We start from the raw sequence: 54,990 nt of genomic DNA, 5'->3' as shown, positions 1-54,990 counted from the left end.
GGCGAGCTGCTCGATCGGGTAGCCGCGGTAGCGCAGGATGCCCGCGTCACCGTCGATGTAGGTGATCTCGGAGGAGCAGGACGCGGTGTTGACGAACCCGCTGTCCAGGGTGACCAGGCCGGTGGTGGCCAGCAGCTTGCCGAGATCGATACCGGGCGCACCCTCGGTGGCCGGTACTACCTTCATCTCGTGCTCTCCGCCCGGATGGCGCAGCGCGACGGTACGGGTGTCGTTCGGCGCAGTCGTCGCGTCGGGCATGCAGAGTCCCTCTCACGCTAGGGCGGGGTGGCTCATGCGGGTCTCGCACGCACGCGCGCGGGCGTGGGATCGCCCCGCACCGCAGCACCACCCCGTTGGGGTCCTGTCAGTTCTCCCACGCTAGTCAGAGGACGACCCCCAACACAGTCGCGGAGTGAACCGATTCTGTGAGGTGGGACCGGCATCACATCCGGATGCATGGGTGGCTAGCGTGCATCCACCACCGTAGCCCTTATGGGCTGTTTATCCACCTCAACAGGGGTGAGAGCTAGGTCATCTCCAGCTCTCGTTTGAACGGCGGCTCCGCGCCCGCCCGGGAGCACGTGATGGCCGCCGCCGCGCCCGCGTGGGCCAGCGCCGCACACCACCGATCGGCGTCCAGACCTCGGACAGCCTCGACGGACAGCGCGTCGTGCTCGTGCAGCCAGGCCAGCAGCGCGCCCTGCACGGTGTCGCCCGCACCGATGGTGTCGACCACGTCCACGGGCGTGGGTGGGACGCGGATCACGTCGCCGCCGGCGGTCAGCACGGCCAGCCCGTCGCCGCCGCGGGTGAGCACGACGGCCGCCGGGCCCGCGCCCCGCCAGTCGCGCACGACCTCCAGCACGTCGTCCTCGGGCGCGTCCGGGGGCAGGTCGGCCAGCCACCGGGCGTCCTCGACGGACACCTTCAGCAGGCCGACGTGCGGCAGCCAGGAGTCGTACCGGTCGCGGTAGGCCGCCGGGTCGCGGATGAGGCTCGCACGGATGTTCGGGTCGAGCACGGTGAGCGCACCGCGTTCCGCTTCGCGCCACAGCACCCGCTCGTAGGTGCTCGCGCCCGGCTCCAGCACCAGCGACAGGGTGCCGAACGACACGGCCTTCGTGCCGGCGGGCAGCGGCCCCGGATCGGTGACCTGGCGGTCCGCCGTGCCCTCGACGTAGAACGAGTAGCGCGCCGAGCCGTCGTCGGCCAGGCCGACCACGGCCAGCGTCGTGGGCTGCTCGCCGCGCTGCACCAGGTCGGTGCGCACGTTCGACGCGTGCAGCCGCTCGATCAGGCGGTCGCCGAACAGGTCGCTCGACACCCGGGACAGGAAGCTCACCGGCGCGTCGAGCCGCCCGGCGGCCACGGCGACGTTGTACGGGCCGCCGCCCAGCCTCGGCGACAGGTCGCCCCCGGCCGTGGGCACCAGGTCGACCAGCGCCTCACCTGCAACGACGATCACGACTGGCTCCGTTCTCTCCGCAACCCGTCCAGCAGCAGTTCCCCCAGCGCGGTGAACGCCTCGGCGTCCGACACGCCCGCGCGCCGGGTCAGCACACCCGTCTGGATGCCCTCGATGAGCAGCCCGGCCATCTCGGCGATCAGCGCCGCGTGCACCTCGCGGAACACCCCGTCCCGCACGCCTTCCTGGATGAACTCCCGGATGCGCTCGGCGGCGGCGCGGGCGTTGCGCTCGTAGGTGCTGCGCGTCGGCGCGAAGGCGGAGACGTCGGTGATGAACTGGGCCGACGCCCGCCGCAGCTCGTCCGCCGCGCAGGCCAGGTAGGTGCCCACGCGGGCCCGCACGTCCTTGACGTCGGCGATGCGCTGCTCGATCCGCTCGGCCGCGCCCCGGAAGTACCGGCCGACGACCTTGACCGCGAGTTGCTCCTTGCTCGCGGCCAGCGCGTACAGGGTGGACTTGGAGCAGTGCAGGCGGGCGGCGAGGTCGTCCAGCGTGAAGTGCGCGAACCCCTCGGCGAGCACCAGCGCTTCCAATCGGCCCAGCAGCTCCACCTGCCTGGGCGTCAGCGGCCTGCGCACGATCGAGGTCATGGGTGGCAACTCTGTCACAGCGCCTGGCTCCAGTACTGGAGTACGTCCTACAGTACTGATGACGGTACCCCCGCGATCCGGAGGTCGACGATGCCCGCCGAGCGCCTGCTGCCCACCACCGAGGCCGAGGACCTGCTCGCCCTGGTCCGCGAGATCGCGCGCGACGAGCTCGCGCCGCAGGCCGCCGAGGCCGAGGAGCACTCGCGGTTCCCGCGCGAGGCGTTCCGGCTGCTCGGCAAGACCGGGCTGCTCGGGCTGCCCTACCCGGAGCGGTACGGCGGCGGTGAGCAGCCGTACGAGGTGTACTTGCAGGCGTTGGAGGAGGTCGCGTCGGCGTGGATGTCGGTCGGCGTCGGACTCTCGGTGCACATCATGTCCAGCTACGCGTTGGCCACGTTCGGCAGCGAGGAGCAGAAGTCGCGGTGGCTGCCGGACGTGCTGGCGGGTGACCTGCTGGGCGGGTACGCGTTGTCCGAGGCGCACGCCGGGTCGGACGCCGGGGCGTTGTCGACGCGGGCGGTGCGCGAGGGCGACCACTACACCGTGAACGGCACGAAGGCGTGGATCACGCACGCCGGGGTCGCGGACTTCTACACGTTGATGGCGCGCACGTCCGACACCGGCGGCAAGGGTGTGAGCTGCTTCTTCGCGCCGGGCCACGTCGACGGGCTGGTGGCCGCCAAGCCGGAGCGCAAGATGGGCCTGACGGGGTCGATCACGGCGCAGCTGTCGTTCGACGGCGTGCGGTTGGAGGCCGACCGGCTCATCGGGTCGGAGGGCGACGGGCTGAAGATCGCACTGTCCGCTTTGGACTCGGGCCGGCTGGGGATCGCCGCGTGCGGCGTGGGCTTGGCGCAGGCGGCGCTGGACGAGGCCGTGGCGTACGCCAAGCAGCGCACCCAGTTCGGCCGCGCGATCATCGACTTCCAGGGCTTGGAGTTCCTGCTGGCGGACATGGCCGCCGCCGTGGAATCGGCCCGTGCCACGTACTTGCAGGCGGCCCGCCGCCGCGACCGCGGCCTGCCGTTCACCCGTCAGGCGGCGATCGCGAAGCTGGTCTGCACCGACACCGCGATGAAGGTGACCACGGACGCCGTGCAGGTCCTGGGCGGCGCGGGCTACACCCGCGACTTCCCGGTGGAGCGCTACATGCGCGAGGCCAAGGTCCTCCAGATCTTCGAGGGCACCAACCAGATCCAACGCCTGGTCATCGGCCGCACCCTCCGCTAACCCGCGAGTCCTACGCCCAGAACGCGAGTGTCCTACGTTCAGAACGCGAGAGTCCTACGCTCAGAACCCGTGAGTCCTACGTTCAGAACCCCCGAGTTGAACGTTCAGAACAAGATCAAGTGTTCTGAGCGTTCAACTCGGGGTGCGCGAACGTAGGACTCTCGCGTTCCGAACGTAGGACTCTCGCGTTCTGGGGGTAGGACACGCGGGTCAGGGTTCGCGGTAGAAGGGGGTGGTGACGACTTCCTCGCCGTCGGCGTAGCGGTAGACCTCGCGGCCCTCCACGAAGACCTTCAGGGCCCGGCTCATCACGTCCAGCGGGTCGCCCGACCAGATCACGACGTCGCCGTCCAGGCCGGGGGTCAGCGAGCCCACGCGGTCGTCCAGGCCCATGATCCGGGCCGGGTTCACGGTGATCGACTCCAGCCCGACGCGCGGGTCCAAGCCCTCCTTCACGGCCAGCGTCACCTGGTGCACGAGGAAGTGGATCGGCACGACCGGGTGGTCCGTGGTGATCGCGATCCGCACGCCCGCGCGCGCCAGGATGCCGGGGTTGCGCAACGACCGGTTGCGCACCTCGACCTTCGACCGGGACGTGAACAGCGGCCCGATGATCACCGGGATGTCACGCTCCGCCAACAGGTCCGCGATCAGGTGACCCTCGGTGCCGTGGTTGACGATGAGCCGGTAGCCGAACTCGTCCGCCAGCCGCAACGCCGTCGCGATGTCGTCGGCGCGGTGGCAGTGCTGGCACCACGGCAGCTCGCCCGACAGCACCCGCGCCAGCACCTCGGACGTGGTGTCGCGGTCGAACGCCCCTTCGGCCGCGTCACGCCTGGCCACGTAGTCCTGCGCCTTGGTGAACGCGTCACGGATCACCGCCGCCACGCCCTGCCGGGTCGACGGCAGCTTCTTCTGGTCCCCGTACACGCGCTTCGGGTTCTCCCCGAGCGCGCTCTTCACGCTGACGGGGTTGCGCACCAGCATCTCGTCGGCCGTGCGGCCCCAGCACTTCACCGCCACGGTCTGCCCGCCGATGACGTTGCCCGACCCGGGCTTGACGACCGCGGTCGTGACACCGCCGGCCAGGGCGTCGGCGAAGCCCTGGTCGGCGGCGTTGATCGCGTCCAACGCGCGCAGCCGAGCGCCGTTGGGGTCGGTCATCTCGTTGGTGTCCTGCCCGGCCCAGCCCTCGCCCTCCTCGTGCACGCCGAGGTGGCCGTGGGCCTCCACGAAGCCGGGCAGCACCCAGCCGCCCGCCGCGTCCACGACCGGGACGCCGTCCGGCACCTCGACGTCGAGGCCGACCGCGACGATCTTCCCGTCCTGGACCAGGACCGTGCCGCCCTCGATCGGCTCACCGACGACCGGGACGACGTACCCACCCGTGATAGCGACGTTCATAGTTAGCGACGCTAACGGCCTACGACAGGGGGCGCAAACCCCAGCGCCCGGCCCACGACTCGCCCGGCTCCAGCCACAGCAGGTCGACCCCGCTGTTCAACGCGTCCGGCGGGCACGTCATGGGCTCGATCGCGACCGCGCGACCACGTCCGGGGAAGTTGTCGGGCGTGTAGACCTGCACCCACTTGAAGTCCGGGTCCGCCCACACCTCGACGCCGCCGGCCGGCCCCTTCAGCACGTGCCGCACCAGCCCGTCCACCGGCTCGCACCCGCCGAACGCGGTGTCCAGCTTCACGCCTTCGAGCAGCCGCGCCACCCGGAAGTCGTACTCCGTGCCCTCGACCGGGGTCGCCGGGCCGTTGGGGATCATCGTGTCGGGGTCGACCGGCAGCACGGTCGTGGCGGCCAGCGACAGCGACGTCTCGTCGGTCAAGGACGCGCCGGCACGCGGGTACGGGTGCGTGCCCACCCCGAACGGGGTGCGCTTGTCACCCACGTTGGTGACGCCGTGCGAGACGGTCAGGCCGTTGTCGTCGAGCGCGTACGTGATGGTGGTGCGCAGCTCGACCGGCCAGCCGAGGCCGGCGACCGGCGTCTCCAGCGAGATCAGCGACCCGGTGTGCTCCACGGTGCCCCAGATCGCACGGCGCACCAGGCCGTGGATGGCGTTGCCGCGGGCGGGCTCGCCGATCTCCAGCTGCTGCGCCTCGCCGTCGAGCACCCACCTGCCCCCGGCCACGCGATTGGGCCACGGCACCAGCACCGCGCCGCTGCCCATGGGCGGTTCGTCGTCGTACGTCTCCACGTACGGCACGCCGCCGACCTCGTAGGACTTCAGTCCCGCACCCTCGGGTGCGATGACGGCGCGTGCCGCGCCGTGGGCGATCTCCAGCATGGGTCAGGAGCGTATCCGAGCAGGGCTCCCCTTGACTTTCTCACTAGACCGGTCTCTATAGTAAAACCATGCCAAGACGGACCGACACCCGGCAACGGGTGGTGCGCACCGCGGCGGACCTGTTCCGGGCGCAGGGCTACCACGCGACGGGCCTCAACCAGGTGCTCGCCGAGGGCGGCGCGCCCAAGGGCTCGCTCTACTTCCACTTCCCCGGCGGGAAGGAGCAGCTCGCGGCAGAGGCGGTGGCGTTGGCGGGCAACGACCTCCGGGACGCGCTGGCCGCCGTGATGACCGCCGAGCCCGACCCGGCGAAAGCGCTTTCCCAAGCCGTGGAACTGCTCGGCGCGCAGCTGCTGGCTTCGGACTTCCGCAACGGGTGCCCCGTCGCCACGGTCGCGCTGGACGCGGCGTCGGACAGCGAGCCGATCCGGGTCGCCTGCGCGGACGCCTACGCGTCGTGGCAGCAGGTCATCGCCGCGCACGTGGGCGACGACGACCTGGCGACCGTCGTGCTGGCCGCCATCGAGGGCGCGCTCCTGCTCGCCCGCACCCGCCGTTCGCTGGACCCCCTGCACGCCGTCGCCGCCCGGCTGGGCGCACTCCTGGGAAGGCCGAGAGCATGAAGGCGCACCACCTGAACTGCGGCACCATGCGCCCGTTCGGCGGGAAGCTGGTGACCGGCCGGGGCTCCTACCTCGCGACGGCCGAGCTGGTCTGCCACGTGCTGCTGCTGGAGACCGACGACGGCCTGGTGCTGGTCGACACCGGCCTCGGCCTCGGCGACGTGCGCCGACCAGGTGACACGCTGGCGCGCTGGTGGCGGTTGATGAGCAGGCCCGTGCTGGACGAGGCCGAGACCGCGTCGCGCCAGGTGGAGGCGCTCGGGTACGCCGCGTCGGACGTGCGCGACGTCGTGCTGACCCACCTCGACCTCGACCACGGCGGCGGGCTGCGCGACTTCCCCGAGGCCCGGGTGCACGTGTCGGCCGAGGAGCTGGCGGCGGCGACGCGTCCGGACAAGTCGGGCAACGACCGGGTGCGCTACCCGGACAACCAGTGGCGGCACGGCCCGAAGTGGGTGCCGCACGAGGCGACCGGCGAGACGTGGTTCGGCTTCGCGGGCGTGCGCGAGGTGCGGCCGGACGTGCTGCTGGTGCCGTTGTTCGGGCACACGCACGGGCACACGGGCGTGGCGGTGCGCGTCGGCGACCGGTGGCTGCTGCACGCGGGCGACTCGTACTTCTTCCACGGCGAGATGGCGCCGGAGCGCCACTGCCCGCCCGCGTTGACGTTCATGCAGGAGCGGATGCAGGTGCTGCCGGAGCTGCGCCTGGCCAACCAGGGGCGGTTGCGGGAGCTGGTGCGCGACCACGGCGGCGAGGTGGACGTGTTCAGCGCCCACGACGCCACCGAGCTGCGCCGCCACCGCACCGCGCTCGCCTGATCCGGCCGGCTGGTTGAGTAGCGGTACTCATGACAGCGGTGCGGGTCGACGGGGACGCTTCGGGCATGACCGCGAAACCCCACTCGCCGACCACCACCGCCTTCTACGCGCAGGCCGTGATCTCCTTCGCCCTGTCGCTGGCCGCCGTCGGCCTCGGTGTCGCCTACCTGCCGGTCGACGGCTGGGTGCGCGCGTTCCTGGCGCTCGGCCTGCTGTTCACCGTCACGTCGGCGTTCACCCTGGCCAAGTGCGTCCGCGACCGGCAGGAGGAGACGTACGTGGTGAGCCGCGTCGACCAGGCACGGCTGGAGAAGCTGCTCGCCGAGCACGACCCGTACCGGGTGGAAGCGGCCTGAACGACCAGGCCGCTCCCCCGCGTCACTTCGCCAGCTTCTCCGGGTCGAACTCGACCTTGCCGTGCACCAGCCGGTTGATCAGCCACAGGACCACGCCGGCCGCGAGCAGGTACAGCGCGATCTCGTAGTCCGCCGACGCGCGGCCCGACAGCGGGCTGGCCAGGTAGGCGCACGTGATCGCGCCCAGCACCGGCACCCACGTCGGCGCGCGGAAGTGCTTGTGCTCGACCTTGTCCTTGCGCAGCACCAGCACCGCGATGTTGACGATGGTGAACACGACCAGCAGCAGCAACGCCGTGGTGCCGCCGAGCTTGGCGATGTCGGTGGTCGTCACCAGGATGATCGCGATGCCGGAGGTGAAGACGATCGAGATCCACGGCGTGCGGCGGAACGGGTGCACGGTGCCGAACACCTTCGGGATGATCCGCTCGTTCGACATGCCGTAGATCAGCCGGCTGGCCATCAGCATGTTGATCAGCGCCGAGTTGATGACCGCGAACAGGCCGATCAGCGAGAACACCCACAGCGGGAAGCCGGGCGCGCCGACCGTGACGACCTTCAGCAGCGCCGAGGAACCCGCCTTGGACAGCTCGTCGGCCGGGATGAGCAGCGACGACGTGATCGCGACCAGCACGTAGATGACGGCCGCGACCACCATGCCCCACAGCATCGCGCGCGGGAAGATGCGGACCGGGTCGCGGCACTCCTCGGCCATGTTCACCGAGTCCTCGAACCCGACCATCGCGAAGAACGCCAGCGCCGTGGCGGACGTGATCGCGACGAGCGCGCTCTGGCCGGGGGCCGGGTCGACCTGGGTCAGCCGGCTCGGGTCGCCGTCGCCCGCCAGCACCGCGTAGATGCCGATCGCGATGATGATCACCAGGCCGGACAGCTCGATGCAGGTCAGCACGACGTTGGCCTTGACCGACTCCGAGACGCCCCGGAAGTTGATCACGCCCAGGCCGATGATGAACAGGATCGCGACCAGCGTCGCGGACACGGTGAACGTGTCGGAGAAGAACTCCTTGATGACCGATTGCAGGTAGGTGCGCCCGAACGCGAGCGCGGCGGAGGACGCCGAGGTGATGCCCGAGCTCATCACCGCGAACGCCACCATGAACGTGAGGAACTGGATCTTGAACGCCCGGTTGGTGTAGAGCGCCGCGCCGGCCGCCCTCGGGTACTTGCCGACGAGTTCGAGGTAGCTGAACGCGGTCAGGAACGCCACCGCGAACGCGACCAGGAAGGGCAGCCACAGCGCGCCGCCGATCTTGCCCGCGACGTTGCCCGTGAGGGCGTAGATGCCGGTGCCGAGGATGTCACCGACCACGAAGAACAGCAGCAACTTCGGGCCGATGGCCCGGTTGAGTTCCGGTTGCGCCGGTGCGCTCGTCGCTTCCGCCATGCCGAGTGAGTGTGCCGGATCACACTGGGCCCGGATAGTCCGATCGGCACGCCTTGGGCAAGTCTTGATGTTCAGCGCCGGGCGGCCTCCCGCAGGTCGGCTTCGGCTTGCGCGATCGCTTCGTCCAGCGCTTCCCGGAAAGCCGCGATCTGGTCCGCTTCCAGTCGGACGCCGTCCCGGCCCGAGGGCAGGAACACGTCGATCCCGCCGTCCTGCACTTCGAGGCTCAGCACGTCCTCCTTGTCCGAGTAGCACCGCAACAACCACTCACGCTTAGGCGTGATCACCTTGATGATCGGCTCCATGCCCCAAGATTCGCAGCGCTTCCCGAACTTGCGCAATAACTCGTTAGGGTGACTGTCATTGCGTTGCAAATTGCAGCGCCCCTAGTTTGATCGCATGGCACGCCGCGCCGGTACGTCGGTCCGCTCCCGCCGACTCGCATACGTCCTCAAGAAGCTCCGCGCCACCTCCGGTACCAGCACCGATGCCGTGGGTGAGGCAGTGGGCATGTCCGGGAGCAAGATCAGCCGCATCGAGACCTCCGGGCTCGGCATCTACCTCGACGACCTGGAGAAGCTGCTCGACTTCTACAACGTTGCGCGAAAACAACGGGTCGAACTCCTCGACCTGGCCAGGCACGCCGAACAACGCGGCCTGTTGCGCATGAACAACCAAAACCTTCCCGAAGACTGGCAGACCTGGGCCGATTTCGAGGATGAAGCCAGTTCCCTGCTGCACTACCAACCTCTGGTTATTCCGGGCCTTCTGCAAACCCCCGAGTACGCCCGCGCGTTGATCAAAGCTACCGGACACGCCCTGACCGATGACCAGGTGGATGCCCTGGTCGCCAGCCGTATGGCGCGCCAAGGGTTGCTCAGCCGCAGCAACCCGCTCAAGCTCAGCGTGCTCATCGAGCAGAGCGTCTTGGAGCGCCCGTTCCACGACCAAGGGGCTCAACGCCGCCAAATTCGGCACCTCATCGACGCCGGCGAACGTCCTAACGTCACGGTGCGCGTGGTGCCGACCGACGCGGAACTGCACGGCGGCCTCAGCGGTCCCTTCGTGATCCTCGAGTACGACGACGACCCGAGCTTGGTGTTGCTGGAGAACAAGGTCGCCAGCTTGTTCATCGACGAGGACGAGCAGATCGAGGTGTTCGAGGCGACGTGGGCGGCGCTGCGTCGTTTGGCCTACACCGTCGAGGAAACGCTCGACTACCTGAAGGCTTTGGCATGACACGATGGACGCATGACCCTGTGGCGTAAGAGTTCCCGCAGCGCAGACACCGCGAACTGCGTCGAGGTGTTGTGGCGCAAAAGTTCTCGTAGTGCCAGCACGGCCAACTGCGTCGAGGTGGCGCGAGTCCGGGAGCGGGTGGCGGCGCGGGACTCCAAGAACCCGGAGCCCACCGTCACCTTCCCCGCCACCTCGTGGGCGCGGTTCCTGCGCGCTCAGTAGCGCCGTAGTCGCTCCTGGCCACGAGTGGTTGGCCGCACGGCGCCGGGGTACCCGATCGGGACCTCCGACCGAAGCCGTGTTCGAGCGGGGCTGCCGAGAGGAGACCTGCTGGTGGGTGCGACCGCCCTGGCCTACGCCGGCATCGGGGTCGCGACCCTCCTGGCCGCGGTGCTGCCCCGGGTGCTCGGTCGGGCGCCGATCTCGATGCCGATGGTGTTCCTGGCCGCCGGCGCGGTCGCGTTCGGCCTCGTGGGCCCGCTGCCCGACCCCGACCCGACCGCGCACGGCACGCTCACCCTGCACCTCACCGAGCTGTGCGTGATCGTCTCGCTGATGGGCGCGGGCCTCGCGCTCAACCGACCGTTCGGCCTGCGCGGCTGGTCGACGACTTGGCGGCTGCTCGGCGTCACGATGCCGGTGACGATGCTGGCCGTCGCCCTGCTGGGCTGGGGCGCGCTCGGCCTGGGCGTGGCGTCCTCGCTGCTGCTCGCGGCGGTGCTCGCGCCGACCGACCCGGTGCTGGCGGGCGAGGTGCAGGTGGCCGAGCCCGCGGACGACCCGGACGAGCGCGAGGACGAGGCGCGGTTCGCGTTGACGTCCGAAGCCGGGCTCAACGACGGGCTGGCGTTCCCGTTCACCTACGCCGCCGTGGCGATCAGCGTGGTGGGCGCGGCCCCGGCCGCCTGGTTGCCGCAGTGGCTCCTGGTGGACGTGCTGTGGCGGCTGGCGTGCGGCGTGCTGGTCGGCCTGCTCACCGGGTGGGCGTTGCGCAAGCTGTTCTTCGCCGCGCCGTCGCAGGACCTGCGGCTCGCAGAGCACGCCGAGGGTTTCGTGGCGCTCGCCGCGACCTTCCTGGCCTACGGGCTGACCGAGCTGGCCGAGGGGTACGGCTTCGTCGCCGTGTTCGTGTGCGCCTGCACGATCAGGGCGGCCGAGCGCTCCCACGGCTACCACCGCGTCCTGCACCAGTACGTGGAGCAGGTGGAGCGGATGCTCACCGTGCTGATCATCTTCCTGCTGGGCGGCGCGGCGGTCACGGGCCTGCTCGCGGGCACCGGCTGGCGGGACGTGCTGGTGGCGCTGGTCGTCCTGCTCGTGGTGCGGCCCCTGGCCGGCCTGCTCGCGCTGGCGCGCGGCCGGACCGGGCCCCGTGAGCGGGCCGTCATCTCGTTCTTCGGGGTGCGGGGCGTCGGCTCGCTGTTCTACGTCGCCTACGCGCTGCAAGCCGGGGACTTCGCCGACCAGGACGTGATCTGGCGGGTCGTCGGCCTGGTCGTGATCGGCTCGATCGTCCTGCACGGCATCACCGCGACGCCGTCGATCAGGCTGCTGGACCGCCTGCGGCTGCGCGCGGCGCAGGACCGGCACGGCGACCCGGGCCAGGCGAGCAGGACGCCGGTCTGACCCCTCGGTCAGGCGCGCAGCTCCACCGACTCGACGGTCTCGGGCGTGAAGCGGTAGCGCTTGATGGCCGGGATGGCGAGCACGGCCACCGCCGTCGCCACCACGACCAGCAGGCCGCCCACCGCCGTGGCGCTGCCGGGGCCGATCGCCGCGCCCGCGGTGCCGTGCAGCAGGTCGGCCAACCGCGGCCCGCCCGCCACCACCACGACGAACACGCCCTGCATCCGGCCGCGCATCTCGTCCGTCGCCGCCGACTGGAGGATCGCGCTGCGGAACACCATGCTGATCATGTCCGCCGCGCCGCCGATCGCCAGGAACACCACGGCGAGCCACAGGGCGTGCGACAGCCCGAACCCGATCATCGCCACGCCCCACGCCACGACCGCGACCACGACGCCCATGCCGTGCCGCGTCACCCGCGAGGTCCACCCGGACGTGAGGCCGCACAGCATCGCGCCCAGCGGGATCGCGGCGAACAGCAGGCCCAGCGCCAGCCCGCCGCCGGGCGGGTCGCCGAACGTGTGCTCGGCCATCTCCGGGAACAGCGCCCGGGGCATCCCGAACACCATCGCGATGATGTCCAGCAGGAAGCTCGCCAGCAGCAGCTTCTGCACGGCCAAGTACCGGAACCCGTCGACCACGTCCCGCAGCCCGGCCCGCCTCGACGTCCCGCTCAGCGGCGGCAGCGGCGGCAGCTTCCAGACCGCCCAGATCGTCAGCGTCAACGCGACCGCGTCCACCAGGTACAACGTGGACAGTCCGACGACCGGCATCAGCGCACCGGCCAGCATGGGCCCGAACACGCCGCCGAACATCATCACCGTCGACCCCAGCGCGGTGGCGGCCGGGATCTGGTCGGCGGGCACCAGCCGCGCGATCGAGGCCGTCCGGGCGGGCGCGTTCACCGCGAAGAACACCTGTTGCAGGCCGAGCAGGGCGATCACCAGCCACACCGAGTCCAGGTGCAGCGCGGCCTGGCCCCACAGCAGCACGGACGTCACCGCGATGCCCGTGTTCGTCACGACCAGCAGCTTGCGCCGGTCCACCACGTCCGCGATCGCGCCGCCGTACAGCCCGAAGATCAGCAACGGCACCAGCGCCACACCGGCCGACACGCCCACCCAGCCCGACGACCCGGTGAGGTCGTACACCTGCTTGGGCACGGCCACCGCGGTCAGCTGGCTGCCGATGGCCGTCACCACGGTGGAGAGCCACAGCCGCCGGTACGCCACGACCTTCAGCGGTCGGGTGTCGATGGCGATCTTCCCCAGCACTCTCCGCACGGTCGTTAGCGTACGTCAACTAACGAGTCCTGCACCGAGACGTGGACCACCCCGGGAACGGACCGGCCCCGCGGCGGTGCAGCGCCACGGGGCCGGTCTTCCACGAACGCGTTACGGCGCGATGCGCTGCACTTCCCAGCCGTCACGGCCGAGGCGGAAGCGGAGGCGGTCGTGCATGCGGTCGCGGCGGCCCTGCCAGAACTCGACCTCTTCGGGCCGGATGCGCCAGCCGCCCCAGTGGGGCGGCACCGGTACCCGGTCGGCGTCGGCGAACTGCCGCTCGACCTTGTTCAACGCGCTCTCCAAAGTGGAGCGCCCGCTGACCACCCGGGACTGCGGCGACGCCCACGCGCCCAGCTGCGAGCCGCGCGGGCGGCTCTCCCAGTAGCTCGCGGTCTCGGCGGGGCCGACCTTCTCGACCGTGCCGCGCACGTGGGCCTGCCGCTGCATGGCGAACCACGGGAACGTGGCCGAGGCGTACCGGGTGGCCATCAGGTCGTGGCTCTTGGCCGACGTGTAGTTGGTGAAGAACACCAGGCCGCGCTCGTCCAGGCCCTTGGCCAGCACCGTCCGCGACGACGGGCGGCCCTCGGTGTCGGCGGTCGCGAGCACCATCGCGTTCGGCTCGGGCAGGCCCGCGCTCGTCGCCTGGTCCAGCCACAGCTGCAACTGCTCGTGCCAACTGGCCGCGAGGTCGCTCTCTGTGAGCGAGCCCTGTTCGTAGGACACGCGCATCGACGGCAACGCGATGTTCGTCGTCTCCGACATCCCGACCTCCCGGAGCGTGCTCAAGCCTGGCCAAGGCACTTGTGGCACCTGGCGATCCCGCGACCGTACGGGTTCGGGGCCGAAGGCGAAACCGCCCGCACGGTGATGACCGCCACCCGATCCGTGACTTTCGGTGTGAGCCTCGCCTCGGAATCGTGCACGAGATCGAGTCAGAAACCCTTCGAGCCCGGATGCCTGGCCCGCGCTTCGTCGAGCGCGCGTTCCACGGTCACCGCGTCGTCGCCCAACGCGGTGGCCAGACTTCCGCCGCGGGCGAGCGGCACGAGCGACCACCACGGTTCTGAAATCGCTTCCGGAACGTCGTCGTCCCAGCACAGGAGCTCGGTGCCGAACACCCGGCGGCCCGCCAGCCCGGCCGGGCTGTCATCCACTTCGGGCGTTCCCAATTGAGATGTCTGACGAATTACCGGACCGTTTCGCCGGACGTCCAGCGTCGTGGTGAGCGAGCCGGGTCGTTCGTTCACGCGGCCCAGCACGACGATTTCCCGCGTGCGCAACCGAGCGCCTTCCCCCATCCGTGCGCGAAATACCGATTCGTGGCACGCACGCGCGGTGACGACGGTCGCTTCCGGCAAGTAGGCCAACGACGCGCCGTCGGCCAATTCCACGTCGACCACCGCACGGCTGCCGCCGGGGTGCCTCCCCGGCAGCGCCAGCGTCGCGGCCACCCCGCGCAGCTCCAGCGACGCGCCGGCCTCGACCGTCACGCGCAGTTCCAGGTCGTCGCCACCGAGCGGTGCCGTCACGGCGCTGACCAGGTGCGCCAACGCCACCTCCCGGGGCCCTCGGCGCGGCACGAGCCGCAGGGGTGCCATCGACCGCAGCTCGCGCACGACCGTTCGGCCGTTCGGGTCGAGTGCCACGACCAGGCGAGCCCGCGCCCTCACCGGAGCAACCCCGGTGACCGCCGGCACGTCCCCGGATCGGGTGGACCTGCCACCCACGCATCTCGGGGGAGATCGTGATGAGGAGATTCTTCGCAACAGTCGCGATAACGGCCGCCGTGCTCGCCACGGGCGGGGCCGCCGTCGCACAGGCAGCCGAGGTCACCACGTGCGAGTCGGTGGGCCTCGACATCCGGTTCGGCCAGGTGGGAGGCGCGGCCGGCACCGTGTACCGGGAGGTCGTGCTCACCAACCGGGGGCTGCGCACGTGCGCGCTGCGCGGCTTCCCCGGTGTGTCCTATGTGGACAGCAACGGCAACCAGGTCGGCGCGGCGGCCGTGCGCGTCGGCGAACGCGGATCGACGCTCACCCTGCCGCACGGCGCCTCGGCCGTCTCGGACGTCGGCTTCGCCCAAGTCGACAACTTCGACCCGGGCACGTGCCGCAAGACGCCCGTGTGGGGCATCCGCGTGTTCCCGCCGGACGAGACCGCGCCGCTGTACCTGCCGATGACCGACCAGCACGGCTGCGCGGGCGACGTGAGCCCGTTCGGCGCTCAACTGACCGCCGCGAGCGTGCGCAGCTGAGCGCGCACCCAGTCGGCCACCGCGGGCGCGTCCGGTGTGTCCACAAGGGACTGGCTGATCACCGGTAGCGCGCCGCGCATCCGGTGGGCGTCGGCCGTCATGACACCGAGGTCGGCGCCCACCATCGGCGCGAGGTCGGTCTTGTTGATCACCAGCAGGTCCGCGGTGGTCACGCCGGGACCGCCCTTGCGCGGCACCTTGTCGCCGCCCGCCACGTCGACCACGAAGATCTGCCGGTCCACCAGCCCGCGGCTGAACACCGCGGTCAGGTTGTCGCCGCCGCTCTCGATGATCACCAGCTCCAGGCCGGGGATCCGGTGCTCCAGCAGCTCCACCGCGTCGAGGTTGGCGGTGATGTCGTCGCGGATCGCGGTGTGCGGGCACGCGCCGGTCTGCACCGCCTCGATCCGCTCGACGTCGAGCACCCCGGCGGCGCGCAGGAAGTCGGCGTCCTCGGTGGTGTAGATGTCGTTGGTCACCACGGCGAGGTTCACGCTGCCGCCCAACGCCCGGCACAGCGCGGCGGTCAACGCGGTCTTGCCGCTGCCGACCGGCCCGCCGATGCCGATCCGCACCGCCCGGTGCTCGTGCGGCTCGTGTGCCTCGTGGGGGTCGTGGCCCGCGTCGGCGGGGTCGAAGTTCACCGGGTGCACGTGGTCAGCTGACAAAGAGACGCACCTCTTCCGAGTGGTGGCGGTCGTGGGCTTCGGCGAGCAGGTCCAGCGCCGGGGCGCTCGGCGCGGGCAGGTCCTCGGGCGGGGTGCCGACGTGGTCGGCGGCCATCGCGGCGATGGCGTCGATCCGCGGCGCGAGCCGGGCCAGCACCGCGTTCACCCCGAACGGGTCCAGCCCGAGCAGCCGGATCGCACCCGTCGCGGGCCCGGTCACCGCGTGGTAGGCCGCGGTCTGCGCGGCCGCGAACGGCTCGCCCACCAGCACGCCGACGATGATCGGGTGGTGCGGCCGGGGCGTGAGGCGCAGCAGCTCGTCCAACGCCGCCGACGGCCACGCCCGCCGTGCCGCCCGCGCGATGCCGCGCCCCTGCACGCGGGAGGCGTTGCGCTGGGCGGGCGACGGCGTGCGGGCGTCCAGCTCGGCGTCCAGCTCCGCGTACCGCCCACCGCAGGCGGCGGCCGCGAACACCGCGCCCAACGCGCCCGCCGTGCGCAGCCGGCCGACCAGGAACGACCGCAACGACGCCTCGTCGTGCACCAACCGCCGCGACACGGCCTCCTCCAGACCGCCCGAGTGCACGTGCCCGCCGCCCGGGAACCGGGAGTCCGCGATCATCAGCGCCGCGAGGTTCATCAGAACAGGAAGTAGCGCTGGGCCATCGGCAGCTCCGCCACCGGCGCGGGCTCCACCAGCTCGCCGTCGATGCGCACGGCGAAGCTGTCCGGGTCCACCCGCACCGACGGCATGGCGTCGTTGAGCACCATGTCCGCCTTGGTGACGCCCCGCGTGTCCCGCACCGCCACCAACGGCCGCGCCAGCCGCAGCACGTCCGCCAGGTCGGCGTCCACCGCCTGCCGCGACACGAAGTGCACGCTGCTGCGCGCCGCCGAGTGCGCGCCGAACATCGGCCGGGCGAACACCGGCTGCGGGGTGGGGATGGACGCGTTCGCGTCACCCATGGCCGCGTGCGCGATGAACCCGCCCTTGAGCACCACCGACGGCCGCACGCCGAAGAACTTCGGCTCCCACAGCACCAGGTCCGCGAGCTTGCCCACCTCCACCGACCCGACCTCGTGGTCGATGCCGTGCGCGATGGCCGGGTTGATCGTGTACTTCGCCACGTACCGGCGGGCGCGCAGGTTGTCGGCCGTCTCGCCGAACCGCCGCAGCATCACGTGCGCGGTCTGCCAGGTCCGGATGATCACCTCGCCGACCCGGCCCATGGCCTGCGAGTCCGAGCTGATCATCGAGATCGCGCCCAGGTCGTGCAGGACGTCCTCGGCCGCGATCGTGGTCGGCCGGATGCGGCTCTCCGCGAACGCCAGGTCCTCGGGCACGGACGGGTTGAGGTGGTGGCACACCATCAACATGTCCAGGTGCTCTTCCAGCGTGTTCACCGTGTGCGGGCGGGTGGGGTTGGTCGAGGACGGCAGCACGTTCGGCTCCGACACCACCCTGATGATGTCCGGCGCGTGCCCACCGCCCGCGCCCTCGGAGTGGTAGGCGTTGATCGACCGGCCCGCGATGGCCGCCAGCGTCGACTCCACGAACCCGGCCTCGTTGAGCGTGTCGGTGTGGATCGCCACCTGCACGCCGGACTCGTCGGCCACCCGCAGGCACGCGTCGATCGCCGCCGGCGTGGTGCCCCAGTCCTCGTGCAGCTTGAAGCCGCCCGCGCCGCCGGCCAACTGCTCCCGCAGGGCGTCCGCGCGCGTGGTGTTGCCCTTGCCGAGCAGCAGCACGTTCACCGGCATGTGGTCCAGCGAGGCGAGCATCCGGCCCAGGTTCCACGCGCCGGGCGTCACCGTGGTGGCCTTCGTGCCCTCCGCCGGGCCCGTGCCGCCGCCGATCAGCGTGGTCAGCCCCGAGGCCACCGCGACGTCCACGATGCCCGGCGTGATGAAGTGGACGTGGCAGTCGATGCCGCCCGCGGTGAGCACCTTGCCGTTGCCCGACAGCACCTCGGTCGACGGCCCGATGACCAGCGCCGGGTCCACCCCGTCCATGGTGTCGGGGTTGCCCGCCTTGCCGATGCCCACGATGCGGCCGTCGCGCACCCCGACGTCCGCCTTCACCACGCCCCAGTGGTCGAGCACGACCGCGCCCGTGATGACGAGGTCCGGCGCGCCCTCCGCACGGGTGGCCACGCCCTGGCCCATCGACTCGCGGATCACCTTCCCGCCGCCGAAGATCACCTCGTCACCGGAGCCGTGCGGCCCCATCGACCGGTCCTCGGTCACCTCGATCAGGATGTCGGTGTCGGCGAGCCTGATCCGGTCACCGACCGTGGGCCCCAGCAGCTCCGCGTACCGGCGTCGGTCGATGCCGCTCACCGGTCCAGCTCCCCAGCGGGCTCCCCGGCGCCCGACCCTCGGGCGTCCGGCTCCGAAGCGCCCGAAGCACCCGCGCCCGGCTTCCCGGCGTCCAAGTCCCCGGCCCACTCCGGCCGCAGCCCCGGCACCCGCCGCGCGCCCGCGATCGGCACCAGCACGACCTCCCGCTCCACGCCCGGCTCGAACCGCACCGCCGTGCCCGCCGGGACGTCCAGCCGCTTGCCCCAGGCGGCCTCGCGGTCGAACTCCAGGCCGGGGTTGGCCGCCGCGAAGTGGTAGTGCGACCCCACCTGCACCGGGCGGTCCGCCGCGTTGACCACGACGAGCGTGGTGCGCGGCCGGCCGGGGTTCAGCTCGACCGGCTCGTCGCCGGTGATGATCTCGCCAGGGACCACGGGCTGCTCCTCACACGATCGGGTCATGCACGGTCACGAGCTTGGTGCCGTCCGGGAACGTCGCCTCCACCTGCACGGACTCGATCATCTCCGGCACGCCGTCGAGCACCTGGTCGCGGCGCAGCACGTGCCGGCCGCTGTCCATCAGCTCGCTGACCGTCCGGCCGTCCCGCGCGCCTTCGAGCACGTGGTCGGTGATGAGCGCGACCGCTTCCGGGTAGTTCAGGACCACCCCGCGCTCCAGCCGCCTGCGCGCGACGTCGGCCGCCACGTGGACCAGCAGCTTGTCCCGCTCGTGCGGTGTCAGGTGCATGCCCGGTGGTCTACCACGGGACACGCCCCGAACGCGGGGCGGAAACAAGGGCTTAACGATCACGGCTCCGTTCTGAATCGGTTCCTTGATCGTGACCGACGACACGCGCGGCCGCGATTGCCGGCACGTCGTAACGGGAGCAAGGTGCTTGCAACTTCCACTCCGCCGAGAAGGAGCGCACAGCGTGGTGCAGACCGAGGACGACGGTTTCCGGCCGGGTCTCGAAGGCGTCGTCGCCTTCCGCACCGAGATCGCCGAACCCGATCGCGACGGTGGCGCGCTGCGCTACCGCGGCGTGGACATCGAGGACCTCGCCGGTCACGTGACCTTCGGCAACGTCTGGGCGCTGCTGGTCGACGGCCGCTTCGGCCCCGGCCTGCCGCCCGCCGAACCGTTCCCCATCCCGGTGCACACCGGTGACGTGCGGGTGGACGTGCAGGCCGCGCTGGCCATGGTCGCGCCCATCTGGGGCTACCAGCCGCTGCTGGACATCACCGACGAGCAGGCGCGCGAGCAGTTGGCCCGCGCCTCCGTCATGGCCCTGTCGTACGCGGCGCAGTCCGCGCGGGGCATCGGCCGGCCCGCCGTGCCGCAGCACCGCATCGACGAGTGCACCACCATCACCGAGCGCTTCCTCACCCGCTGGCGCGGCGAGCCCGACCCGGCCCACGTCAAGGCGCTGGACGCCTACTGGGTGTCGGCCGCCGAGCACGGCCTCAACGCCTCCACCTTCACCGCCCGCGTCATCGCCTCCACCGGCGCGGACGTCGCCGCGGCCATGTCCGGCGCGATCGGCGCGATGTCCGGCCCCCTGCACGGCGGCGCGCCCGCCCGCGTGCTGCCCATGATCGAAGAGGTCGAGCGCACCGGCGACGCGGAGGGCTTCGTCAAGGGCATCCTCGACCGGGGCGAGCGCCTGATGGGCTTCGGCCACCGCGTGTACCGGGCAGAGGACCCGCGCGCCCGCGTGCTGCGCCGCACGTGCCGGGAGCTCGGCGCGACCCGCTACGAAGCCGCCAACGCCCTCGAACAGGCCGCCCTGGCCGAGCTGCGCGAACGCCGCCCGGACCGCGCCATCGAGACCAACGTCGAGTTCTGGGCCGCGGTGATCCTCGACTTCGCCCAGGTGCCGCCGCACATGATGCCCGCGATGTTCACCTGCGCCCGCACCGCCGGCTGGTCGGCGCACATCCTGGAGCAGAAGCGCACCGGCCGCCTCGTCCGCCCGTCCGCCAAGTACGTCGGCCCCGGCCCGCGCAAGCCGTCCGAGGTGGAGGGCTGGTCCGAGATCGCGTGACCGACCTGCCCGTCACGCCGCTGACGCCCTTCTCCGACGAGCGGGGCGTCAGCTTCACCCTGCCCGACCTGTCCGCGATCGGCCCGATCGCGGACGCCCACCTCGCCTCGATCCGACCGGGTCGGACCCGCGGCCAGCACTACCACGCCACCAAGGGCGAACTGCTCGCCGTCGTCTACCAGGACACCTGGTCACTGCACTGGGACACCGGCCCGGGCACACCCACCCACCACCGGACGTTCACCGGATCGGGTGGGGTGCTGGTCGCGCCGCCCCCGAACTGGGCGCACACCATCCGCAACGACGGCCGCCACGACCTGTGGATCTTCGTCGGCTACGACCGGGCCGACCACGACACGCACCCGCGCGAGGTCACCGACGGTGATTCCACGTGAGCCAGGACACCCGCCTGTCACCGGCCGGCCACGCGGCTGCAACACTTAAGGCCCCGGCAACGGCGCCGGTCGTGCCGACCCCCTCCCCGTAACCGGAGGCTTCGCGATGACCCAGACCGCCGACCCGACCACGTTGGTCCTGCCCTCCGACCTGCTGCCGTCCGACGGCCGGTTCGGGTGCGGGCCCTCCAAGGTCCGTCCCGAGGCCCTCGCGGCGCTCGCGGCCGAGGGCGCCGCGCTGATGGGCACCTCCCACCGGCAGAAGCCGGTGAAATCCCTGGTCGGCTCGGTGCGCGCCGGTCTGCGGGAGCTGTTCTCGCTGCCCGAGGGCTACGAGGTCGTCCTGGGCAACGGCGGCACCACCGCGTTCTGGGACGCCGCCGCGTTCGGCCTGGTCCGCGAGCGCGCGCAGCACTTCACCTACGGCGAGTTCTCCTCCAAGTTCGCCAAGGTCACCAACGACGCGCCGTTCCTGGGCGAGTCGATCGTGGTCAAGGCCGACCCGGGCAGCGCGCCCGAGATCACCTACGCCGAGGGCGCGGACCTCGTGGGCTGGGCGCACAACGAGACCTCGACGGGCGTCGCCGTGCCCGTCTCCCGCCCCGCGAACAGCGACGGCGCGCTCATCGCCATCGACGCCACCTCGGGCGCGGGCGGCCTGCCGGTCGACCCGGCCGACTTCGACGTCTACTACTTCGCGCCGCAGAAGTGCTTCGCCTCCGACGGCGGCCTGTGGATCGCCCTGATGTCGCCGGCCGCCCTGGAGCGCGTCGCCGAGATCGGCCAGTCGGGCCGCTGGGTGCCGGAGTTCCTGTCGCTGACCACGGCGCTGGACAACTCCACCAAGGACCAGACCTACAACACGCCCGCCCTGGCCACCCTGTTCCTGCTCAACAACCAGATCGAGTGGATCCTGGGCAACGGCGGCCTCCAGTGGGCCGTGGAGCGGACCGCCGACTCGTCGTCCCGCCTCTACTCGTGGGCCGAGTCGACCTCCTACACGACCCCGTACGTGGCCGACCCGGCCCACCGCTCGCAGGTCGTCGGCACCATCGACTTCGACGACTCCGTCGACGCCGCCGCGGTCGCCAAGGTGCTGCGCGCGAACGGCATCGTGGACGTCGAGCCGTACCGCAAGCTGGGCCGCAACCAGCTCCGGGTCGCCATGTTCCCGGCCGTCGAGCCGACCGACGTGAGCACCCTCACCAAGGCCGTCGACTGGGTCGTCTCCCAGCTCTGACCAGCCGAGTCCGCCGACGGGGGCCGTCCCACCACGGGACGGCCCCCGTCGTGTTCCACCAGGCACTTCGGCATCCCGAACCCACCTCGCCCCGGGGCCGCACAGGTGAACCTTGGGGTAACGAACGTGCGCGCGCGGCCGACATACGGCAAGATCACACGAAGATATCGGTGACCACGGCGAGTCTCCCCCGTCAAGGCGGCGCGCCGCATTAACGTGAGTACTCGGCGAGGTGAGCCATCCGGGAGGCCATGATGCGAGCGTTGCGAGTCATCGGGCTCGAAGACGACGGCAAGTCCGTCATCCTCGAGGACCCGGATCGCGGCGAGCGCTTCGTGCTCCCCGCCGACGAACGCCTGCGCGCGGCCGCCCGCGGCGACCTGACCCGTCTCGGCCAGATCGAGATCGAGGTCGAGAGCCAGATGCGCCCCCGCGAGATCCAGGCCCGCATCCGCGCGGGTGAGTCCGTGGCCCAGGTGGCGGCCGCCGCCGGCCTGCCCACCCACCGGGTCGAGCGCTACGCCTACCCGGTCCTCCTCGAACGCTCCCGCACCGCCGAACTGGCCCAGCGCGCCCACCCCGTCCGCGAGGACGGCCCGGACGTGCAGACCCTCGGCGAGGTCGTCGCGCACTCGTTCGGCCTGCGCGGCCAGGACTACGCCGACGTGAGCTGGGACTCGTGGCGCGGCGAGGACGGCCGCTGGGTCGTCCAACTGCACTGGACCGCCGGCAGGTCGGACAACCTGGCCCACTGGGCGTTCCACCCGGGCGCGCAAGGCGGCACGGTCACGGCCCTGGACGACGGCGCCATGGAACTGATGGACCCGAACCCGAACCGGACCCTGCGCACCGTCCGCCCGGTCACCCAACTGGCCCGCCAAGCCCTGGAACTGGAAAAGCCGGAGGAACCAGAAATCCTCGTCCGCGAGGAACCGGCCCCACCACCTCCTCCGCCTGCCCAGGACCCGCAACCAACCCCGGAACCCCCGGCCGCCGAGGACCCGATCCCCCCTCAACCGGCCCCGGGCACCAAACCACAACCACCGCGCAAGGACCCCCCACCAAAGCGCGGCAAGAAGAACCACCCGATCGTCCCGTCGTGGGAAGACGTCCTCCTGGGCGTCCGCTCCACCCGGGGCTGACCCACAACGGACGCGGAACTCTACCGCAGAGGCCCGATTTGACATGGGTTCGGGTGCTTTAGGCTGGTCGAAGCCGGCAGGCCCGGCGGGACGCTTTTCCCCGCCGGGCCTGCCGGCTTCGACCAGCCTGGAGTGCCCGTACGGGCCCCCTGTCAAATGGAGCCGGACTCTTCCCCCGCCTTGACCTCGGGACTTGACCCGAGACCCGACCGCCCACACCCCACCCCACCCGCCCGTTTACCGGCAACGATCACCCGGGTAACCACCACCCATGCTGGGACGCTTGGTCACCGGAGCCGTCTTGGGCGCAGCCCTGGGCGCCGCCTGGTGGGGCCTGCGCGAGTTCATCGCCTCCGGAACCATCTGCTCGACCGACGACTGGGACTGCCTGGCCCTGGGCCTGGTCGCCATGCCGATCAGCCTGATCCTCGGCGCCCTCATCGCCTGGCTCGTCCTGCGCGCCGCCCACCAAGCCCGCCCCCTGGGCTACGCCATCGTGGGCGTCACCTTCACCGCCGCCCTGACCCTCCTGACCGTCTGGGTCTCGATCCCCGCGGGCTCGGTGGCCGCCGGCGTGCTCGGTTTCGTCCTCGCCGCCCCGGTGACAGCGCGCCACCCGGTGAGCCACACTTCTGCCCGTGGCTGAGACCCCACCGACCTCACGCCTGACCGCGGGCGGCTTCGCGGTCAAGGTGCTGGTGCGCGTCCTGGTGTCGGCCTTCGTGGGTTCCGCGCTGCTGACCGCCTGGATCTGGGCCTACCGCGGCGGCGTGCTCGACCGGATCGTCAACGAAAGCACGCTGGGCGAGTTCATCCTGCTGGTCGTCATCGGCCTGCCGATCGCGCTGCTGGTCAGCGCCCTGCTCGCGGGCCCGCTCCTGTGGCTGCTGAAGGTCCGCCCGGTGTGGCCGATCATCCTGCTGGGCCCGATCCTGCTGGGCCTGGCCCACTACTTCAAGCTCCCGGACCACTTCACCTCCCTGGGCGACAAGTGGACCGTGCTGACCCTGCTGGCCGGCGCGAGCTACGGCCTGGCCGCCCTCCTCACCGCCCCCACCATCCTCCGCAGGAAGCACTGACAGAAGAGGCACCGACCGAAACCAGCCCCCGTCACCCCGGCAGGGGCACCTGCTCCAACACCTCCTCCCCGAACCCCTCGAACCGGCACCACCGCACCGCCTCCTCCCGGCTGATGGGCCGCGCACCCTCCGGCCGCCGCCCACCGACCGCGTCCCACCCGTCCGGCGCGAGCACGTACAACCGCCCCCCGCGCACCGCCAACAACCTCCCGCGCGGGAACGCCATGGTCGCCTCCGCCCGCAGGAACCGCACCTCCACCTTGACCTCCACCTAGGTCCAGCTTGCAGGGTCGGGGACAGGAAAACAGGATGCCGATGGTCGGTCCACCTTCGTAACGTCGGGGTGGACCGGAGGGGGACTCGTGTCGGAAGACCGTACTTCCACAGCCGCGACACTGCGCAGGCTGTGGCCGTACCTGAAACCTGTTCGCACGCCCGTCGTGCTGGCGATGGTCGCCACCATGCTGGCGATGATGTGCGGCCTGGGCATCCCGCTGATCACCCAACAGATCGTGGACGGCCCGATCGCCGGCCGCGACCTGGGCGCGTTGCCGCTGCTCATCGGCGTCATCGTGGCGCTCGGCTGCGCCGAGGCGGGCCTGTTCTACGCCCGGCGCAAGCTGATCGCCGGACCGGCGTCGGACGTCGAGGCGCGGATGCGCGACGAGCTGTACCACCACTTGCAGGACCTGCAGGTGGCCTTCCACGACCGCTACCAGTCGGGGCAGCTGCTGTCCCGCGCCACGACCGACCTGACCCAGGTGCGGCGGTTCGTCGGCTTCGCCGTGATCTTCCTGGTGGTCAACACCCTGGTCGTGCTGACCGGCCTGGGCGTGCTGTTCTGGCTGTCGCCGATGCTCGGCCTGGTGGTGCTGGCCGGCACCCTGCCGCTGGTCGTCCTGTCCTACTTGTTCGAGAGCAGGTTCAAGGTCGTCGCCCGCCGCGCGCAGGACCAGTCCGGCGACCTCACCACCGTGGTCGAGGAGTCCGTCCTGGGCATCCGCGTCCTGAAGGCATTCGGTCGCGGGCCGCACCTGACCAAGCGGTTCGTCCGCCAGGCCCGGGAGCTGCGCGACACCGAGATCGCGAAGGTCCGGATCTTCGCCGCGCTCTGGGCGGTGCTGATCGTGCTGCCCGAGCTGGGCATCGCGGGCCAGCTCGCCTTCGGCTCGATCGGCATCGCCAACGGCACCGTCACCGTCGGCACGCTCGTCGCGGCCGTCACGGTGAGCGCCTACCTGCGCTGGCCGATCGACTCGATCGGGTGGTTGCTGGCGGAGACGAACTCCACCGCCTCCGCCCTCGAACGGTACTTCGAGGTGATCGACACCGAGGTCACCGTCACCACCCCGGCCGACCCGAAGCCCCTGGCCACGCCCGTCCGCGGGCACGTCCGCTTCGAGGGCGTCCGCTACCACCACCCCGGTTCCGACGACGAGGTGCTGCGGGGCGTCGACCTGGACCTGCGACCGGGTGAGACCGTCGCCCTCGTCGGGGCCACCGGCTCGGGCAAGACCACCGTCACCGCGCTCGTGCCGCGCCTGGCCGACGTCACCGCCGGCCGCGTCACGCTCGACGGCGTCGACGTCCGCGACCTGGACCTGGCCGAGCTGCGCCGCGTCGTCGGCACCGCGTTCGAGGAGCCGATCCTGTTCTCCGCGAGCGTCACCGAGAACGTGGCCCTGGGCTCGAAGGACGTCAGCGAGGAACGGGTCCGCGAGGCGTTGAAGGTGGCCCGCGCGGAGGAGTTCGTCAACGCCCTCCCGTGGGGCCTGGACACCCGGATCGGCGAGCAGGGCCTGTCGCTGTCCGGCGGCCAGCGGCAACGCCTGGCGCTGGCCCGCGCGGTCGCGGGCCACCCGGCCGTGCTGGTCCTGGACGACCCGCTGTCCGCGCTGGACGTGCACACCGAGGCCGAGGTCGAGGCCGCGCTGCGCCGCGTGCTCAAGGGCGTCACCGCGCTCGTCGTCGCCCACCGCCCGAGCACCGTGCAACTGGCCGACCGCGTCGCGATGCTGGTCGACGGCCGGATCGCGGCCACCGGCACGCACGCGCAACTGCTGGCGGACAACGAGGACTACCGCAACCTGTTGTCCACGATGGAGGACGAGGAGGTGGCGGCGTGAGCACCGCGACCGAGCCCCGACGCGGGCCCCAGGACGACAACGACGACGAAGCCTGGCGGGGCGTCGCCGCCGAGGACGTCGAGGACGTCGACTACGCCACCGGCGTCAAGCTCCAGGCCCGCTCCCGCCGCCTGCTGGCCGAGCTGCTGCGCCCCCACACCCGGGCCGCGATCCTCGCGCTGCTGATCGTGATCGCGGAGAACGTGGTCAACCTCGCCGGTCCGCTGCTCATCGCCGCCGCCATCGACACCGGCGTGCCGGCCGCGCTGGACGGCCGCCCCGAGGCGCTGGCCTGGTGCGTCGGCGGCTACGTCGTCGCCGCGATCTCGGCCACGCTCCTGCGCTGGACGTTCGTCCGGCTCACCGGCCGCATCGGCCAGGACGTGCTGCTGGTCCTGCGCGAACGCGTGTTCCGGCACGCCCAGCGCCTGTCGGTCTCGTTCCACGAGAAGTACACCTCCGGCAAGGTCATCTCCCGCCTGACCAGCGACGTCGACTCGCTGCAAGACCTGCTCGAAGAGGGCTTGGACGGCTTCTTCACCTCGATGCTGTCGCTGCTGGGCATCTCGGTGGTCCTGCTCTACCTGGACGTCCCGCTCGCCCTGGTCGTGCTGTCGGGCTTCCTGCCGCTGATCCTGCTGACCCGCTGGTTCCGCCGCCGTTCCGGGCGGGCCTACCGGCACACGCGCGGCGCGATCGCCAAGATCATCGTGCAGTTCGTGGAGACCATGAACGGCATCCGCGCGGTGCAGGCGTTCCGGCGCGAGCGGCGCAACGAGAAGATCATGGGCGAGCTGAACGCCCGGTTCCGCGACGCCAACACCGACGCGATGGGCGTGATGGCGGCGTTCACCTCGCTGGTCCGGGTGATCGGCAACCTGTCGCTGGCCGTGATCCTGGCCTGGGGCGCGTTCCGGGTGGCGAACGGGCAGCTCGAACTGGGCGTGCTGGCCGCGTTCACGCTGTACGTGCGGCGGTTCTACGACCCGTTCGACCAGCTCGCCATGTTCGCCAACGCCTACGCCTCGGCCACCGCCGCGCTTGAGAAGATCTCCGGCCTGCTCGAGGAGCGGCCGCGGGTGCGCGAGCCCGAGGAGCCGACCCCGCTGGGCGACGTGCGGGGCTCGGTCCGGTTCGACGGCGTCGAGTTCCGCTACTCCGACTCGACGCCCCTGGTGCTGCCGCCGTTCGACCTGACCGTGCCCGCCGGGCAGACCGTGGCGCTGGTCGGCGCGACCGGGGCGGGCAAGTCGACGCTGGCCAAGCTGGTGGCCCGGTTCTACGACCCGACCGCGGGTTCGGTCCGGCTCGACGGGGTGGACCTGCGGTCGGTCGCCGACGCCGAGCTGCGCCGCGCGGTCGTCATGGTGACGCAGGAGAACTTCCTGATCGACGGGTCGGTGCTGGACAACATCGCGCTGGGCCGCCCCTCCGCGACCCGGGAGGAGATCGAGTCCGCGGCACGGGCGGTCGGCGCGGACGAGTTCATCCGGGCGCTGCCCGACGGCTACGACACCGACGTGCGCAAGCGCGGCGGTCGGCTGTCGGCCGGGCAGCGGCAGATGGTGGCGTTCGCGCGGGCGTTCCTGGCCGATCCGGCGGTGCTGGTGCTGGACGAGGCGACGTCCAGCTTGGACGTGCCGACCGAACGGGCGGTGCAGCGCGCGCTGGAGACCGTGCTGGCCGAGCGGACGGCGTTCATCATCGCCCACCGCCTGTCCACCGTGATGATCGCCGACCGGGTGCTGGTGCTCGACGGCGGCCGCGTGGTGGAGGACGGCACGCCGGAGGAGCTGATCGGCGGGCGCGGCCGGTTCGCCGCGCTGCACACCGCCTGGCGGGACTCGCTGGCCTAGGGGCTCAGCAGGGTCGTCAGCAGCAACGACAGCCAGGCCGCCAGCACACCCGCCACCACGCCGTACGCGACCCACCGCCACACCGGCACGTTCCGCGCCAGCCACACGGACGGGGCGATGCCGCCGACCACCAGGACGTTCGCCAGCAGCGCGAGCCACTGGCTGGTCTCGCCCAGGCCGACCGACAGGGTGTGGACGGTGAACGTCACCACGGCCGCGACGATGAAGCTGACCGTGAGCCCGGTGCCCCAGGGGGTCTCCTCCCGGGGTTCCGGCTCCTCGGCCTCGGCGCCGTCCCCGTCGACCAGGTCGGCCGCCTCGCCCGACCCGGTCACGTCGTCCGGCCGGTCGTCCTCGGCCGGCACGTCCACGACCACCTGCTCACCGGTCACCGGGTCCGTGTACTCCACCGGAGTGCCCATGTCGGCCGCCACCCTCCCCGCCAACTGACGTCCTCGCCTGGTCACGAGCGCGCTCGCCACGCCGTCGGAAGGCGAGTCGGACCGCGTCACCGCGTCGGCCACCTTCGCCCACTCGTGCAACGCGTCGGCGAGGCCGGCGCCGAGCGGGAGGGTGTGCGGGTCGACTTCCCGCTCGCCCGCGTCGTCGCGGCCCGCGAGCACGGCCCGGCCGTCCTGGACCCGCAGTTCCACCTACGTCCTCCTCTGCTCGTGCTCGGGAGAACGTAGCGCGTTCAGGCGATCGCGTAGAAGGCGATCGCGGCGGCGGTGGCCACGTTCAGCGAGTCGACGCCCTCCGCCATCGGGATCCGGACGGCGACGTCGGCCGCCGCGATGGCCTCCTCGGTCAGCCCCGGGCCCTCCGATCCGAGCAGCACAGCGACCTTGCGGCCGCGCAGCCCGGCGTCGGCGAGGTTGCGCGCGTCGGCGCGCGGGGTGAGCGCGGCCACCGTGAAACCGTTGTGGCGCAGCAGGTCGAAGCCTTCGGTCAGGTTCGGCATCGACGCGAACGGCACCCGCAGCACGTGACCCATCGAGACGCGGACGCTGCGCCGGTACAGCGGGTCGCTGCACCCCGGGCCGAGCAGCACGCCGTCGATGCCGAGCGCGGCGGCGTTGCGGAACAGCGAGCCCAGGTTCTCGTGGTCGCCGACGCCTTCCAGCACCGCGAGCCGCCGCGAGGAGGCGACGAGGTCGGCCGCGTCCGGCTGGGGCGCGCGGTCGGCGGCGGCCAGCACGCCCCGGTTGAGGTGGAAGCCGACCACCTCGGCCATGACCTCGGCGGACGTCACGTACGCGGGCGCGGGCAGGTCGCCGAGGGCTTCCACCTTCCGCCGCACGCCGAGCAGCGCGCGCACGGGGTAGGGCGAGTCCAGCAGCCGTTCGACGACGACCACGCCCTCGGCGATCACCAGGCCGCGCCCGCCGGGGCGGTCGGGTCGGCGGTCGGCCGTGGACAGGTCCCGGAAGTCGTCCAGCCGGGGGTCCGCCGGGTCGTCTATCTCGATCACGCGTGCAGTGTCCCACCAGGCGAGAGGTGAACATCCCTCGCAAAATGCAAGCCCCGCTTATAAGCCCACCACCAGCGCGTTCTCGCTGATTGTTACCGCTATGTGACAGAGAGCACCGATTTGGGCGCTGGCGGGCAGGTGCTCGCTGTGTCACGGTTGGCCTCCGCTAAGCCCGCCGGAGCAGCCCTACCGATTGGGAGGCGGCATGGGTACGGATGTGTCCAGTCGGACGTTCACCAGAGAGGACCGCCAGCGCTACCGCGAGCGCATGCAGCGGTGCATGGACGCGCTGGGAACCATGCTGGTGGAGGAGAGCTTTTCCTTCCCGAGGCAGCAGATGGGGCTGGAGATCGAGCTGAACCTGGTCGACGACGACTGTCGGCCCGCGATGGCCAATTCCGAGGTGCTGGAGAAGATCGACGACCCGTCGTTCACGCTGGAGCTGGGCCAGCACAACCTGGAGGTCAACGTCCCGCCGCGCGAGCTGGCCGGCGACGAGACGCTCGACCTGGAGAAGGAACTGGTCTCCACGCTGGCGTCGGCGGACGTGAAGGCGCACGACGCCGGCACGTCGATCGTGATGATCGGGGTGCTGCCGACGTTGCGGCACGAGCACTTCGACCGGCGGTGGCTGTCGCAGCAGGCGCGGTACACGACGTTGAACGACCAGATCCTGGCCGCGCGCGGCGAGGAGGTCGTGCTGTCGATGGAGGGCGCGCCGATGCCGGGCCGGGCGGGCGAGCGGCTGTCCAGCTACGCCGAGTCCATCATGCCCGAGGCGGCCTGCACGTCCGTGCAGCTGCACTTGCAGGTGGCGCCGGACGACTTCGCGGCGCACTGGAACGCGGCGCAGGCGCTGGCCGGGGTGCAGGTGGCGATCGCGGCGAACTCGCCGTTCCTGCTCGGCCGGGCGCTGTGGCACGAGACCCGCATCCCGCTGTTCCTCCAGGCCACCGACACCCGGTCGCAGGAGCTGAAGAACCAGGGCGTCCGGCCGCGGGTGTGGTTCGGCGAGCGGTGGATCACGTCGATCTTCGACCTGTTCGAGGAGAACGTGCGGTACTTCCCGGCGCTGCTCCCGGAGACCGGCGACGAGGACCCGCTGGACGTGCTCGGGTCGGGCGGCACGCCGTCGTTGACCGAGCTGCGGTTGCACAACGGCACGGTGTGGCGCTGGAACCGGCCGGTGTACGACGTGGTGGACGGCGTGCCGCACCTGCGCGTGGAGAACCGCGTGCTGCCGGCCGGGCCGACGGTGCTGGACACCATGGCCAACGCGGCGTTCTTCTACGGCGCGCAGCGGGCACTGACCACTTTGGAACGTCCTTTGTGGAGTCAGATGTCGTTCCACGCGGCGGAGGAGAACCTGTACGCCGGCTCGCGGCACGGCATGGGCTCGCAGTTGTACTGGCCCGGCATCGGCTGGGTGCCGCCGGACGAGCTGGTGCTGCGCCGCCTCCTGCCGCTCGCGCACGAGGGGCTGAAGGCGTGCGGGGTGTCCGACGAGGCGCGCGAGCGCTACCTGGGCGTGATCGAGGCGCGGTGCCTGACCCGGCGCACGGGGTCGCAGTGGCAGCGCGAGACGGTCGCCCTGCTGGAGGACCGGGGCGCGGACCGCGACGCCGCGCTGAGCGCCATGCTCGGCCGGTACGTGGAGCTGTCGCACGCGGGCGAACCGGTCCACACCTGGCCGGTGGGCCCGTAGCCGTCCGCTGCCCGCCGCGCCCTCGCGAGCGCGGCGGGCAGCCCGTGGCCTTCAGAGCTGCCCGGTGGCCTCCCGCCACGCCCGCTCCTTGCGCACCCACTCGTTGTCCTGCGGGAACTCGTCGATCGACGGCACCCGCCGGACCTCGGTCTTGAACCCGGCCCCCGTGATCGGCAACCGCTTCGCCCACTCGACCGCCTCCTCCTTGGAGGCCACGTTGAGGATGTAGAAGCCGTTGAACAGCTCCTTCGTCTCGCCGTACGGGCCGTCGGTCACCACGGGCGGCTCGGCCGAGTAGTCGACCACCACGCCCTCCGCCGCGTCCTCGAGCCCTTCGGCGGCGACCAGCACCCCGGCCCTGATCAGCTCGTCGTTGAACTTGCCGACCGTCTCCAGCATCACGCCGAAGTCGATCTCGCCCAGGCTCGCGAGCGCCTCGTCCGTCGCGCGCATGATCAGCATGTACTTCATCGTTCCGTCTCCCTCGGCAGTCGTCCGGGCCCTTGTTCCGGCCCCCGTTCACCCCAAGGTCGAACGGCCCGCGCCGCGGATCGACACGCTCACCGAACTCCGACCGTGACGGCCGTCACACCTCCGCGCCGGGTCAGCCGGTCGTGCAACTGACCGTGGCGGCCGTGCCGGTGCCGTTGGCGAGGAAGCCGAAGGCGGCCGAACCGCCTGCCGGCAGCGCCCCGTTCCAGCCCGCGTCCCGTGCCGTCACGGTCGGTCCGCTCTGCGTGGCGGTGGCGCCCCAGACCTGGGTGAGCTGCTGGCCGTTGGCGAAGGTGAGCGTGGCCGTCCACTTCGCCGTCGCGGTCGACGTGGTGTTGCGGACGGTCACCTCGCCCTGGTAGCCGCCGTTCCACTGGCTCGCGACGCGATAGGTCGCGGCGCACGCGCCGACAGGCGGGACGGTCGTCGTGGTCGTGGTGGTTGTCGTGGTGGTCGTGGTGGTCGTCGTGGTCGTCGGGGTGTTGCCGAGGGCAGCCGTCAGGGCCGGGTACCAGCGGTCGGCCATCTTGCGGAAGCCGGCGTCGTTGGGGTGCACGCCGTCACCGGTGTCGGTGGTCGTGTCGAAGCCGGTCCACTGGTCGACCACGGTGATGGGCGAGCGCGCCGTCGTCTTGGCCGCCGCCCAGCCGGGGATGGCCTCGTTGAGCGCCACGACGTGGGTGCACTCGGGGCACTTCATCGGGATGATCTTGGCGACCAGGATCTTCATGTCCGGGTTGCTCGCCCGCATCTGGTCCACGAGCTTGGAGAACGCGGCGATGACGGACTCGATGGGGCGGAAGTTGCCCCACATGTCGTTGGTGCCCAGGTGCATGAGGACGATGTCGGGCCGGGTGGCGTCCAGCCACGCCGGCAACTGGTTCTGCTCGGCGATGCCGATGGCCGAGTAGCCGCCGTGGCCCTCGTGGTCGCCGTCGAACGGCACCGAGCACCCGCCGCCGGGCTGGGTGCCGACGAAGTCGACGCCGGTGTAGCCGGTCTTCTGCAGGCGGTCCCAGAGGTACGCGCGCCAGCAGCCGGGACCGGCCGTGATCGAGTCGCCGAGCGGCATGACCCGCGTCGCGGCGGCCGGGCCCGGGGCGGTGGCGGAGAACGCGGGCTGGGCCACGACGAGCGCCGACAGCGCGAGGAGCGCGGCGGCCAGGGCCACCAGGACGGGAGGTCGGGACTTGCTGCGTGCGGGCACGGTTCGTCTCCTTCGTGACGCGGCCGGGTGCGGGTCGGTGACCACCCGCTCTGGGAGCGCTCCCAGAAGCCGATGGCTGCACGATCGGCCGCGGAAGCCACCGCAGTCAACGCACGCGTCTCGACCGCACCACCGATTCGCCCGAGTGGGGACGGTGGGGCGTCTCACCCGGGCCCCATTCGGCCCAGGGGCACTTCGCGCCGGGTCAGCGGCGACGTCCGGCCTTCAGCGGGGCCACGTCCGCGCCGTCGTGGGAGCTGCGGCACTCGTCCGGCGTCACGGCCTCGACCGCCAACGTCAGCATGCCCTTCACCCCGGTGTAGATGCTCTCGCCCGCCGACGCCAGCGACGTGTGCACCCGGTTGGAGTCGGAGAAGTCGCGCTCGTCCTTGGTGCGCTTCTTGCCGGCCTCCTCGGGCTTGGTCGCGCTGCGCAGGTTGACCTCCAGCCACGCGGCGACCTCGGTCGGCGTGGTCAGCACTTCCTCCGGCGTGCGCTCCAACCGCTCCGAGCGCGGGGAGGCGTGGTCGAGGGACGTGTGCTCCACATAAGCGTGCCAATGCGTGTTGCGCAGTGACCACGTCTGCTCGATCGGCCAGTCCTCCTCGGTGCCCATGCGCCTATCTTGCCAGGGTCCGCACGTCCAAGGTGTGGTCAACCCCCACCGCCGACGCGAGCCTGCGGTCGTGGGTGACGAGCAGCAGCGTGCCGCCGTAACCGTCCAGCGCCCGTTCCACCTGCTCGATGGCCGCCAGGTCGAGGTGGTTGGTCGGCTCGTCCAGCACCAGGCACGTCGTCCCGCGCGCTTGCAGCACCGCCAACCCCGCCCGCGTGCGCTCACCCGGCGACAGCGACCGCGCCGGCCGCAGCACGGCGTCCGCGCCCACCCGGAACTTCGCCAGCAGCGTCCGCGCCTCCACCTCCGCCAACCCGGTCAGGCCGGTCACGACCTCCAGCACCGACGACGGCACGGCGAAGTCCGCGCGCACCTGGTCGACCTCGCCGACCACCACCCCCGGACCTTGGCTCCGATCGCCTGCCACCAACGGCAACCGGCCGAGCAGCGCGCCCAGCAACGTCGACTTGCCCGACCCGTTCGGTCCCGCGATGCGCCACCGCTCGCCCGCGCCGATGGTCAGGTCGACCGGCCCGAGCGTGACGTCACCCCGGCTGACCACCGCACCGCGCAACGTGAACGCGACCTCGCTGCCGCGTCCCGCGCTGGGCAGCGTCAACCGCAGCTCCCACGGCTCGCGCGGCTCCTCGACCTCCTCCAGCCGCTCCAACTGGCGGTCCACGACGGACGCTTTCGCGGTCAGGTTCTCCGCGCCCTGCTTGCGGGCGGCCTTGATGTTCTTGTCGCTCTCGTCGGACTTCGCGTTGCGCCGCACGCCCTGCCGCGACCACTCCCGCGTCTGCCGGGCCCGCGCGGTCAACGCGTCGCGCCGTGCCGCGTAGGTCTCGTACTCCTCCCACGCCCGCTGCCGCGCGCGGGCCTGCTCCTGCACGTAGGCGTCCCACCCGCCGCCGAACACGCTCACCCGGTGGCTGAACTCGTCCAGCTCGGCGATCCGGGTCGCGGTGCGGGCCAGGAACTCGCGGTCGTGGCTGACCAGCACCATCCCGGCACGGCTGCGCAGCACGTGCGACTCCAGGACCTCCAGCCCGGCCAGGTCGAGGTCGTTGGTCGGCTCGTCGAGCAGCAGCACGTCGGCCGTCGTCAGCAGCACGGACGCCAGCCGCAGCCGCGCCGACTGCCCGCCGGACAGCTCGCCCGACCCGCGCTCGTCGAGCAGGGTCGCCGGCAGCCCGAGCCGTTCGCACACCTCGTCGGCGCGTTCGGCGAAGTCCGCCGCGCCGGCCGCCGTCCACGCGTCGAACGCCCGCGCGTAGGCGTCCTCCGCGCCGGGCGCGCCCTCGCTCAACGCCTTGGTCGCCGCCTCGAACGCCCGCTCCGCCGCCGCCACGCCCGTGCGCCGCGCCAGGTGCTCGCGCACCGACTCCCCCGGCCGGATCTCGGTCTCCTGGGTGAGGTGGGCGACGAGCCCGCGCGCGACGACCGTGCCGGAGTCCGGGGTCAGCTCGCCGGCCAGCACGCGCAGCAACGTCGACTTGCCCGCGCCGTTCGGCGCGACGAGCCCTACGCGTTCGCCTTCGGGGACATCGAGGTCCACCTCCGAGAGCACGGTCCGCGGGCCGAACGACAGCGTGACGTTCCTGGCTGTCAACACCGCCCGATCGTGACACGCGCACCCCGCGCCGGCACGCGAGTTTCGCCGCCGGGCACGACGAGGCCCCGCCTCCGGCGGTACGACCGGGAGGCGGGGCCTCGTCTGTTCCCGAACTGACTGCCGCTCCCACCACGAAGCGACGAGACTTAGGTTAGCCTAACTTCCCCCACGGCACCAGCCCTGCGCACGAGCCCGCGCGCGACCAGCTCCACGACCACCGCGATCGCCACCGCCTCCACCGCCAACAACCCCAGCAGCACGACCAACTGCAAGGCTCCCGCCTGCCACACCGGCGCGCCGCCCAGCAGCATCCCGACGAACGCGCCGGGCAACGTGACCAGGCCGACCGTGCGGGTCTGGTCCAACGCCGGGACCAACGCCTCGGCCGCCGGCCGCCGCACCAGTTCGCGCACCGCCACCGGCTCGGTGAACCCCAGCGCCAGCGCCGCCTCGAACTCGCCGTGCCGGTCGCGCAACGTGTCCAGCGCCCGCCGCACGGACAACGTCGTCGCCGTCATCGCACCACCGATCAGGATGCCCCCGACGGGCACCAGCGCGATGCCCCGCAGCGGCACCAGGCCACTCACCACCAGCGCGGCCAGCGCGGGCACGGTGCCGCCGAGGATCGCCGCGCCCACCCACACCCCGCGTCGGCCGGTCTTCGTGCGGGCCGCGGACGTCCCCGTCGCCACACCGGCCATCAGCACCAGGAACGCCGCCGTCAGCGGCAGTGACGCCAGCACCACCGTGATCACGGCCGACACCGCGGCCAGTTGCGCGGTCGCCCGCAGCGCCGCGCGGACCACCGGCCGGGGCGAGGCCAGCCGCGCCCACCAGAGCACCGCGGCCGCGACGGCGGTGAAGATCAGGCAGACGACGAGCAGCCGGACCCAGTCCGTTGCGATGACCACGCGCCCATTGTCGGGCGCCTCAGGCGCGGGCGCGGCGGCGCAGGCCCAGGCGGTGCGTCGGCAGCTTCAGACCGCCCCGCCGGGCCAGCACGACCCCGCCGACGACGGCCGCCAGGATCGACACCGCACCACCCACGACCAGCGGCGCGCGTGCCGTGAAGTGCTCCGCCAGCCAGCCCATCACCGGGCCGCCCACCGGGTTGCCGCCCAGGAACACCAGCATGTACAGGCCCATGACCCGACCGCGCATGGCGGGCGACACGGCCAACTGCACGGTCGCGTTGGCGGTCGTCGTGAACGTCATCATGGCGATGCCGAGCGGGATCAGGGCGGCGCACGTCAGCCAGATCGAGGGCATGATCCCGGCGACGATCTCCAGCACGCCGAACGCCAGCGCGCCGATGATCAGCAGCCGCAGCCGGGGCTTGCCGTTCGCGCTGCGCTTCGCCGCCAGCGTCGCACCGGCCAGCGTGCCGACCGCCAGCATGGTCGACAGCAGGCCGTAGGCGTCGGCGTCACCGCCGAACGTGTTGCGCGCCAGCACGGCCAGCGTGACGTAGAAGTTCAGCCCGAACGTGCTGATGAAGAACACCAGGAACAGCAGGATCACCAGGTCGGGGCGCTTGCGCACGTACCGCAGGCCCTCCCGCAGCTGGCCCTTCTCGCGCGGCACGGGGTCGCCGCGGTGCAGCTCCGAGGCGCGCATCAGCAGCAACCCGGCCAGCACGCCGACGAAGCTGACCGCGTTGATCAGGAACACCCAGCCGGTGCCGACCACGATGATCATCACCCCGGCCACGGCCGGTCCGACCATGCGGGCCAGGTTGAACGTCATCGCGTTCAACGCCACCGCGTTGGTGAGCTGGTCGCGGCCGACCATCTCCACCACGAAGCTCTGCCGCACCGGCGTCTCCACCGCCGACACCGCGCCGAGCAGCAGGCACAGCAGGTAGACGTGCCACAGCTGCACCACGCCGGTGACGTCGAGCAGGCCCAGCGTCAGCGCGCAGAGCCCGAGCCCGGTCTCCAGCACGAGCAGCAGCTTGCGCTTGTCCATCCGGTCGGCGAGCACGCCCGCCCACAACGACAGCAGCAGCGTGGGCGCGAACTGGAGGGCGGCGGCGATGCCGAGCGCGACCGGGGAGCCGTCGGACAGCTCCAGCACGAGCCAGTCCTGGGCGACGCGCTGCATCCACAGCCCGACCAGCGAGACGACCTGGCCGGACGCGTAGAGCCGGTAGTTGCGCACGCGCAGGGAGCCGAACATGCGCCGGCGTGGCGGGGGTGCGGCTGGGTTGCGTTCGACCTGGTCTGTCTCTGCACCACCCGCGTACGCCGGCACTTCGTTACTGCCCCGCCATCCTGTCGATTATCTCGGCGGCGCGCGACAGCACGCCCCGGTCCTCCGGTGTCAGCTCCGCCAGCCGCTTGTCCAGCCAGGCCTCGCGCGCGGACACCTCTTCGTTGATGTAGCTCAGCCCCGCCTCGCTCAGCTCCACGATGGCCTGGCGGCCGTCGGTGGGGTGGGGGCGGCGCGTGGCGAACCCGAACTCCTCCAGGGCCGCGATCACCCTGGTCATCGACGGGGGCTGGACGCCTTCCTTGGCGGCCAGCTCGCCCGGCGTCAGGGGCCCGCACTTGTGCAGCGTCGACAGCGCGGACACCTGGGTGAGCGAGATCGCGGAGTTCACCCGCTGCGCGCGGAGCCTGCGGTTGAGCCGGACGACGGCCAGCCGCAACCGACTCGCCAGTCCCGCCTCAGCCTCGGTCTCCGTCACGTAGTTAGCATACCTCACGATCTCTGCGCCCGTCGTGTGAACTTGCCCATCTCAGCCGGCGAGAACGGCCTGGATGGGGCCGATCGCGAAGTAGACGACGAACGCCGCCGCCACGACCCACATCAGCGGGTGCACGCTGCGCGCACGCCCGGTGAGCGCCCGCAGCACCACGTAGCTGACGAAGCCCGCGCCGATGCCGTTCGCGATCGAGTACGTGAACGGCATGATCACGATGGTGAGGAACGCGGGCAGGCCGACCGAGAAGTCCGCGAAGTCGATCTCCTTGATCTGCATGATCATCAGCGCGCCGACGACCACCAGCGCGGGCGCGGCGGCCTCGATCGGCACCACCGCGTACAGCGGGGTGAGGAACATCGCGGCGAGGAACAGCAGGCCGGTGACGATGTTGGCCAACCCGGTCCGCGCACCCTCGGCGATGCCGGACGCCGACTCGATGTAAACGGTGTTGGACGACGAGGACGCCGCCCCACCCGCGACCGCGCCCAGGCCGTCGACGAACAACGCCTTCGACACGCCCGGCAACTGGCCGTCCTTGCCGATCAGGCCGGCCTCCTTGCCGAGGCCCGTCATCGTGCCGACGGTGTCGAAGAAGTCGGTGAGCACGAGCGTGAACACCAGCAGCGCGGCGGTCAGCGCGGGCACCCGCGTCCACGCGCCGAACGACACGTCACCCAGCAGTGAGAGGTCGGGCAGCCCGAACACCTGATCCGGCAACGCCGGGTAGCCGAGGTTCCACCCGGTCGGGTTGGTGCCCTGCGACGGGCCCGCCTTGACGATCGCCTCGATCACGATCGACAGCACGGTCGCCGCCAGCACGCCGATCAGGATCGCGCCCTTGACCTTGCGCGCGACGAGGATGCCGGTGACCACCAGGCCGACCACGAACACGAACGTCGGCCAGGACGCGATGGACCCGTTGATGCCCAGGCCGACCGGCACGGTGGTGCCCGCGGCGTCCGGCAGCCGCCGCACGAAGCCCGCGTCGACCAGGCCGATGAAGCAGATGAACAACCCGATGCCGACCGCGATGGCCGCCTTGAGCTCCGCCGGCACCGCGTTGAACACGGCCGTGCGGACGCCCGTGACGACCAGCAGGAGCACCACGAGGCCGTTCACCACGACCAGGCCCATCGCTTCGGGCCACGACATCTGCGGCACCATCGTGACGGCCACGAACGAGTTGATGCCCAGGCCGGTGGCCAGCGCGAACGGGTAGTTGGCGACGAGTCCGAACAGGATCGTCATGACCCCGGCCACCAACGCCGTCACCGCCGCGACCTGCGGGACGGTGAGGATGTTGCCGAGCACGTCGACCTTCGCGCCGGGGGCGTCGGCGGCGAAGCTGCCCAGGATCAGCGGGTTCAGCACGACGATGTAGGCCATGGTCACGAAGGTGACGAGCCCGCCGCGCACCTCCCGCCCGACCGACGAGCCGCGTTCGGAGATCTTGAAGAACCCGTCCAACTTGGAACGGCCGGGCCCGCCCGGCGGCGGTGTCTGCGTGGCGGGTGTCTCGGCGGTCGCCATCTGGTCTCCTCGGTGCTGATCCGTCGTGCTCGAGCAGGGCAGAGCGTGCCCTACCGGTGTTGCGGGCAGGTAGCCTGCCGCACGTGGCCGAACAGGACGCAACACCCCTCCCACCACCGCCCCCGCTGCCGGCGAAACTGGCCGACCCGATGCCCGCGATCGTGGTCGGCACAGCCCTGTGGGTGCTCGCGCTGGTCGTCGTCCTGCTGTTCGCCCGCGACCACACCGTCCTGCTGTGGACGTGCCTGTCCGGCGGCGTGCTGGGCATCATCGGCTACGGCATCTTCACCTGGCAACGCTCCGCCGCCCGCCGCGGCAGCCGCACCGCCCAACACGGCCAGGGCCTGGAATAACCCCCCACCCCACCCAGCCGGCCGGCCGGCACCCACCCAATCGGCACCCACCCAAAACCCCGCGCCGCCCGCCCGCCAGCCAGCTACCTGCCGAACGCCACCAGCGACGACCGGCGCGACGACCACCGGCCAGCACCCGGCGACCAGCCCTCAGCCCCGCCGCCAGTCCCACCGCCAGTCCCACCGACAGTCCCACCGACAGTCCGCGCGCCCTCCGCAGCCCTTCACAGCCACTGGCCCGACACTCACACTCACCGGCCAACCCTCGCCACCACGCGCGCACTCACCACCGCACACCGGGCACCCGCCACCACGCACCCGCGATCACGGACAGCCCGGGACACCCGCGACCATCACCGCCCCGGCCACCAGCGGCCCGGCCACCAACGGCCCGACCACCAACGGCCCGGCAGCCCTCGGCCGAGGCCAGCGGCCGTCGGCCAGTCCTGCCCGGCCAGCCCCACGACCGGTCGTCGGCCACCACGGGCCCTCGGCCGACGCCCAGCCCGCTCCGGCCCGCGCCCTCCTCAGCCTGGCCCCCTCCTCAGCCCGGCACCCTGCTCGGCTCGACACCAGCGTCACGGCGCAGCACCGGGCTCGGTGGCACCTCTCGGCGGACACTGGGGGCCGGGGCGCCGCGCCTCCCTCTTTTCCGGCAACAAATCCCGGATTTCCATTCATCCCCGGAGGCGCTTGCACGATCGGGTGATCTTGCGGCGGGCCAGGGCCCGGGACAAGGCCAGGTGAGGGTCAGCCCAGGAGCACTGCGGGGGTCGGGTCGGCGATCAGGGCGGCGAACGTGTGTCGATCATCCCACCGGCCGGTGGTCCACGCCAGCGCACGGGCCAGGCCTTCGGGGGTGTCGGCGGCATGGACGACGTCACCGTCGACCCACCACGACACCGAGTGCTCAGCGCCCTCGGCCGCCACCACCAGATCATCGTGCACGATCAGCGAACCCGACGGCAGCTCCACGCCCAACAGGTCGCACGCCAGCCGCACCGCGCCCAGCTCCGACCAGATCACCTCGTCACCCTCGCCGACCACGGCCCCGGAGACTTCCTCCGACGCCAACGGCAGCGCCAAGAGCTCGGCCAGTTCCGCCGCCGAGCCGGACGAGGCCAGCACCTGGGCGGGCGGCAGGACGCCGAGCAGCCACGGCAGGTCCAGCACGAGCACGTCGTCGGCCGGTTCGGCGGTGCCGGTCAGCGCGCGCACCCGGTCCGGCGGCTCGACGCTCACCGAGTCCGCGACCTCCGCCAGCAGGCCGTGCACGCGCAGCACCAACGCATCGGACAGCTTGCGCGCCGGGTCACCGAGCCGGGCGATCAGGTCGGTCACGTCGTCCGAGTCCACCACGCTCAACGACGTGCGCACACCGGCCGCCGCCAGCACGTGCGGCGGCACGTCGACCGACGGCACGACGTCGTACAAACCCTCCAGCCCGTCGGCGTCGGGCAGTCGCCACGACCCGAGCGGCTCGCCGTCGATCGTCGCGTATCGGGCCAGCCACCAGCCCGTGTACCCGTCCGGCTCGGTCACCGCGCGCCACGCCACCGGGTCGGCGGCCATCATCGCCAGCGCCTGCGGCCACTTGTCGCGCGCGACCAGGTCCAGGTCGCGGATGCCCAGCACCCGCGTGGGCGGCACGTCGAACGCGTCCCACCAGTAGCCCTCGTCGGCGAGGTCGTGGTCGGGTTCGGTGGGCGAGTCGTCCTCGACCACGGTGAACCCGTCGATCACGCCGACGTCGGTCAGCACGGACCGCGGCCAGTCCGCCGCGAGCGAGGCGTCCAGCACGCCGAACGGCGCGTCGGGCTCCAGCACCGCCAGCAGCGCCGAGTCGGGCAGCACGAGTTCGTCGGCGCGCCGCCACTCGCCGTCCGCCGACGGCAGCGCCAGCTCGGCCAGCCACGGTCGCCCGCCGGCCCGCGACACGAGCCGCAGCACGGTCCGCACCAGCTCCGGGCCGTCCAACGCGGGGTCGTCGAGGCTGCGGTGCACGGCTTCGCGCACGGCGTCGGAGTCGAGCAGCTCGGCCGGGCCCGCCTCGGTCGCGCCCAGCCGCAGCAGCAGCGGGTGCGCCGCCTCGGGGTGCGCGATCCGCAGGCCGGGCACCGAGAACAGGTCCGTGTCGGTGCCCACCAGCACCCCGCGCGGGCTGCTCACCAGCCGCCCGTCCACCAGCGGCACGGGCAGGCTGCCCAGCTCCTCGCGGGCGGTGGAGTCGACGTCCGCGACGGGTGCGAGCGCGTCGTACACCTGGTGCCACCACGTCGGGTCGCCGCCGACCCCGGCCAGCGCGGCGACCACTTCGGACACACCCATTCGCGGCACTTCCAGCGCGGCCAACGCCTTCGCGTGCGGCGGCAGGGTCAGTTCGTGGTCGAGCAGGCCCGGTACCACGTCCTCCAGCAGCTCGACCAGCTCGAACGACGCCAGGTCGAGCACCTTCGCGGTCGTCGGCGCGAGCCACTCGCCGTCCGCGCCGGGCAGCCAGGGCGCGTCGCGCAGGGCGCGGAGGATCCCGGTCCACAACCGGTCGTCCACTTCGGACAGTGGGAACCCGGGCAGCGGCACGAGCGACGTGCGCTCGACGGCGGGCAGCTTCACGACCAGGTCCGGGTACGCCAGGGCGGCCTGCTCCAGCACGAACGACGCCGCCGCACCCGCCAGCACGCGCCGCCGCGACGGCTCCACCGGCAGGGTCGCGATCAGCCGCGCGGGCAGCGACAGCTTCTCGTCGGTGGGCGTGGGCGCGTGCAGCACGTCGCCGGACAGCGGCTCGTCCATGGGCCACGCCCAGCACACCGACCACTGCGGCCGCGACTCGACGCCCGCCACGAGCGACGCGGGCAGTTCGCCGCCGACGCGGTGCACCAGCCACCGCTGCGCCCCGCCGGGCCCGGTCAGCACGACGACGCCGTCGGCCTCGGACCGCTCCCACGCGTCCGCGCCGACCTCGACCCGCCGCAAGCCGGGCAGCGCCAGCAGCAGGTCGGGCACCTGGGCCGCGAACTCGGCCAGCAGCCCGTCCGCGTGCACCTTCAGCGGCAGCCGGACCTCGGTGTCGAACCCGTCGGGCAGGTCGGTCTCGTCGGACGGCCACACCAGCCGCAGCACGGGCACGTCGCCGCCGCGCGCGGACGCCAGCGACGGCACCGCCTCGCGGGTGCGCTCGGCGGAGAACGCCACGGAGCCGGACCGCGACACGACGCGCGGCTCGTCCGTCACCGCGAGCACGGCCGCGAAGCCCACGCCGAACTGGCCGACGGTGTCCGCGGCCTTGGAGGAGGCGCGCAACGACGCCAGCGCCGCCACGCCCGCCGCGTCCAGGGGCGCGCCGGTGTTCGCCGCGCGCAGCTCGCCGTCCACCAGGGTCAGCCGCAGCACGCCGGGCGCGTCACCGGCCGCGTCGGACGCGTTCTGCGCCAGCTCCACCAGCAGCCGGTCGCGGTACCCGCCGAGCCTGAGGTCCTCTTCGGCGTTGGCGTCCTCGCGGAACCGGGTGGGCGAGCCGCGCCACGCGGCCAGCACCGACTCGCGCAGCGCCTCGGTGCCGAACGGGTCCGCGCTCACTTCCCGCTCTCGTCGGCAGCCGGGTTGGCCTCCACGTCGAGCACCGCGTCGTCGTAGACGACCTCGGCGACGGGCACGAGCGGGCCGCCCTCGACCTCGACCTCGGAGTGCGCGCCGCACCCGTACTCCACGTGCACGACGTGCCCGTCGGCCGGGGTCATCTCGTTCGCGCACACCCCGAAGGCCGCGCCGAGCGATCCGGCGATGCGGGTGTAGAAGCCGCACGTGCCGCAGGTGGCGGGCGCGCTGCGGGCCATCTCGCTGCGCGGCCCGAAGTCGCCGGTGTGCCAGCGCTGGGCGGCGTCGAGCACGCCTTCGCGCGACAGCACGCGCACGCGGCCGAGGCCGACCTCCAGCGCGACCTCCTCGACGGCCGGGTCGTCGGAGGCGACGTACCCCGGCGCGAGGCGCGGGTCGTCCTCGGGCGCGGGCAGCAGGTCGCCGACGCCGAGGTCGCCGGCGCGCACGCGCTCGTGCCACGGCACCCACTCGGGCGCGACCAGCGCGTCGTCGCCGGGCAGGAGCACGACCTCGCTCACCGACAGCGGCGTGCCGGGTCCGGCGAAGGCGACCGTGACGGCCCAGTTCCAGCCGCGGTAGCCCGCGTGCTCGGCCTCGAACAGGTGCGTCGCGGACACCTCGTCCTCGGCGACGGTGCCCACGTGGGCGCCGATGCGTTCCTCGCCCGCCTCCTCCTGTGCGGCGGCTCGGGCGAGCTGGACTGCCTCGGTGTCGGCGAGCGCGGGATCGGGCTGGCGGGTCGGCGTGGCGGTCACAGGTGAATTGTGCCGCACGTCTTCGCAGCCCCGTGCACACGTGCCACCCTTTCGGACGTGCGGTGGCTCATGATGGCGGCGGTCCTCGTCTTGTCGGCGGCGTGCGCCACCCCTCCGAGCGGTCCGGTACCGGGGCCGACCCGGGTCGAGGTGCTGGGCACGTTGCCGCACGACCCGGGCGCGTTCACGCAGGGCTTGGAGCTGTCCGACGGCGTCCTCTACGAGGGCACCGGGCTCGAAGGCCAGTCCTCGCTGCGCCGCCTCGACCCCGTCACCGGCCGGGTGGAGCACCGCGTGGACCTGCCGGAACCGCTGTTCGGCGAGGGCATCACCGTGGTCGGCGACCGGATCTGGCAGCTCACGTGGCAGGACGGCGTGGCCATCGAACGCGACCGGGACACGCTCGAAGAAGTGAGACGCGTCACCTACGAGGGTGAGGGTTGGGGTCTGTGCCGTGACGGCGGCCGGCTGGTGATGAGCGACGGCAGTGACGAGCTGGCGTTCCGCGACCCGGCGTCGTTCGCCGAGACGGGACGGGTCGCCGTCCGCCGCGACGGGCAGCCGGTGACCCGCCTGAACGAGCTGGAGTGCGTGGACGGCCAGGTGTGGGCCAACATCTGGCAGAGCGACGAGGTGGTGCGCATCGACCCGGCGAACGGCCAGGTCACCGCCGCCGTGGACCTCGGCGGCCTGCGCCCGCCGGACGTGCCGGCCTCGAACGTGCTCAACGGCATCGCGGCCGTGCCGGGCACGGACGAGTTCCTGGTCACCGGCAAGAACTGGCCGACGATCTTCCGGGTCCGGTTCACCCGGTAGTGACCTACGGTCGGGCAGGTGGACATCGACCTCGACAACATCGCCCGCGCCGCCGAGACCATCGACCCCGTCTTCCGGGGCACCCCGCAGTACGTGGACGAGCAGCTGTGCGCCGCGCTGGGCCGCCGGGTGTTGATCAAGGTCGAGACGGTGAACCCGCTGCGCAGCTTCAAGGGCCGCGGCGCGGACTTCATGGGCGCGACGCTGCCGCCCGGCCGGCCGGTGGTGTGCGCGTCGGCGGGCAACTTCGGCCAGGCCGTGGCCTACGTGGGCCGCCGGCGCGGCTTCCCGGTCGAGGTGTTCGTCTCCGAGTCGGCCGTCCGCGACAAGGTGCGCCGGATGAAGTCCCTCGGCGCGGCGGTCACGGAGGTGCCGGGCGACTTCACCGGGGCCAAGGACGCGGCCCGCGAGCACGCCCAGCGCACCGGCGCGGTGTTCGTCGAGGACGGCCGTGACGTGGCCATCACCGAGGGCGCGGGCAGCATCGCCGTGGAACTCCTCCGGGCCGGCACCCCGATCGACACCGCCGTCGTCCCGGTCGGCGACGGCGCCCTGATCACGGGCATGGCCCGCTGGCTCAAGGAGCACTCCCCGACCACCCGGGTCGTGGGCGTGTGCGCGGAGGGCGCCCCGGCCGTCGCCCGTGCCTGGGCGGGCCGCCCGGTGGCCGACACGCCCATCGACACCATCGCCGACGGGATCGCCGTCCGCGTGCCCGTGCCGGCGGCCATCCCGAGGCTGCGGGCCCTGGTGGACGACATGCTCCTGGTGCCCGACGACGCGATCCGCGAGGCGATGGCGCTGGCACGGACGACGCTGGGGCTCGTGCTGGAGCCGGCGGGCGCGATCGGCCTGGCCGCCGTCGCCACCGCCGACATCCCGGGCGAGACGATCGCCACCGTGCTCACCGGCGGCAATGTGTGAGACAGCCCGCACCGGGTGAGGCAGGATTGGAGGCGTGACACCCCCTCGGCCGGAAGACCAGTCGCGGCGGTACCCGTGGGAGGACGACGAGTACAAGCCGCGCACCCGGCCGTACCCGACCCCGGGCGCTCCGCCGCCCCCCGACCCGCCCGGCCACCGGCCGCCGCCACCACCGCGCGAGCACCGCGAGTCGGCCCGCTTCGCCCCGCCGCCGGACGACAAGCCGACCGTGCCGACGCTGCCGAAGAAGCTGACCGTCACCCGCGTGGCGTGGTTCCGCGTCCGCCAGCTCAGCGGCCAGGCGCTGGCCCTGTTCCGCCGGGCCGCGCACGCCGACGGCGCGAAGCAGTCCGGCCTGTCGTCCCTCACCTACGCGGTGATGCTGAACTACGCGGCCGACGCGGCCATGGCGGTCGCGCTGGCCAACACCCTGTTCTTCTCCGCCGCCACCGGCGAGAGCCGCGGCAAGGTCGCGCTCTACCTGCTGATCACCGTCGCGCCGTTCGCACTGGTGGCCCCGGTCATCGGCCCCGCGCTGGACCGCATCCAGCACGGCAGGCGGATGGCGCTGGCCGCGTCCTGCGTCATCCGCGTCTTCCTGTCCATCGTGATGGCGCTGAACTTCGACAACTGGGGCCTGTACCCGGCCGCGCTGGGCAGCATGGTCCTGTCGAAGTCGTTCACCGTCCTCAAGGCCGCCATCACACCCCGCGTCCTGCCACGCGAGATCACGCTCTCCAAGACCAACGCCCGCATGACCGTGTTCGGTCTGGCCGCCGGCGGCGTGTTCGGCGCGGTCGCCGCCGGTTTCGCGAACCTCTTCGGCTCCCCGGGAGCCCTCTGGTTCACCGCCGCCCTCTGCCTGGCCAACGCCTACTACTGCCTGCGCATCCCCTCGTGGGTCGAGGTCACCGAGGGCGAGGTCCCCACCTCGCTGCGCGCCAAGCCGCACAAGCCCAAGCGGCAGGCCCTGGGCCGCGCCGTCGTGGTCGCCCTGTGGGGCAACGGCGCGATCCGGATGCTCACCGGCTTCCTGATGCTGTTCGCCGCCTTCGTCGTCCGCGCCCAGACCGAGGGCGACCCGCTCATGCAGGTGCTCCTGCTGGGCGTCATCGCCGCCGCCGCGGGCATCGGCAGCTTCCTCGGCAACGCCGTGGGTGCACGCCTGCAGTTCGGTTCACCGGACCAGGTCGTCATCGGCTGCCTCACCGCCGCCCTGGCCACCGTGGTCCTGGCCGCCGTCCTCCCCGGCCTGGCCACCGCCGCCGCCGTGGGCCTCATCGGCGCCACCGCCAGCTCGCTGGCCAAGGTGTCGTTGGACGCGGTCATCCAGAACGACGTCCCCGACGAGTCCCGCGCCTCGGCGTTCGGCCGGTCGGAGACGATCCTGCAACTGGGCTGGGTCTTCGGCGGCGCCCTGGGCGTCCTGCTGCCGACCGAGTACTGGATCGGCTTCACCGTCCTGGCGGTCCTGCTGGCCATCGGCCTGGCGCAGACCATCCAGACCAAGCGCGGCACGACCCTGATCCCGGGCCTGGGCGGCGACCGCCCACTGCGGCCCGCGCCCGTCGTGCCGGGGGCGGGCACGTAGGCTCGGTCGCCGTGCGCCGAGTCCTGATCCCCGCGTCGCTGCTGGTGCTCCTGACCGGCTGCGCGGCGACACCCACCGACCCCGAGGTGACCTTCTACGCCGACGGCGAGGCGATCAACGTCAAGCCGTCCCAGTACTGCGACCTGCAGTCGGAGAACTGCGACGTCGACCCGGACGCCGTCGGCGTCCTGCGCGTGCGCCCCGGCAAACCGGTCCAGATCTCGGTGCCGGGCGACCTGGCCGACACCGCCTGGTCGGTCAAGTTCACCTACCGCAACGCCAAGGGCGAACCCCAAGAACCACTGCGCAGCAAGCTGTTCACCGAACGCGACCCCAAGTACGCCTACACCCTGCTCCTGCCCAACCCCGACGACCAGCTCGAAAGCGTCGAGGTCCAGCAATACGGCGCACGCATCGAGGCCAGCAGCACGGGCGCGTTCGACTTCGTCGCCAGGGGAACCTGGATCCTCTCCATCGACGACCGCACCACCAACTAACCCCACCTCATCACCCAAAACTCAGCCACAACGGACCCGCAGCGCACCCACCGAGGCCCGATTTGACATGGGTTGGGGTGCTTTAGGCTGGTCGAAGCCGGCAGGCCTGGCGGGACGCTCTTCCCCGCCGGGCCTGCCGGCTTTGGCCTGCCTGGAGTGCCCGTACGGGCCCCATGTCAAATCGAGCCGGACTGGACCACCGAGCCGCCCGGACCGAACCACCGAGCCGGGCTCAACCACCGCCCTTTACGGATCCAACTCCCGCGCCACCGCCCGAACCACCTCAGCGATCAACTTCGTGTTCTTCCGATCCGGGTACCGCCCCCGCCGCAGCTCGGGCTGCACCTTGACCTCCAACAGCTTGATCATGTCCTCGATCAAGCCGTGCAACTCCTCCGCGGGCCGACGCCGGGCCTCCGCGACCGACGGCGCAGGGTCGATCAGCCGGACCGACAGCGCCTGCGGCCCGCGCCTGCCCTCGGCCATGCCGAACTCGATCCGCTGACCGGCCTTCAAGCCCTCGACACCCGGAGGCAGCGCGGATTTCCGCACGTAGACGTCTTCGCCGCCGTCCTGTGTGACGAAGCCGAAGCCCTTCTCCGAGTCGTACCACTTGACCTTGCCGGTCGGCACCGTTCTCACCAATCCTTTTGCGATCACACGACGAACGCGCCCCGGGGCGTGCCCAGGGCGCGTCCCCTCAGACTATCCAGAACACCATCCTCGGGGCACCTCCGATCGCGCGACTACGCTCCACCCCATGTCGACGAAGCTGATGCCGCTGGCCGTGGCGTTGTTCGCGCTCGGCGTCGCGGCCATCGTCGCGATGTTCATCGCGGGTGAACGCGGCCTGCCCGCCTGGGTGTTCGCCGCCGGCTGGCTCCTGGCCCCGGCGGGTCTCGCGCTGGGCGTGTTCGGCGCGGTCAGGAACGCCCGGCCGCGGTCCCGGCGCTGAGCCGGTCGGCGTTGGCCCGCAGCCACCCCGGGAACGCCGTCAGGTCCGGCAGCACCACGTCCGCGCCCTCGGCCGTCAACTCGTCGGCGTCGCACGGCCCGCTCACCACCGCCACGGACACCGCCCCGGCCGCCTTCGCGCCACGCACGTCACCGACGTGGTCGCCCACGTACACCGCCGCGCCGTGCGCCTTCAACGCCTCGGCCTTGCCGGTCGACCACAGCTCGCCGAACAGGTGGTCGACCTCCCAGTCGAACGCCGCCAGGTGCAGCGCCGCGTTGGCCCGGTACTTGCCGGTGACCACGATCGTCGTCCCGCCCAGCTCACGCACCACCGCAAGCGCTTGCGCCGCGCCCGGCAGGGCGACCGTGGCCGGGATGACGACCTGCGGGTACAGCTCCCGGAACCGGGCGATCAGACCTGGGATGTCCGCCTCGGGCACGCCGAAGTCGCGGTAGATCATGTCCAGCGGCGGGCCGAGGTTGGCCGCGAAGTGCGCCCCGTCCAGCGGGTAGCCGCTCTCCGCGGCGACGGCGTCCATCACCGCCGCCATGCCCGGCCTGGGGTCGATCAACGTCATGTCCAGGTCGAATCCCACGGTCAACGGCACGCTTGGCACCCTATGCGCTGTGCCAAGCTTTGCGCCGTGACGGAACTCACCCGGGCACTGCTCGACGTCGCGGTGGAGCTGATCGCGGCCCACGGCTCACGCGGACTGCGCATGGCGGAGGTCGCCGCCAAGGCGGGCGTGAGCAGGCAGACCGTCTACAACGAGTTCGGCAACAAGGACCGGCTCATCCAGGCCGTGGCGCTGCACAAGACGGCCGAATTCCTCGACGGCGTGCGCGAGCGGCTGACCAGCACCGACGACCCGCTGGAAGGGCTGCGGCGCAGCATCGCGTTCGCGTTCGACCTGGCCACGCGCGACCCGCTGGCCAAGTCCGTGCTGAACGGCGCGAACGCCGAGGACATGCTGCCCCTGCTCACGACCAGGGGACGGCCGGTCCTGACGCTCGCCACCTCCGTGTTCGCCCAGCACATCCGGCAGCACTGGCGGACGCTGCCCGACGCGCGCGTGCACCTGATCGCGGACACGATCGTGCGGGTGGCGTTGAGCCACCTGCTCACGCCGAGCAGCCGCCGGGTCGAACCCGTGATGGTCGTGACGGAAGCACTGCTGGCGTTCGGGCAGCCCTGACCTGACCTACTTCGCGTCACCCGGCTTCAGCACGCGCCGCACCGGGGCCGCCCGGAGCCCGCGCCGCGCGTCGGCCCGCCGCGGTGCCTCCCGGCGACGGGTCACCACCGGCCGCACCGCCTCGACGGCACCGGCGCGCCGACGCTTCACCACGACCAGCCCCGCCATCCCGGCCAGCGCCACACCCGCGAGCTTCCACACCTTCATGCCCTACCCCACCGTCACGTCGTCGTAGCTCAGGCCCACCCGCTCGGCGGCCCTGGTGAGCGTGCGCAGGATCGCCAGCGACTCGGCGGGCGTCATGGAAGGGCTCTCCGTCTCACCCGCCAGCACCCGGTTCACGACCTCGCGCAACTGCGGAACGTACCCCGCGCCCTCCTGCTCGTGACGGTGCTCCACGCCGTTCACCACGATCCGGCTCGGGTTGTACACCGCCTCCGGCAGCTCCACCAACCCGCGCGTGCCGTACACGACCGCACCGGACCTCAGGGGGCTGACCAGCGAAGACCCGAGCAACGCGTGCGCGCCGCCCGCGTAGCCCAGGAGCATCCCGATCTCGGCGTCGACGCCGCCGACCATCCGCCCGTGCGCGTGCACCGTCTCCGGTTCGCCCAGCACGAGGTGCGCGAACGACACGGGGTAGATGCCCAGGTCGAACAACGACCCGCCGCCCAGCGCCCTGTTCCACAGCCGGTGCGCCGGGTCGTAGTCGAGGGCGAAGCCGAAGTCGGCGTGCACCGACCGCACCTCGCCGATCGCGCCCTCCGCGATCAGCTCCGACATGCGCACGATGAGCGGGTTGAACCTGGTCCAGATGGCTTCCATGAAGAACAGGCCGCGCTCGCGCGCCAAGTCAACGACGTCCTGCAACTCGGCGAGGGTCAGCGTGGCGGGCTTCTCGCACAGCACGTGCTTGCCCGCCTCCAACGCCGCGCGGGTCACCACGTGGTGCTGGACGTGCGGCGTCGCCACGTAGACGACGTCCACGTCCGGATCGGCCAGCAGGTCGGCGTAGTCGCCGTACGCGCGGGGGATCTGGTGCTTGGCCGCGAAGGCTTCGGCCTTGGGCAGGGCGCGCGACGAGACCGCGAGCACCTCGACGTCGGGCAGCAGGCGGAGGTCACCGGTGACGACGTCGGCGATGCCGCCCGTCGCGACGACGCCCCAGCGGAGTTTGTTCGGCACGGGACGGGAGCTTAATCGGGCAAGATGGGGTGGTGAGGCTCATCCTGAACCTGATCTGGCTGGTCCTGAGCGGCTTCTGGCTGGCCGTGGGGTACGTGGTGGCCGGGGTGGTGTGCTGCGTGCTGATCGTGACCATCCCGTGGGGGTTGGCCTCGTTCCGCATCGCGAACTACGCGCTGTGGCCGTTCGGGCGCACGGTGGTGGACCGGCCCGGGGCAGGTGCGCCGTCGTTGCTCGGGAACATCGTGTGGATCGTGGTGGCCGGGATCTGGCTGGCGATCGGGCACGTGGTGACCGGGGTGCTGCTGTGCGTGACGATCATCGGCATCCCGTTGGGGGTGGCGAACTTCAAGCTGGTGCCGGTGTCGTTGATGCCTTTGGGCAAGGAGATCGTGGCTGCTTGACGAGGGCTCGGGGTTAAGGGCGGCTCGATTTGACATGGGGCCCTTACGGGCACTCCAGGCAGGCCAAAGCCGGGCAGGCCTGGCGGAAAAAGCGCCCGCCAAGCCTGCCCGGCTTCGACCAGCCTAAAGCACCCGAACCCATGTCAAATCGGGCCTCGGTGGTTCGGTGCGGGTCCGTTGTGGGTGGGTTTTCGCAGGTCAGGTGGGCTGGTTGGTGAGTTGGACGACGAGGCAGGGGCCGCCGCTGTAGAGGCCGGCGTCGATGGCGAGCACCTTGTCGTCGGCGTAGCGGAAGGGGCCGTCGATCTCTTCCGGTGGGACGCCCAGTTGGTCGGCGATGACGCTGTGACCGTGGACGATCTCGTGGCCGCCCAGGACGTTCAGCAGGTCGGTGGCCACTTCGGCTCCGTCGGGGCCGCGGAAGGCGTAGCGGGTGGTCATCTTCCGCCAGCACTCCCACCAGTGGTCCAGGTCGTTGCCCTTCAGGACTTCCCGGACGGCCTCGTTGACCTCGTCGATCGTGGTGCCCCACTCCAGGTAGGCGAGGGTGTCGGAGTGCATCAGCAGGTGGCCGTCGACCTCGGTCAGGACGCGGCGGGTGGTGAGCCAGTCGATGTGGGCCTCGGCCAGGCGGTCCTGGTCGCTGCGCAGGCCGCCGTTGAGCAGCCAGCTGCGGGCGAAGCTGCGAGGGGTCGGGGCACCCGGGACGTTGCGGTCGCCGAAGCGGTGCATGCCCAGGAGCAGCACCTCGTGGTTGCCGATGAGGGCGTCGACCTGGCCGCCGCTCTGCTCGGCCAGGCGCATGACGAACTCGATCACGCCGATGCCGTCGGGGCCGCGGTCCACGAAGTCGCCGAGGAACCACAGCTCCGCGTCACCGCCGCACCAGTCACCGTCGGCGTCGACCAGGCCCGAGGCGTGCAGGGCGCGGGTCAGCTCGGCGAGGTGCCCGTGCACGTCGCCAACCACGAAGAGCGGTCGTTCCACACTTGCGACGATAAGCGACGCGGCGGTGTGGTGCGCACAAGTCGATCAGCGCCCGGCGTGGTCACTACGGCTCGGGTGACGTGAAGCTCCCCCGGCAGGGTGAGTTCCGGGCGGTTCGCCGTGACGAACGGCGGCCGGCGGGCTCTCACCGGCCATGAGGGAACAGTTGGAGGAAATCGCCGGGGACCTCGACGAGGTGATGGTCGCGGTGGCCGCTCGGGCGGGCACGGCGTGGCACCCGTGGCAGCACATCGAGTGGCTGCGGTTGCAGGCGGACCTGCTCGATCGGTTGGGTGCGGCGTTCGGCGGTCCCGGATCGAGCCGCGCCGAGCTACTGCGGGATCGGGCCGAGCGCATGGCCGACCGGCTCAACGGCATGCCGTCCGCCGGCGGGTTCCCGCCACCGCAGGTGGGCGAGGATCGGCCGCGCTCGGGCCAGGCCGGGCCGCCCGAGCAGCGCGTCCGCCTGCGCGCCGTCACCCACCGCCACAGCGAGTAGGTGCGGCTTCGCCGGTGGTGCTGGTGAGCCGGGTCGTCAGGTCAGGTCGGGCCAGCCCAGCAGGGCGTCCGCCGCGGCGCCGTCGCCCGTCACGGTCACCTCCCCCACCCCGAGGCGCCGCCACAGCAGCAGGTAGAGCTGCTCGGCGGTGCCGGTGAGCCGGGCGTCCGCCCTGCCCTCGGCCAGCCGCCTGGGCTTGGCGGTGCCGTCCGTGCCCAGCAGCCAGGTCTGGCCGGTGTCGGTCGCGGCCAGTTCCAGCACCGCCGGGCCGGAGGTCCAGCGCTCGCCGCGCAGGAAGCGGGCCAGGAAGTCGTCCACGCCGTCCGCCGCCAGCTCGGCCGGGATCGGTTCGAGCGCGCCCGCGGCCCGTCGGGCGTCCCAGCAGTGCACGACGGCCTCGTGCGCCTGCCGGGCCACCAGTGCCGAGGCCGTGTCGCGCTCCTCGTCGTTCCACCACACCCACACCGGTGCGTCCGGGCCCGCGCCGCGCAGGTAGTCCTCCTGCACGGCGACGTACCGGGCGCTGACCTCACGCCACCCCTCGACCCGGTCCGGCCCGGTGTCGGCGGCCCGCCGCGCCGCCTCCTCGTCCGGGTAGGCGCCCCTCGCCAGCACGGCCACGGTCCACCACGCCTGCACGCGGGCGAGGTGCGCCACCAGGTCGTCCACGGTCCAGCCGGGGCAGCTGGGCACCGGCGCGCCGAGGTTGCCCGCCACCGCCTCGGTGAAGGACGCGCTGTAGGACTCGACGACCGCCAGGTGGTTGATCCCCATGGCCGGTCACGCTAGCGGCGGGCACCGACAATTCCGGGGTTCGCGCTGGTCAGACCTCGTCCGGGAACGGGTTGGCCGAGTGGCCGAGCAGGTCGGCGATCGACTTGACCACGCGGGTCGGCCGGTACGGGTACAGCTCGGCCGTCGACTCCGCCGAGATGCCGGTGAGCACCAGGATCGTGCGCAGGCCCGCCTCCAGGCCGGACCGCACGTCGGTGTCCATCCGGTCGCCGATCATCAGCGTGTTCTCCGAGTGCGCGCCGAGCGCGCGCAGCGCCGACCGCATCATCAACGGGTTGGGCTTGCCCACGTAATAAGGAGCACGCCCGGTGGCGCGTTCGATCAGGGCGGCGATCGAGCCGGTCGCGGGCAGCGAGCCCTCGCGGGACGGGCCGGTGGCGTCCGGGTTGGTCGCGATGAACCGCGCGCCCTCCTCCACCAGCCGGATGGCCTTGGTGATCGCGGTGAAGCTGTACGTGCGGGTCTCGCCGAGCACCACGTAGTCCGGGTCGCGGTCGGTCAGCACGTACCCGATCTCGTGCAGCGCGGTGGTCAGGCCCGCCTCGCCGATGACGAACGCCGAGCCGCCCGGTCGCTGCGAGTCGAGGAACTTCGCGGTGGCCAGCGCGGAGGTCCAGATCGCGGCCTCGGGCACCTCCAGGCCCGTGCGGGACAGCCTGGCCCGCAGGTCGCGCTGGGTGTAGATGGAGTTGTTCGTGAGCACCATGAACGGGATGTCGTTCGCGGTCAGCTCGGCGACGAACTCGCTCGACCCCGGGATCGGGTGCTCCTCGTGCACGAGCACGCCGTCCATGTCCATCAGGTAGTTCCACTGAGCGGCCATGGCGGACATGCTGCCGGCTCAGGCCTCGATCACGCGCCGGCGGAACGTTTCGACCAGCGCCCGGTGGTAGCGCTCCAGCACGTCCCGCTCGCGCGGGGTGAACCGCGACAGCACCTCGCGCAGCGCCTCCTCCGCGCCGGAGACCAGGTCGCTGAACCGGCCGGTGTCGCGTGCGGTGAGCTCGACCAGCACCTTGCGCCGGTCGTGCGGGTCG

Annotated in this window: 62 protein-coding genes (2 of these 62 only partly in view); 26 read left to right on the top strand and 36 right to left on the bottom strand. The window is 71.9% G+C overall.

Features of this window, described 5'->3' with window-relative positions:
- From LZG04_RS05390 to LZG04_RS05380, 3 genes are all read right to left on the bottom strand, one after another.
- On the bottom strand, positions 1 to 258 hold the beginning of the coding sequence (locus tag LZG04_RS05390; protein WP_233813766.1) for a citrate synthase. The gene continues 1,056 nt to the left of window position 1, outside the view; 258 of the gene's 1,314 nt are visible here — the first part of the coding sequence; the start codon lies at positions 256 to 258; its stop codon lies off the left edge, out of view.
- A 268-nt stretch (positions 259 to 526) separates the two neighbouring features.
- Entirely contained in the window at positions 527 to 1,465 is a 939-nt protein-coding gene (locus LZG04_RS05385; RefSeq protein ID WP_233813764.1) for a carbohydrate kinase, read from the bottom strand.
- On the bottom strand, positions 1,462 to 2,058 hold the full coding sequence (locus LZG04_RS05380; protein ID WP_233813762.1) for a TetR/AcrR family transcriptional regulator: 597 nt from the start codon (positions 2,056 to 2,058) through the stop codon (positions 1,462 to 1,464). The genes LZG04_RS05385 and LZG04_RS05380 overlap by 4 nt, the downstream gene beginning before the upstream one ends.
- A gap of 90 nt (positions 2,059 to 2,148) precedes the next feature.
- On the opposite strand from LZG04_RS05380, the gene LZG04_RS05375 reads away from it, so the two are divergent.
- On the top strand, positions 2,149 to 3,288 hold the full coding sequence (locus LZG04_RS05375; RefSeq protein WP_233813760.1) for an acyl-CoA dehydrogenase family protein: 1,140 nt from the start codon (positions 2,149 to 2,151) through the stop codon (positions 3,286 to 3,288).
- A gap of 210 nt (positions 3,289 to 3,498) precedes the next feature.
- Here LZG04_RS05375 and LZG04_RS05370 read toward each other — a convergent pair whose 3' ends face one another.
- Positions 3,499 to 4,692 carry an amidohydrolase gene (locus LZG04_RS05370; protein WP_233813758.1) on the bottom strand — a complete coding sequence of 398 codons (1,194 nt, stop codon included), beginning with the start codon at positions 4,690 to 4,692 and terminating at the stop codon, positions 3,499 to 3,501.
- 19 nt (positions 4,693 to 4,711) lie between these two features.
- Positions 4,712 to 5,587, bottom strand: a complete 876-nt coding sequence (locus tag LZG04_RS05365) for an aldose 1-epimerase family protein (RefSeq protein WP_233813756.1) — start codon at positions 5,585 to 5,587, stop codon at positions 4,712 to 4,714.
- A 68-nt stretch (positions 5,588 to 5,655) separates the two neighbouring features.
- Here LZG04_RS05365 and LZG04_RS05360 point away from each other — a divergent pair, with 68 nt between their 5' ends.
- From LZG04_RS05360 to LZG04_RS05350, 3 genes are all read left to right on the top strand, one after another.
- Positions 5,656 to 6,210 (top strand): TetR/AcrR family transcriptional regulator, encoded by a 555-nt coding sequence (locus LZG04_RS05360; RefSeq protein ID WP_233813754.1) that lies wholly within the window; start codon positions 5,656 to 5,658, stop codon positions 6,208 to 6,210.
- A complete protein-coding gene (locus LZG04_RS05355; RefSeq protein ID WP_233813753.1) occupies positions 6,207 to 7,031 on the top strand; it encodes an MBL fold metallo-hydrolase in 825 nt (274 codons plus the stop codon). The genes LZG04_RS05360 and LZG04_RS05355 overlap by 4 nt, the downstream gene beginning before the upstream one ends.
- A gap of 65 nt (positions 7,032 to 7,096) precedes the next feature.
- Positions 7,097 to 7,387: a YiaA/YiaB family inner membrane protein gene (locus LZG04_RS05350; RefSeq protein ID WP_233813751.1), complete on the top strand. Its 291-nt coding sequence runs from the start codon at positions 7,097 to 7,099 to the stop codon at positions 7,385 to 7,387.
- 22 nt (positions 7,388 to 7,409) lie between these two features.
- Here the strand turns inward: LZG04_RS05350 and LZG04_RS05345 are convergent, their stop codons facing one another.
- Together LZG04_RS05345 and LZG04_RS05340 are read right to left on the bottom strand one after the other, a co-directional pair.
- Entirely contained in the window at positions 7,410 to 8,792 is a 1,383-nt protein-coding gene (locus LZG04_RS05345; protein WP_233813749.1) for an APC family permease, read from the bottom strand.
- A 71-nt stretch (positions 8,793 to 8,863) separates the two neighbouring features.
- Positions 8,864 to 9,097, bottom strand: coding sequence for a hypothetical protein (locus LZG04_RS05340; protein WP_233813747.1), 234 nt, complete (start codon positions 9,095 to 9,097; stop codon positions 8,864 to 8,866).
- A 94-nt stretch (positions 9,098 to 9,191) separates the two neighbouring features.
- On the opposite strand from LZG04_RS05340, the gene LZG04_RS05335 reads away from it, so the two are divergent.
- From LZG04_RS05335 to LZG04_RS05325, 3 genes are all read left to right on the top strand, one after another.
- The gene (locus LZG04_RS05335) at positions 9,192 to 10,031 is read left to right on the top strand and encodes a helix-turn-helix transcriptional regulator (RefSeq protein WP_233813745.1); all 840 of its coding nucleotides are present in this window, start codon (positions 9,192 to 9,194) and stop codon (positions 10,029 to 10,031) included.
- A 12-nt stretch (positions 10,032 to 10,043) separates the two neighbouring features.
- Positions 10,044 to 10,253, top strand: coding sequence for a DUF397 domain-containing protein (locus tag LZG04_RS05330; RefSeq protein WP_233813743.1), 210 nt, complete (start codon positions 10,044 to 10,046; stop codon positions 10,251 to 10,253).
- 111 nt (positions 10,254 to 10,364) lie between these two features.
- The gene (locus LZG04_RS05325) at positions 10,365 to 11,657 is read left to right on the top strand and encodes a sodium:proton antiporter (RefSeq protein ID WP_233813741.1); all 1,293 of its coding nucleotides are present in this window, start codon (positions 10,365 to 10,367) and stop codon (positions 11,655 to 11,657) included.
- Positions 11,658 to 11,665: 8 nt separating this feature from the next.
- On the opposite strand, the gene LZG04_RS05320 is transcribed toward LZG04_RS05325, so the two are convergent.
- The 3 genes from LZG04_RS05320 to LZG04_RS05310 form a co-directional block, all read right to left on the bottom strand.
- On the bottom strand, positions 11,666 to 12,940 hold the full coding sequence (locus LZG04_RS05320; RefSeq protein WP_233813739.1) for an MFS transporter: 1,275 nt from the start codon (positions 12,938 to 12,940) through the stop codon (positions 11,666 to 11,668).
- A 111-nt stretch (positions 12,941 to 13,051) separates the two neighbouring features.
- The gene (gene pdxH, locus LZG04_RS05315; RefSeq protein WP_233813737.1) at positions 13,052 to 13,708 is read right to left on the bottom strand and encodes a pyridoxamine 5'-phosphate oxidase; all 657 of its coding nucleotides are present in this window, start codon (positions 13,706 to 13,708) and stop codon (positions 13,052 to 13,054) included.
- 170 nt (positions 13,709 to 13,878) lie between these two features.
- Positions 13,879 to 14,616: an urease accessory protein UreD gene (locus tag LZG04_RS05310; RefSeq protein WP_233814407.1), complete on the bottom strand. Its 738-nt coding sequence runs from the start codon at positions 14,614 to 14,616 to the stop codon at positions 13,879 to 13,881.
- Positions 14,617 to 14,693: 77 nt separating this feature from the next.
- On the opposite strand from LZG04_RS05310, the gene LZG04_RS05305 reads away from it, so the two are divergent.
- The gene (locus LZG04_RS05305) at positions 14,694 to 15,200 is read left to right on the top strand and encodes a DUF4232 domain-containing protein (protein ID WP_233813734.1); all 507 of its coding nucleotides are present in this window, start codon (positions 14,694 to 14,696) and stop codon (positions 15,198 to 15,200) included.
- Here the strand turns inward: LZG04_RS05305 and ureG are convergent.
- Genes ureG through LZG04_RS05280 form a run of 5 tightly spaced genes read right to left on the bottom strand, consistent with a single transcriptional unit; the run spans position 15,170 to position 18,916 of the window.
- Positions 15,170 to 15,853: an urease accessory protein UreG gene (gene ureG / locus LZG04_RS05300; RefSeq protein WP_233814405.1), complete on the bottom strand. Its 684-nt coding sequence runs from the start codon at positions 15,851 to 15,853 to the stop codon at positions 15,170 to 15,172. The two genes, LZG04_RS05305 and ureG, sit on opposite strands and share 31 nt — an antisense overlap.
- A gap of 4 nt (positions 15,854 to 15,857) precedes the next feature.
- Positions 15,858 to 16,508 carry an urease accessory protein UreF gene (locus LZG04_RS05295; RefSeq protein WP_233813732.1) on the bottom strand — a complete coding sequence of 217 codons (651 nt, stop codon included), beginning with the start codon at positions 16,506 to 16,508 and terminating at the stop codon, positions 15,858 to 15,860.
- On the bottom strand, positions 16,508 to 18,208 hold the full coding sequence (locus tag LZG04_RS05290; protein WP_233813731.1) for an urease subunit alpha: 1,701 nt from the start codon (positions 18,206 to 18,208) through the stop codon (positions 16,508 to 16,510). Before LZG04_RS05290 ends, LZG04_RS05295 begins: the two co-directional genes overlap by 1 nt.
- Positions 18,205 to 18,603 (bottom strand): urease subunit beta, encoded by a 399-nt coding sequence (locus tag LZG04_RS05285; RefSeq protein WP_233813728.1) that lies wholly within the window; start codon positions 18,601 to 18,603, stop codon positions 18,205 to 18,207. Before LZG04_RS05285 ends, LZG04_RS05290 begins: the two co-directional genes overlap by 4 nt.
- A 10-nt stretch (positions 18,604 to 18,613) precedes the next feature.
- The gene (locus LZG04_RS05280) at positions 18,614 to 18,916 is read right to left on the bottom strand and encodes an urease subunit gamma (protein ID WP_141979369.1); all 303 of its coding nucleotides are present in this window, start codon (positions 18,914 to 18,916) and stop codon (positions 18,614 to 18,616) included.
- A gap of 184 nt (positions 18,917 to 19,100) precedes the next feature.
- On the opposite strand from LZG04_RS05280, the gene LZG04_RS05275 reads away from it, so the two are divergent.
- The 6 genes from LZG04_RS05275 to LZG04_RS05250 all read left to right on the top strand — a co-directional run bounded on the left by LZG04_RS05275 (position 19,101) and on the right by LZG04_RS05250 (position 24,069).
- The gene (locus LZG04_RS05275; RefSeq protein ID WP_233813726.1) at positions 19,101 to 20,213 is read left to right on the top strand and encodes a citrate synthase 2; all 1,113 of its coding nucleotides are present in this window, start codon (positions 19,101 to 19,103) and stop codon (positions 20,211 to 20,213) included.
- A complete protein-coding gene (locus LZG04_RS05270; protein ID WP_233813724.1) occupies positions 20,210 to 20,608 on the top strand; it encodes a hypothetical protein in 399 nt (132 codons plus the stop codon). The genes LZG04_RS05275 and LZG04_RS05270 overlap by 4 nt, the downstream gene beginning before the upstream one ends.
- Before the next feature lie 106 nt (positions 20,609 to 20,714).
- Positions 20,715 to 21,848: a phosphoserine transaminase gene (gene serC, locus LZG04_RS05265; protein ID WP_233813721.1), complete on the top strand. Its 1,134-nt coding sequence runs from the start codon at positions 20,715 to 20,717 to the stop codon at positions 21,846 to 21,848.
- A 254-nt stretch (positions 21,849 to 22,102) separates the two neighbouring features.
- Entirely contained in the window at positions 22,103 to 22,990 is an 888-nt protein-coding gene (sepH, locus tag LZG04_RS05260; protein ID WP_233813719.1) for a septation protein SepH, read from the top strand.
- 271 nt (positions 22,991 to 23,261) lie between these two features.
- Complete coding sequence (locus LZG04_RS05255) at positions 23,262 to 23,636, top strand: hypothetical protein (RefSeq protein ID WP_233813717.1); 375 nt, start codon at positions 23,262 to 23,264, stop codon at positions 23,634 to 23,636.
- Entirely contained in the window at positions 23,629 to 24,069 is a 441-nt protein-coding gene (locus LZG04_RS05250; protein ID WP_233813715.1) for a hypothetical protein, read from the top strand. Before LZG04_RS05255 ends, LZG04_RS05250 begins: the two co-directional genes overlap by 8 nt.
- Before the next feature lie 31 nt (positions 24,070 to 24,100).
- On the opposite strand, the gene LZG04_RS05245 is transcribed toward LZG04_RS05250, so the two are convergent.
- On the bottom strand, positions 24,101 to 24,340 hold the full coding sequence (locus LZG04_RS05245) for a hypothetical protein (RefSeq protein WP_233813713.1): 240 nt from the start codon (positions 24,338 to 24,340) through the stop codon (positions 24,101 to 24,103).
- Positions 24,341 to 24,431: 91 nt separating this feature from the next.
- Here LZG04_RS05245 and LZG04_RS05240 point away from each other — a divergent pair, with 91 nt between their 5' ends.
- Together LZG04_RS05240 and LZG04_RS05235 are read left to right on the top strand one after the other, a co-directional pair.
- Positions 24,432 to 26,195, top strand: coding sequence for an ABC transporter ATP-binding protein (locus LZG04_RS05240; RefSeq protein WP_233813711.1), 1,764 nt, complete (start codon positions 24,432 to 24,434; stop codon positions 26,193 to 26,195).
- Positions 26,192 to 28,051: an ABC transporter ATP-binding protein gene (locus LZG04_RS05235; RefSeq protein WP_233813709.1), complete on the top strand. Its 1,860-nt coding sequence runs from the start codon at positions 26,192 to 26,194 to the stop codon at positions 28,049 to 28,051. Before LZG04_RS05240 ends, LZG04_RS05235 begins: the two co-directional genes overlap by 4 nt.
- On the opposite strand, the gene LZG04_RS05230 is transcribed toward LZG04_RS05235, so the two are convergent.
- Both LZG04_RS05230 and LZG04_RS05225 read right to left on the bottom strand, forming a co-directional pair.
- Positions 28,048 to 28,704 (bottom strand): DUF2537 domain-containing protein, encoded by a 657-nt coding sequence (locus LZG04_RS05230; RefSeq protein WP_233813707.1) that lies wholly within the window; start codon positions 28,702 to 28,704, stop codon positions 28,048 to 28,050. The two genes, LZG04_RS05235 and LZG04_RS05230, sit on opposite strands and share 4 nt — an antisense overlap.
- 41 nt (positions 28,705 to 28,745) lie before the next feature.
- Complete coding sequence (locus LZG04_RS05225; protein WP_308198964.1) at positions 28,746 to 29,522, bottom strand: RNA methyltransferase; 777 nt, start codon at positions 29,520 to 29,522, stop codon at positions 28,746 to 28,748.
- Between the two features lie 205 nt (positions 29,523 to 29,727).
- Here LZG04_RS05225 and LZG04_RS05220 point away from each other — a divergent pair, with 205 nt between their 5' ends.
- A complete protein-coding gene (locus LZG04_RS05220; RefSeq protein ID WP_233813705.1) occupies positions 29,728 to 31,227 on the top strand; it encodes a glutamate-cysteine ligase family protein in 1,500 nt (499 codons plus the stop codon).
- A gap of 51 nt (positions 31,228 to 31,278) precedes the next feature.
- Here the strand turns inward: LZG04_RS05220 and LZG04_RS05215 are convergent, their stop codons facing one another.
- The 8 genes from LZG04_RS05215 to LZG04_RS05180 form a co-directional block, all read right to left on the bottom strand.
- Positions 31,279 to 31,698, bottom strand: a complete 420-nt coding sequence (locus LZG04_RS05215; protein WP_233813703.1) for a YciI family protein — start codon at positions 31,696 to 31,698, stop codon at positions 31,279 to 31,281.
- Between the two features lie 133 nt (positions 31,699 to 31,831).
- Positions 31,832 to 32,926, bottom strand: a complete 1,095-nt coding sequence (locus LZG04_RS05210) for a cellulose binding domain-containing protein (RefSeq protein ID WP_233813701.1) — start codon at positions 32,924 to 32,926, stop codon at positions 31,832 to 31,834.
- A 205-nt stretch (positions 32,927 to 33,131) separates the two neighbouring features.
- A complete protein-coding gene (locus LZG04_RS05205) occupies positions 33,132 to 33,542 on the bottom strand; it encodes a hypothetical protein (protein WP_073887904.1) in 411 nt (136 codons plus the stop codon).
- Between the two features lie 4 nt (positions 33,543 to 33,546).
- Positions 33,547 to 35,157, bottom strand: coding sequence for an ABC-F family ATP-binding cassette domain-containing protein (locus LZG04_RS05200; RefSeq protein ID WP_233813699.1), 1,611 nt, complete (start codon positions 35,155 to 35,157; stop codon positions 33,547 to 33,549).
- A gap of 146 nt (positions 35,158 to 35,303) precedes the next feature.
- Positions 35,304 to 36,068 (bottom strand): ABC transporter permease, encoded by a 765-nt coding sequence (locus LZG04_RS05195; protein WP_233813697.1) that lies wholly within the window; start codon positions 36,066 to 36,068, stop codon positions 35,304 to 35,306.
- Between the two features lie 19 nt (positions 36,069 to 36,087).
- Positions 36,088 to 37,335 carry an MFS transporter gene (locus LZG04_RS05190; protein WP_267935135.1) on the bottom strand — a complete coding sequence of 416 codons (1,248 nt, stop codon included), beginning with the start codon at positions 37,333 to 37,335 and terminating at the stop codon, positions 36,088 to 36,090.
- Between the two features lie 79 nt (positions 37,336 to 37,414).
- Positions 37,415 to 37,846 (bottom strand): MarR family winged helix-turn-helix transcriptional regulator, encoded by a 432-nt coding sequence (locus LZG04_RS05185; protein ID WP_233813693.1) that lies wholly within the window; start codon positions 37,844 to 37,846, stop codon positions 37,415 to 37,417.
- A gap of 51 nt (positions 37,847 to 37,897) precedes the next feature.
- Positions 37,898 to 39,394: an NCS2 family permease gene (locus LZG04_RS05180; protein ID WP_233813690.1), complete on the bottom strand. Its 1,497-nt coding sequence runs from the start codon at positions 39,392 to 39,394 to the stop codon at positions 37,898 to 37,900.
- 83 nt (positions 39,395 to 39,477) lie between these two features.
- Between LZG04_RS05180 and LZG04_RS05175 the strand changes: the two genes are divergently transcribed.
- The gene (locus LZG04_RS05175; protein ID WP_308198962.1) at positions 39,478 to 39,747 is read left to right on the top strand and encodes a DUF2530 domain-containing protein; all 270 of its coding nucleotides are present in this window, start codon (positions 39,478 to 39,480) and stop codon (positions 39,745 to 39,747) included.
- Positions 39,748 to 40,497: 750 nt separating this feature from the next.
- Here LZG04_RS05175 and LZG04_RS05170 read toward each other — a convergent pair.
- Both LZG04_RS05170 and LZG04_RS05165 read right to left on the bottom strand, forming a co-directional pair.
- Positions 40,498 to 43,326, bottom strand: a complete 2,829-nt coding sequence (locus tag LZG04_RS05170; protein WP_233813688.1) for a sacsin N-terminal ATP-binding-like domain-containing protein — start codon at positions 43,324 to 43,326, stop codon at positions 40,498 to 40,500.
- The gene (locus LZG04_RS05165; protein WP_233813686.1) at positions 43,323 to 44,102 is read right to left on the bottom strand and encodes a DUF3027 domain-containing protein; all 780 of its coding nucleotides are present in this window, start codon (positions 44,100 to 44,102) and stop codon (positions 43,323 to 43,325) included. The genes LZG04_RS05170 and LZG04_RS05165 overlap by 4 nt, the downstream gene beginning before the upstream one ends.
- 69 nt (positions 44,103 to 44,171) lie before the next feature.
- Between LZG04_RS05165 and LZG04_RS05160 the strand changes: the two genes are divergently transcribed.
- From LZG04_RS05160 to LZG04_RS05145, 4 genes are read left to right on the top strand one after another with little or no spacing between them, the layout of a single operon-like run.
- Positions 44,172 to 44,918, top strand: a complete 747-nt coding sequence (locus LZG04_RS05160) for a glutaminyl-peptide cyclotransferase (protein ID WP_233814398.1) — start codon at positions 44,172 to 44,174, stop codon at positions 44,916 to 44,918.
- Between the two features lie 18 nt (positions 44,919 to 44,936).
- Complete coding sequence (locus LZG04_RS05155) at positions 44,937 to 45,842, top strand: threonine/serine dehydratase (RefSeq protein WP_233813684.1); 906 nt, start codon at positions 44,937 to 44,939, stop codon at positions 45,840 to 45,842.
- A 34-nt stretch (positions 45,843 to 45,876) separates the two neighbouring features.
- A complete protein-coding gene (locus LZG04_RS05150; RefSeq protein ID WP_233813682.1) occupies positions 45,877 to 47,433 on the top strand; it encodes an MFS transporter in 1,557 nt (518 codons plus the stop codon).
- 11 nt (positions 47,434 to 47,444) lie between these two features.
- Positions 47,445 to 47,930: a DUF2771 family protein gene (locus tag LZG04_RS05145; RefSeq protein ID WP_233813680.1), complete on the top strand. Its 486-nt coding sequence runs from the start codon at positions 47,445 to 47,447 to the stop codon at positions 47,928 to 47,930.
- Between the two features lie 246 nt (positions 47,931 to 48,176).
- Here LZG04_RS05145 and LZG04_RS05140 read toward each other — a convergent pair whose 3' ends face one another.
- Positions 48,177 to 48,563 carry a cold-shock protein gene (locus LZG04_RS05140; RefSeq protein WP_141979393.1) on the bottom strand — a complete coding sequence of 129 codons (387 nt, stop codon included), beginning with the start codon at positions 48,561 to 48,563 and terminating at the stop codon, positions 48,177 to 48,179.
- A 127-nt stretch (positions 48,564 to 48,690) separates the two neighbouring features.
- On the opposite strand from LZG04_RS05140, the gene LZG04_RS05135 reads away from it, so the two are divergent.
- Positions 48,691 to 48,885, top strand: coding sequence for a hypothetical protein (locus LZG04_RS05135; RefSeq protein ID WP_233813678.1), 195 nt, complete (start codon positions 48,691 to 48,693; stop codon positions 48,883 to 48,885).
- Here LZG04_RS05135 and LZG04_RS05130 read toward each other — a convergent pair.
- Positions 48,854 to 49,495, bottom strand: a complete 642-nt coding sequence (locus tag LZG04_RS05130) for an HAD family hydrolase (RefSeq protein ID WP_233813676.1) — start codon at positions 49,493 to 49,495, stop codon at positions 48,854 to 48,856. The two genes, LZG04_RS05135 and LZG04_RS05130, sit on opposite strands and share 32 nt — an antisense overlap.
- 36 nt (positions 49,496 to 49,531) lie before the next feature.
- Here LZG04_RS05130 and LZG04_RS05125 point away from each other — a divergent pair, with 36 nt between their 5' ends.
- Positions 49,532 to 50,083 (top strand): TetR family transcriptional regulator, encoded by a 552-nt coding sequence (locus tag LZG04_RS05125; RefSeq protein ID WP_233813673.1) that lies wholly within the window; start codon positions 49,532 to 49,534, stop codon positions 50,081 to 50,083.
- A gap of 6 nt (positions 50,084 to 50,089) precedes the next feature.
- On the opposite strand, the gene LZG04_RS05120 is transcribed toward LZG04_RS05125, so the two are convergent.
- Together LZG04_RS05120 and LZG04_RS42335 are read right to left on the bottom strand one after the other, a co-directional pair.
- Positions 50,090 to 50,290, bottom strand: coding sequence for a hypothetical protein (locus LZG04_RS05120; protein ID WP_233813671.1), 201 nt, complete (start codon positions 50,288 to 50,290; stop codon positions 50,090 to 50,092).
- A gap of 3 nt (positions 50,291 to 50,293) precedes the next feature.
- Complete coding sequence (locus LZG04_RS42335; RefSeq protein ID WP_233813669.1) at positions 50,294 to 51,268, bottom strand: Gfo/Idh/MocA family protein; 975 nt, start codon at positions 51,266 to 51,268, stop codon at positions 50,294 to 50,296.
- Between the two features lie 32 nt (positions 51,269 to 51,300).
- On the opposite strand from LZG04_RS42335, the gene LZG04_RS05110 reads away from it, so the two are divergent.
- Positions 51,301 to 51,672 carry a YccF domain-containing protein gene (locus tag LZG04_RS05110; protein ID WP_233813666.1) on the top strand — a complete coding sequence of 124 codons (372 nt, stop codon included), beginning with the start codon at positions 51,301 to 51,303 and terminating at the stop codon, positions 51,670 to 51,672.
- Between the two features lie 198 nt (positions 51,673 to 51,870).
- On the opposite strand, the gene LZG04_RS05105 is transcribed toward LZG04_RS05110, so the two are convergent.
- Positions 51,871 to 52,659, bottom strand: coding sequence for a metallophosphoesterase (locus LZG04_RS05105; protein WP_233813663.1), 789 nt, complete (start codon positions 52,657 to 52,659; stop codon positions 51,871 to 51,873).
- Positions 52,660 to 52,813: 154 nt separating this feature from the next.
- Between LZG04_RS05105 and LZG04_RS05100 the strand changes: the two genes are divergently transcribed.
- Complete coding sequence (locus tag LZG04_RS05100) at positions 52,814 to 53,158, top strand: hypothetical protein (protein WP_233813661.1); 345 nt, start codon at positions 52,814 to 52,816, stop codon at positions 53,156 to 53,158.
- A gap of 36 nt (positions 53,159 to 53,194) precedes the next feature.
- On the opposite strand, the gene LZG04_RS05095 is transcribed toward LZG04_RS05100, so the two are convergent.
- The 3 genes in view from LZG04_RS05095 to LZG04_RS05085 are tightly spaced (at most 49 nt apart) and all read right to left on the bottom strand, a layout consistent with a single transcriptional unit that may run on beyond the window.
- Positions 53,195 to 53,932, bottom strand: a complete 738-nt coding sequence (locus tag LZG04_RS05095) for a maleylpyruvate isomerase family mycothiol-dependent enzyme (RefSeq protein ID WP_233813659.1) — start codon at positions 53,930 to 53,932, stop codon at positions 53,195 to 53,197.
- A 49-nt stretch (positions 53,933 to 53,981) separates the two neighbouring features.
- Complete coding sequence (locus LZG04_RS05090; protein ID WP_233813657.1) at positions 53,982 to 54,776, bottom strand: HAD-IIA family hydrolase; 795 nt, start codon at positions 54,774 to 54,776, stop codon at positions 53,982 to 53,984.
- An 18-nt stretch (positions 54,777 to 54,794) separates the two neighbouring features.
- Positions 54,795 to 54,990: the 3' portion of a MarR family winged helix-turn-helix transcriptional regulator gene (locus tag LZG04_RS05085; protein WP_233813655.1), read on the bottom strand. Its footprint extends 269 nt past the window's final position; 196 of the gene's 465 nt are visible here — the last part of the coding sequence; its start codon lies beyond the right edge, outside the window; its stop codon occupies positions 54,795 to 54,797.

Source organism: Saccharothrix sp. S26, assembly GCF_021390395.1.
In the GTDB taxonomy this organism is placed as follows: Bacteria; Actinomycetota; Actinomycetes; order Mycobacteriales; family Pseudonocardiaceae; genus Actinosynnema.
Note: the sequence above shows the minus strand (reverse complement) of the source record. Positions and strands in the feature narration are given on the sequence as shown.

Excerpts from the sequence above, each read along its gene's own strand:
- LZG04_RS05380 (WP_233813762.1), bottom strand. The coding sequence starts at position 2,058 with ATGACCTCGATCGTGCGCAGGCCGCTGACGCCCAGGCAGGTGGAGCTG.
- LZG04_RS05375 (WP_233813760.1), top strand. The coding sequence starts at position 2,149 with ATGCCCGCCGAGCGCCTGCTGCCCACCACCGAGGCCGAGGACCTGCTC.
- LZG04_RS05370 (WP_233813758.1), bottom strand. The coding sequence starts at position 4,692 with ATGAACGTCGCTATCACGGGTGGGTACGTCGTCCCGGTCGTCGGTGAG.
- LZG04_RS05365 (WP_233813756.1), bottom strand. The coding sequence starts at position 5,587 with ATGCTGGAGATCGCCCACGGCGCGGCACGCGCCGTCATCGCACCCGAG.
- LZG04_RS05360 (WP_233813754.1), top strand. The coding sequence starts at position 5,656 with ATGCCAAGACGGACCGACACCCGGCAACGGGTGGTGCGCACCGCGGCG.
- LZG04_RS05355 (WP_233813753.1), top strand. The coding sequence starts at position 6,207 with ATGAAGGCGCACCACCTGAACTGCGGCACCATGCGCCCGTTCGGCGGG.
- LZG04_RS05350 (WP_233813751.1), top strand. The coding sequence starts at position 7,097 with ATGACCGCGAAACCCCACTCGCCGACCACCACCGCCTTCTACGCGCAG.
- LZG04_RS05345 (WP_233813749.1), bottom strand. The coding sequence starts at position 8,792 with ATGGCGGAAGCGACGAGCGCACCGGCGCAACCGGAACTCAACCGGGCC.
- LZG04_RS05340 (WP_233813747.1), bottom strand. The coding sequence starts at position 9,097 with ATGGAGCCGATCATCAAGGTGATCACGCCTAAGCGTGAGTGGTTGTTG.
- LZG04_RS05335 (WP_233813745.1), top strand. The coding sequence starts at position 9,192 with ATGGCACGCCGCGCCGGTACGTCGGTCCGCTCCCGCCGACTCGCATAC.
- LZG04_RS05330 (WP_233813743.1), top strand. The coding sequence starts at position 10,044 with ATGACCCTGTGGCGTAAGAGTTCCCGCAGCGCAGACACCGCGAACTGC.
- pdxH (WP_233813737.1), bottom strand. The coding sequence starts at position 13,708 with ATGTCGGAGACGACGAACATCGCGTTGCCGTCGATGCGCGTGTCCTAC.
- LZG04_RS05305 (WP_233813734.1), top strand. The coding sequence starts at position 14,694 with ATGAGGAGATTCTTCGCAACAGTCGCGATAACGGCCGCCGTGCTCGCC.
- LZG04_RS05295 (WP_233813732.1), bottom strand. The coding sequence starts at position 16,508 with ATGAACCTCGCGGCGCTGATGATCGCGGACTCCCGGTTCCCGGGCGGC.
- LZG04_RS05280 (WP_141979369.1), bottom strand. The coding sequence starts at position 18,916 with ATGCACCTGACACCGCACGAGCGGGACAAGCTGCTGGTCCACGTGGCG.
- serC (WP_233813721.1), top strand. The coding sequence starts at position 20,715 with ATGACCCAGACCGCCGACCCGACCACGTTGGTCCTGCCCTCCGACCTG.
- sepH (WP_233813719.1), top strand. The coding sequence starts at position 22,103 with ATGCGAGCGTTGCGAGTCATCGGGCTCGAAGACGACGGCAAGTCCGTC.
- LZG04_RS05255 (WP_233813717.1), top strand. The coding sequence starts at position 23,262 with ATGCTGGGACGCTTGGTCACCGGAGCCGTCTTGGGCGCAGCCCTGGGC.
- LZG04_RS05220 (WP_233813705.1), top strand. The coding sequence starts at position 29,728 with ATGGGTACGGATGTGTCCAGTCGGACGTTCACCAGAGAGGACCGCCAG.
- LZG04_RS05215 (WP_233813703.1), bottom strand. The coding sequence starts at position 31,698 with ATGAAGTACATGCTGATCATGCGCGCGACGGACGAGGCGCTCGCGAGC.
- LZG04_RS05205 (WP_073887904.1), bottom strand. The coding sequence starts at position 33,542 with ATGGGCACCGAGGAGGACTGGCCGATCGAGCAGACGTGGTCACTGCGC.
- LZG04_RS05190 (WP_267935135.1), bottom strand. The coding sequence starts at position 37,335 with ATGTTCGGCTCCCTGCGCGTGCGCAACTACCGGCTCTACGCGTCCGGC.
- LZG04_RS05180 (WP_233813690.1), bottom strand. The coding sequence starts at position 39,394 with ATGGCGACCGCCGAGACACCCGCCACGCAGACACCGCCGCCGGGCGGG.
- LZG04_RS05160 (WP_233814398.1), top strand. The coding sequence starts at position 44,172 with ATGATGGCGGCGGTCCTCGTCTTGTCGGCGGCGTGCGCCACCCCTCCG.
- LZG04_RS05135 (WP_233813678.1), top strand. The coding sequence starts at position 48,691 with ATGTCGACGAAGCTGATGCCGCTGGCCGTGGCGTTGTTCGCGCTCGGC.
- LZG04_RS05120 (WP_233813671.1), bottom strand. The coding sequence starts at position 50,290 with ATGAAGGTGTGGAAGCTCGCGGGTGTGGCGCTGGCCGGGATGGCGGGG.
- LZG04_RS05100 (WP_233813661.1), top strand. The coding sequence starts at position 52,814 with ATGAGGGAACAGTTGGAGGAAATCGCCGGGGACCTCGACGAGGTGATG.
- LZG04_RS05095 (WP_233813659.1), bottom strand. The coding sequence starts at position 53,932 with ATGGGGATCAACCACCTGGCGGTCGTCGAGTCCTACAGCGCGTCCTTC.
- LZG04_RS05090 (WP_233813657.1), bottom strand. The coding sequence starts at position 54,776 with ATGGCCGCTCAGTGGAACTACCTGATGGACATGGACGGCGTGCTCGTG.